Genomic DNA, 52090 nt, shown 5'->3' with positions numbered 1-52090 from the left:
ACTTGTGTTCAAGAGGCTTTTTGCTTTTAGGCCAGTCCTGCTTCAATGATTATTATACCCCCTGCTCAGAAACTAATTATAATATTCTATCATATTTGTTTTTATTCCATTTCGCCCCTGTTTTCCCTTCCAATCTTCCAAATTCATCAATAATATCCTTCGGTTATGCATAAATAACCGAATTTCTATTGAGAAATTTCACATTTTGGTAAATAAGTCCCAAATTCGATAGATGCTAATTATTTATAGCATTATCATGTGTGTCTGAAAATAATTCCCTGGCACTTAAAACCTATTTTCCAAAATGAACCTGATCCAAACAATCTTTCTTTTCCTGGGGTTGTTGAATAACAACCATCCGGGCCCGAAGCCCAATAATTGGGCTAAAGCAGCCGACAGCGCTCAACTGGCGCTCAACACGCAATTCTGGTCAGCCTCAGAACAGTACTACAAACAAAACAACGATGGCCATACCGGTTACAACTACTGGTGGAACGCCCATGCGCTCGATGTACTGGTCGATGGCTACCTCCGTACCAAAGACCCCGCTTATACAACCCGTATGAATGCCCTGTTCGACGGGATGTATAAAAAGAACGGGTATACCTGGACGAATAAATACTTCAATGACATGGAGTGGATGGCCCTGGCCTGCATCAGGGCCTATGATGCCACCCACGACGCCAAATACAAAGAGCTGGCGCAAGGCTTATGGGACCATATTAAAACCGGCTGGACGAGCCTTCACGGTGGTGGCATCATCTGGCAAACGGGAGACCCTTCAGTCAAGAATGCCTGTTCAAATGGCCCGGCCATGATCATTGCCGCCCGTATGTACAAACTCAATAAGAATGAGGATGACCTCGATTGGGCCAAACGTATTTTCGTATGGCAACAGGCCTACCTGGTCGATACCAGCCGGGGCATCGTATGGGATGGCTGGGGCAATTACAAGGAAACCGGCATCTATACCTATAACCAGGGAACCTGGGTAGGCGGCACGCTTGAATTGTATACCATTACCAGGGACGAAATGTATCTGCAAAGTGCTATCAAAACGGCCGGTTTTATTATTAACGACCGGCAGCGGTTTTCACCTGAAGGAATTTTAAAGGGAGAAGGGAACGGCGATGGTGGTTTGTACAAAGGAATATTTATCCGCTATCTGGTGCAGTTGATCCAGCAAGGCAGGCTCGACCGCGCTACAAAGACCGCCTGGCTGCAATACCTTACAACCAATGGTGAACGGCTGTTAAGCAATGCCACCTACCGGCCCGACTTTGTTTTCAACACCAACTGGAGCACGCCGCCCGAAAGCCCCAAAATGGATTGTTCCATACACCTCAGCGCAACCATGTTGCTCGAAGCCCTGGCAACGGTGAGTAAATAATAAGCGAACGGGTTATTAGGTCACAAACAGGTGTACTACGTTTTCTGGCCCTGTGGAAAGCAAACGTGGTACACCTTGTTGCTAAACAGCTACTTTTGCAGGCTATAAACTTGCAAAATATGAAAAGGCGGACCTTCTTACAACAATCAACGTTGGCCGGAGCCGGCTTGTTACTCACTAACAGCCGGGTTTTTTCAGCTAACAACTTCCCCGGTCAATACCCCGTGGTACGCACCCCCGCTGATAAAAGGAATTTTACCAGCGAAGCAGTAGAAAAAGCCATAAAAGAATTCCAGGCAAATGTTAAGCAACCCGAACTGGCCTGGCTATTTGAAAACTGTTTCCCCAATACCCTCGATACAACTGTATTTCACAGCACCCAAAACGGCCGGCCCGAGACCTACGTCATCACCGGTGACATCGATGCCATGTGGTTGCGCGACAGCAGCGCCCAGGTTTATCCTTACCTGGCCTTCATGATGCAGGATAAAAAACTGCAGCAACTGATCGCCGGCGTTATCAATAAACAAACTGCCTGTATCCTCAAAGATCCTTTTGCCAACGCATTTTATAATGATCCCACCAAGAAAAGCGAATGGGAAAAAGATCATACCGATATGAAGCCCGGTGTGCATGAGCGCAAATGGGAGATCGACTCATTATGTTATCCCATCAGGCTGGCCTACCGCTACTGGAAACTCAGCGGCGATACAGCCCCCTTCGATGCACAATGGCAACAGGCGGTTAAATCAATCTATACCACCTTCCGCGATCAGCAACGTAAGAATGGTAATGGGTCATACAAATTCCAACGCACCACGCCACATGCCACCGATACCCGGCCCATGCACGGTTACGGCTACCCGGTAAATCCGGTCGGGCTCATTTGCTCGGCTTTCCGCCCCAGCGATGACGCCACCGTATTTTCTTTCCTGATTCCCTCCAATTTCTTTGCAGTAGTGAGCCTGCGTCAGGCTGCAGAGATGTTCACCGCTATAGTAAAAGATACCGCCACCGCAGCACAGTTCAATGCACTGGCCAGTGAAGTGGAGAAAGCATTACAGCAATATGCAGTGGTTGATCATAAAAAATATGGAAAGGTATATGCGTATGAAGTGAATGGCTTTGGCAGCTTTAACTTAATGGATGATGCCAACGTGCCCAGTCTGCTCGGTATGCCCTACCTCGGTGCGGTAAAAACATCGGACCCTATATATCAAAATACCCGTAAACTGGTATTGTCGGCCGATAATCCGTTCTTCTTTAAAGGCACGGCCGGCGAAGGTATTGGCGGCCCGCACGTGGGGCAGGATATGATCTGGCCCATGGGCATCATCATGCGCGGACTCACCAGCACCAACGATGCGGAGATAAAGGAATGCATTCAAATGCTGCAAAAAACACATGCGGGTACCGGCTTTATGCATGAAAGCTTTTACAAAGACGATCCCAAAAAATTCAGCCGCAGCTGGTTCGCCTGGGCGAATACGTTGTTTGGCGAGTTTTTATGGAAAACATATAAAGAGAAGAAACAGTTGCTGGCGTGATAAGAGCTGAACGAAGTAGGAGGTATGAAGCTCGCGAATGTCTTACTTCCTACTTCTTACTTCAGCTTCAACCCTGCCTGGAATTTACCATTCTATTCCAATAGAAAACCTTATACAACGCCATGTCTTTTATCTGTCGCCCGACATACTTCCTGCTGCTATTGTCCCTTTCCATGCGCACCAACGCACAACCTGTTTGTGTGCCAACAGAACTGCGATGCGAGCACCTGGTCAATCCATTAGGCATCGATGCCCCGCAGCCACGGCTCACCTGGCAATTGCAGGATGCCCGCAAAGGCGCACGGCAAACAGCGTATCAGGTAATTGTTGGAACCGACTCCCTCGCGGTAAGCAAAGGCAATGGCAACTGCTGGCAAACAAATTCCATACAATCAGCAGGGCAACTGGTTACTTACCAGGGCAGGCCGCTGCAGCCTTTCACCCGTTATTATTATGCCCTGCAGGTATGGGATAAAGATAACCAGGCATCACCGGTATCAGCCGTCAGCAGTTTTGAAACAGGTATGATGAGCAGCGCCAGTTGGCAGGGCGCCTTTATCAGCGACAGCCGCGACATCAATACCAAGGCAGCGCCGTATTTCAGAAAAACATTTTCCACTAATAAGAAAATACGCTCCGCCCGCGCCTATATCGCCGTGGCCGGATTGTATGAACTATACATCAATGGCAACAGGATCGGTGATCACCGGCTCGACCCCATGTATACCCGGTTCGACAGGCGCACTTTATACCTCACGCACGATGTAACCGCGCAACTGCAAAACGGCAAAAACGCCATTGGCGTCTTGCTCGGTAATGGCTGGTACAACCACCAGAGCACCGCCGTATGGTATTTTCATGAAGCGCCCTGGCGCAACCGCCCCACCTTCTGTATGGACCTGCGCATTACTTATGAAGATGGAAGCGTAGAAACCATCACCACCGGGAAAGACTGGAAAACTGCCGGGAGCCCGGTCATCTTCAACAGCATTTATACCGGTGAACACTACGATGCCCGCCTCGAACAACCCGGCTGGAGCGAAGCCACCTTCGATGATTCCAAATGGAAAGAAGTGATTTACCGCGCTGCGCCATCAACGAATGTTGTTGCCCAAACAATGCAACCCATCCGCATCACAGACACTATACCCGCGCAATCAATACATGCTTTTAATGATACAACGTATGTGTTCGACCTTGGCCGGAATATCGCTGGTGTAAGCCGCATCACGGTGAATGCGCCGGCGGGTACGGTGCTGCGCCTGAAACATGGCGAACGCCTGCGGCCCGATGGGCATGTTGATCAATCGAACATCGATGTGCATTACCGGCCTGTAGGTACCGCCGATCCGTTTGGTACCGATATCTATATCACCAGCGGCAAAGGCGATGAAAGCTTTATGCCACGTTTCAACTATAAGGGATTTCAATATATTGAAGTCACCAGCAGCGCGCCTGTGAAACTGGCAAAAGAAAGTGTCACCGGTTATTTCATGCACAGTGAGGTGCCGCCGGTTGGTACGCTAACAACTTCCAACCCTACCATCAACAAAATATGGAGCGCCACCAATAATTCGTACCTGTCGAACCTGTATGGGTACCCCACCGATTGTCCGCAACGCGAAAAGAACGGCTGGACGGGCGACGCACAAATAAACATCGAGACGGGCCTGTACAATTTTGACGGCATTACCGTGTATGAAAAATGGCTGGCCGATCACCGCGATGAACAACAACCCAATGGTGTGTTGCCGGCAATTGTACCTACCAGCGGCTGGGGTTATGAATGGGCCAATGGGCCCGACTGGACGAGCACCATCGCCATCATTCCATGGAACATATATTTATTCTATGGCGACACTACCTTGTTAGCCCGTTGTTACGATAACATACAACGCTATGTCGATCATATTGATCAATTATACCCAACCGGGTTAACCATCTGGGGACTGGGCGACTGGGTGCCCGTGAAATCAAAATCACCGGTTGAGCTTACCTCATCCATCTACTATTTTACCGATGCTTCCATCCTGGCCAAAGCAGCCCACATCCTGGGTAAAACAACCGAGGGAGAGAAATATGAAGCCCTTGCCACAAAGATCAAAAACGCCATTAACGCCAAATACCTGAATACAGCCACCGGCATCTATGGCAGCGGCACCCAAACCGAATTAAGTTTTCCCCTGTGCTGGAAGGTGGTGCCCGATTCACTGATAGCAAAAGTGGCCGCCAACCTGGCCAAACGCGTAGAGGCCGACAGTACTCATCTTGATGTGGGTTTGCTGGGCACCAAATCTATTCTGAATGCATTGAGTGAAAATGGTTATGCCGACTTAGCCTATAAACTCGCCGCCAGAGAAACTTTTCCTTCCTGGGGCTGGTGGATCGTGAATGGCGCCACTACTTTATATGAGAACTGGAACATCAATTCTGCCAACGACATCTCGCTCAATCATATTATGTTTGGCGAAATAGGCGCCTGGTTCTATAAAGCATTAGGCGGTATAAAACCCGATGCCAATAACCCGGGCTTTAAAAAGATCGTGCTGCAACCATATTTTATAAAAACGTTGAACCAGGTTGAAGTAAAGCATCAGTCGCCTTATGGTACAATTGTATCATCCTGGAAAAGAGTGGGAAAGAAGATCATGTATAACGCAGTGATACCACCTAATACCACTGCCACCCTCACGTTGGGTAATAAAACACATCAGTTAGAAGCCGGTACGTATGAGTTCGAAGTAGGAGGTAAGAAGTAGGAGGTAAGAAGTTCGCTAATTTCGTATTTCCTACTTCTTACTTCGTACTGCTGATTTTTCGGTTTCCTGCAGGTCGAACTTATCCAGCATAGAATGTTACTTTTACTATTATTAAATTAATTCCTACTGCATAAACACAGCAGCTATAACCACCTGGTATATGTGAATATCTTTGGCATGAAATTTCGAATGGGTAAGTGCTTTTATATTATAATGTAGTGCATAACCTTATTACATTACAAAACACTTATTCATGAGAAAGATCTTTTCCGCATCACTGATCCTTTCCCTCGTATTTACATTGGGATGTAAAAAACAATTATCGCAATCACCAACAACCGACGATGCTTCCGAATTGCTGACCGCTCAATCACTCGCAGCAGAAGAAGCCACAGCCAAAGAGATCGTTATCTGCGATCAAAAGAATGCCCGTATTGTAATGGTCGATGTGGCCAATGGCAATAAGATAACCTGGGAATGGAAACCCATGGCGTCCTATGCCGCTATCCGCTCGGGCGCGCAGGGCTGGTTTGCTAACCTCAGCGAAGCCAAACCGGTATACAGCGGTAAATACATTCTGGCCACTGCATCGGGCGGTGGGGTTGCCATCATCAATGTATCATCTAAAAAAGCCATCTGGTACGATTATGCCGGCGGTAATACGCACTCGGCAGAATTGCTTCCCAATGGTAATGTAGTAACCGCTTCTACCACTGGCGGCTACCTGCTTATTTTCACCGTTGATTCTTATATCAACGACGACAGCAAACAGGGCGGCAAGGTTAGTTTTGAAGATGTGCACAATGTGGTGTGGGATAAAGCCAACAAGCTCTTATGGGCAGCTGGAAAGGATAAGTTGAAAGCATTCAGCTATAACAACAGTTGCGGCAGTCCGGTCCTTACCTTGAAAAAGACCTACACCATGCCCGAGGGCAATGCACATGACCTGTTCCCCGTATATGGCAGCACCACCGATCTGTGGTTAACGAACAGCGGTCACATTTATAAGTTCAATGTATCAACCGGTAAGTTTACATTGATTAAAACTATTTCTTCGGTAAAGTCGGTATGTAATGGCCCAGGCGGCTATGCCACCATTCTCGATGTTGCCAATGGCAACGGCGGGGAGAGCTGGCGCACCGATGTGATCACTGACATCAATGGTAATACGGTTTACAAAAATACCAGCTTCGGCATGTACAAGCTCCGTTGGAGATTGGTCAACTCATTCAGCTATCCGGCAGGCGATAGTTTTCACGAGTGCACCCACTAGTTACAGGTGTCTGAAAGTTAAAGGCCCGGCTTGTAAAAAGGCCGGGTTTTTCATTTATGTTTCTGCAAAGCATAATCGCTCGGCGTTACGCCAAACTGCTTATGAAAGTTACGGGCGAAATTACTTTGCGAGCTGAAGCCGGTGAGGGCGGCGATCTCATACATCCTGTAATCGCCTTCACTCAACAGTTCCGCCGCTTTCTTTAATCGTGTTACGTTGATAAGCTCGATGGGAGTGAGGTCAGAAATGGCTTTTATTTTCCGGTACAGGGTAACGCGGCTCATATTCATATACCGCGCCAGTTGCTCCACATCCAGCTCCACTTCTTCAATATGGCTTATGATGGTTTCATGCAAGGTGGCCAAAAATTGTTCATCGGCCCGGGTATGCGCCATGCTGTTGAGGTGCACCAGCGGCGAGCTGGCAAAATATTCCCGCAACGTATTGCGGTTCGCCAGCAAACTGGCGATCTGCGCCTGTAAATGTTCTTTCGAAAAAGGTTTTTCAATATAGGCATCTGCGCCCAGCTCAAGCCCCTGTACTTTCGATTGAATAGTGTTCTTGGCAGTAAGTAGAATAATGGGAATATGCGAATTCTCCACATTCGATTTTATCAACGAACACAATTCAAACCCGTCCATCCCGGGCATCATCACATCGCTCACGATCAGTTGTACGGCATTTGACCCCAGCGCCTGCAGCGCTTCGTTACCATTGGTGGTTTTCAGCACGGCATATTTAGGTTGCAGTATCCTTTCCAGGAGATCGAGTATTTCTTCTTCATCATCTACCAATAGGATGAGCGGTTGCGTGTTCATGGTGTTATTTCTTTTTTACAGGTGGTTGTAATGGTAAGCAAAGCACAAAGGTGTTCAATGTTCCGGTTGATTCTTTTACATACAACTGCCCCTGGTGCAGCTGCGTGAGCGAACGTGCCAGGGTTAACCCAATACCCGTGCCTTTTTGTTTGGTATTTTCTTTTATGCGATAAAATGCTTCAAAGATGCGCTCCCTCATTTCAACAGGAATGGGCGCCCCATCGTTCGAGATCTCAAACACAAATTGCACATCATCCTTTTGCACCGGGTGCAATTGAGCGGTCACCTGCTGGTCGGCATATTTCACGGCATTGCTGAACAGGTTCATGAGTATTTTGTTCAACGCATCTTCATCAACCAGCGCCATTACCGGTGAATCGGGTAACAGCAGCTGGTATTGCAGGCCGCGCTTTTTTGCCAGGGTTTGAAAACTGCTATACACTTCCTGCAATTGATCGGTGATGTTCACTCTGGTGAAATCGAGGCTGAATCCTTTGGCTTCCGTTTGGCGAAAGTCGAGGATCTGCGTGATCAGCGTCATGAGCCGGTTGGTATTTCTTTCCATCATGGTCACATCCTCTTTGATCTCCGGCAGCTCCTCTATTTTTTCAAGCAGGTTCTCCACCGGCCCTTTTATGAGCGTAAGCGGCGTTCGTATTTCATGTGCCACATTGGTAAAGAACTCGAACTTGGCTTCATAGATCTCTTTTTCTTTTTTCTCCTGCGAGCGCTTATGATAACTGCTGATCAACGAGTACACGATGGCGCTCACCAGTACCGTATAAATAAGCCAGGCCCACCAGGTATTCCAGAAGGGTGGGGTAATGGTGATACGCAGTTGTTTCTCCCGGCCCCAGCGGCCATTGGTGGCAGCGGTTAACCTGAACGTATATTGCCCCGGCGCCAGGTTGGTGAAATACACCTTGCGGTTGGTGGCGAGGTACGTCCAGTTTTTATCGAGTCCTTCCATCAGGTATTTGTATTCCGTGATCTCCGGGCTGGTATAGCTCAGGGCCGCAAAGTCAATGCTGAAAGATGATTCATCATAGGGCAGCGTAAGCGTGTTGGTATATAGAATAGATTGCCGCAACGGCGAATGTTCTTTTTGAATCGGCAGCTCCTTATTGTGTACCTGAAAGCCGGTTATATATACCGGTGGCACCAGGCGGTTCGAATCAAAATCCCCGGGGCGAAAGGAGATCATACCTTTGATGGAACCGAAATACAATTTGCCCGAAGCATCTTTATAACCGCTGTTGTAATTGAACTGATCGTACAAAAGTCCATTGGCCTTGGTGAAAAGGGTCATATTTTGGGTAAGGGGATCCAGCTTTACCAGTCCTTTTGAAGTAGTGATCCACAACTGCTGGTGATCATCTGCCACCACCTTGAACACAAAATTACTGGGCAGGCCGTTTTGCATCGTATACCGCGTAATGCGCTGCCGGTTGGCATCGAGCCGGCAAAGCCCGCCGCCTTCCGTAGCGATCCACAGATTATTGCGGCTGTCTTCCACGGCGGCATTAATATCGTTGATGGATAAACTATTGGTGTCGCTCGTTTTGTTCTGCAACCGGCCCCAGTGCCGCGTAAGCGGATCATAATACAACAATCCCTGCGAGTGGGTGCCGGCCCAAATAATGCCCGCGTGATCTTCGGTGAGGCAGCTGATGAATTCGCCATTGGGCGTTTCGTGCATCCATTCAAAACCGCCGGTTTCCCTGATATAATGATACAAACCGCCGCCGCTGCCAACATATATTTCGCCACGCCGGCTTTGCAGCATGGTCACCATAAAATTATTCCGGAAGGTGCGGTCATGCGCATCGCTGCCATAATGTTTTATCACTTTACCCGTATGGCGGTCCATAATATCGAGCCCATGATCGAGCATGCCGATCCAGATCGTATTACCCACTATCAACAGGCCATGAATATTATGATAGGCAATACCGGTTGGCGTGCCCGTAGGTTTGAATTGCGTGATAGCACCTGTGCGCAAATTCAGCTTATTTAATCCCGCGTCTTCGGTGCCAATCCACAAATTGCCTTCCGGGTCTTCACACATTTCGCGTATCGCATTGCCGCTGATGGTTTGCGGGGTGCGGTCGGGATAATATTTGGTGAAGGGCGTATAAGGTTTGGGATAATAATTCACCCCACCGAAATAAGTGCCGGCCCACATGCCGCCTTCCTGGTCTTTGCAAAGCGTATAAACCGCATTATCTGCCAGTGAATAAGGATCAGTCACTTGTTTTTTCAGATTGGTGAACTGGCGGGTGGCCATATTATAAATGAAGATGCCCGATTCGGTTGCGAACCAGTATTCATTGTCTGAATACTTAATAATATCCCGCACATATACAGTGGTTTTATCGGCGCTGTAGATCAACAGATCTTCATACGTATTGGTGTTAATATGGTACAGCTTGATACCCTGGCAGGTGGTGCCTACAAAGATGGCGTCATTACCCGCGGGATAGAGTTTTTTTATAAAGCAGGTAGGCATCTGCGGGGAATGTGCAAACACATCGGGCCCTTTAAAGGTTAAAGTAGTTGGGTCGAACCGGCGCAAATGCCCGTCGGTGGAACCGAACCAGAGATCGCCATTCGGGCTCATACAAAGGGCCGAGGCGTCAATGGTATTGGCTGGCGGAAATGCCGTGAGGCGGCGGGTGTTCACATTATAACGATACACCGAGCTATTGGTACGGAACCAGAGCTGGCCCTGCCTGTCCATCACCAGGTCATTCACTTCGGGCAACGTAAACAACCGCACCAGCCGTTCTTTTGCATAATCAAATTGATACAATCCGTTTTGGGTACCCACCCATAAATTGTCTTTTGCATCGGCATATACACAAAACACAAAATCCTTTTGCAGTTGGTTGTTATGCTCATCATCCGATTTGAATAATTTAAACCGGTAACCATCAAAACGGTTCAACCCTTCTTTGGTCCCAAACCAAAGAAAACCCTTGCGGTCCTGTATACTGCAATACACCGTGTTGTTCGATAAGCCATTTTCTACCTGGTAATGTTTGAAATAATAAGGCTGCGCACTGGCCGTATAGGCGGTTTGCAAAACTATTAGCAATAGCAGTCGTTGCATCGTTTGGTATAAGCTGCTCATTCCCCGTTACGCCTTTAAATAAACAATAGCACCAATTGGAGACAGTAATTTAAGCAAGATCATAATAGCAGAAAACAAAATGTAACAATTTGAATAAATTCTGAAATGCCGGGAATAAAAGGAGTGCGCAAGATGAAGTTATTTCATTGTCTGATTCAAGCCATACTTAACTAACAATTGATTGCCACATGAAGTCGTTAACCAAACTACTACTGCTATTAGTGTATTGTTTGCTGTCCATGCCCCTATGGGCGCAGCAAAAACCAGGCATCCCGGTATCGGGACTGGTAAAAGACAGCGCCGGTGTAACTGTTTCCAATGCCACCGTGCTCGAGAAAGGAACAAAGAATGCCGTCACCACCAACCTCGACGGCGCCTTTACCATTAAAGTGGCCGGCGAATCGGCCGTGCTTATCATTTCCTCTGTAGGGTATGTAAACCAGGAAATACCCGTTTACAACCAATCGTATTTTAATGTGGTGCTTAAAAGAATGCAGTCCGACCTCGGCGAAGTGGTCGTCGTGGGGTATGGTACGCAAAAGAAAGCATCGCTTATTGGCGCCATTGCCACCGTTACTGATAAAGATATCGGCATGGTGCATGGAGGCTCTACGGTGAGCACCAGTTTGGCCGGTAAACTCGCCGGTGTATCCTGGCGCATGCCCGATGGCCGGCCGGGCGCCAGCGCCAACATCCAGGTGCGCAATATGGGCGATGTGCTGTATGTGATCGACGGTATACAACAGGATGCCGGTCAGTTCAACAACCTGGCGCCGAGTGATATTGAAAGCATCACCGTGCTGAAAGATGCGTCTGCCGCTATCTATGGAGTACGAAGCGCCAATGGCGTAATTGTCGTAACCACCAAACGCGGCAAACTGGGTACGCGCAATACCATTAATGTAGATGCGTACACCGGCCAGCAAAACTGGACGCGCTTTGTGAATGTGCTCGACAACAGCTACGATTACATGCGTTACCGCGCCGAAGCAGAGATCAACCGCTATGGCAGCACCACCATTACGCAAAGCGAGCTGGATAAATACAAGGCGGGAACCGAACCCGGTTACCAGAGCTTTAACTGGAAAGATTTTATCATTCAGAAGAATGCGCCGCAGCGTTCCGTCAATGTAAACGTTTCCGGCGGTTCCGACAAGATCAATTACTATTTATCGGGCACGCACCTGTACCAGAACTCGGTGCTGGGCCGCGAATTCAAATTCAACCGCACCAATATTCAATCGAACGTCAGTGCCAAGATCGCCAACCGCCTGAAAGTGGGCGTTAACATCAATGGCCGTATTGAAACGCGCGACAACCCCGGGGTGCCGGGCTTCGATGATTACTGGCTGGCGCGCTTTGCTATTCTACGTAACACGCCACTGGAGCGGCCTTATGCCAACGACAATCCCGCCTACCTCAACGATATCAAACACAATGAAACCAACTGGGCTTACCTGAACAATAAGATCGCAGGTAAATACCACAACGACTGGCGCGTGCTGCAAACCAATTTCAATGCCGAGTACCAGGTGCCGTTTGTTGAGGGGTTAAGCATCAGTGGCGTGTACTCGTATTATCTGGCCGATTATATCCTCAACAACCACGAGTATACCTATAATACATATACATATAACCCAACTGATCAAACCTATACACCCACCGGTGGCAGCACCAATCCCTGGCGCGAACGCGAGCAACGCAAGGTCATCAATATTACCCAACAGTTAAAGCTGAACTACAGCCACACCTTTGGTTTGCATACTGTGGGGGCGTTGTTTGTGAACGAACGCATCAAAAACCAGCAACTGCGCAACTGGATCCATTCTGTGCCCAGCACCAATGTATTGACGCTTATTTATTTTAATACGGCAGATACCTATGAGGATAGCGACGACAAGGAAGCCCGTATCGGGTATATTGGCCGGCTCAACTACAGTTATGATAACAAATATTTCCTTGAAGTATCAGCGCGGCGCGACGCTTCCTATTTGTTTGCACCCAATAACCGCGTGGGGTATTTTCCCTCGGTATTTGCCGGCTGGCGCATAACGGAAGAAAACTTTATGAAGGACCTGGTGGGTGGAAAAAGCCCGCTCACCGATCTCAAGCTCCGCGCTTCCTATGGCGTATTGGGCGATGACGGAACACAGCTCAATTTGCCCGCATTTTCTTATGTGGAAGGCTATAACTACAACCAGGGTGTTGCTATTTTAAGTGGAGTGCCCGTTGTGGGCTCAAGAGACCGGGGCGTGCCCATCACCAATATTTCCTGGCTCAAAAGTAAGATCACCGATATCGGGTTCGACTTCAACCTGCTGAACGGAAAGATCAGCGGTACCTTCGATTATTTCTATCGCAAACGTACGGGCTTGCGTGGCCGCAAATCAGATGTGCTGGTACCCAACGAAATTGGCTACAGCCTGCCCGATGAAAATATCAACAGCGATGCCCAATTTGGTGAAGAAGGCTCGCTTTCCTACAGCGGTTCCTTCCGCAAATTGCGGTTTATGGTCAGCGGTAACCTGTCGTATTCCCGTTCTAAATTCATTTCATCCTATAATCCCGTGTTCTTTAATTCCTGGGACCAGTACCGTTATTCCAGCGAGCACCGCTATACAAAGATCGACTGGGGCTATGATGTAGTGGGGCAATTCACTTCGCAGGAACAGATCAACAATTATCCGGTGAACATCGACGGACAGGGCAATCGCACCCTGCTGCCCGGCGATCTTATTTATAAAGACGTGAACCAGGATGGCAAGATCGATGGGTACGACGAACGGCCCATTGGGTATGGAACCGGTACGCAACCCAATATCAACTACGGCATCAGCATTGCGCTGCAATATGAGCGCTTCGATTTTCGCGCCGATTTCTCCGGAGCAACCGGTTATACCTGGTTTCAGAATTGGGAAACGCGCTGGCCATTCCAGAACGATGGCAACCTGAACACCATCTTCCTCGATCGCTGGCATCGTGAAAACCCTTTCGATCCCAAGAGTAACTGGATCCCCGGAAAATACCCGGCCTTGCGGTTCAACCAGGGTGGACACAGCAATTACAACCACAACTCCACCTTCTGGGCGCACAACGTAAAATACCTGCGGGCACGCACACTCGAACTGGGTTATTCGCTGCCCACCAAATTGCTCAGCAAGGTGAAAATGGAAAAAGCCCGGCTCTACATAAATGCCTATAACCTGTTCACGTTCGACAATATGAAAGCATACGGTGTTGATCCCGAGATCACCGATGACAACGGGTTGCAATTCCCGCAGAACAAATTCCTGAACGTAGGCATCAATCTATCCTTTTAACCGGCCCTCAACACACAAACAATGAAAAAGACATTTTCCATCATATTCGCCGCCGCGCTCATCGTTACAGCCGGTTGCAAAAAAGACAGTGATTTTCTGAACGTACAGCCAACATCTATCCTGACCAACGAGCAGGCCTTCAGTGATCCGGCGCAGGTACTGTCGATCCTCGCCGACCTGTATAACCGCCAGCTCGACTTTTCGGGGCTCGACAATGGCTGGGCGTCATTTGCGGATTTTAGCGAAAGCTTTCCCTCCGAGAACGGCTCCGCCTATTTTGTGCAACGTAATGAGTGGGGCTTTGGCGAGTGGGGTAACTGGGACTATGGCTACATCCGCGATCTTAATTTATTCATTGAACGCGCTACCGCCGCAAAGGCTTTGTCGGAAACGGATAGAACCCGTTTCCTGGCCGAAGCCCGTTTCCTGCGCGCCAATTTTTATTTTGAACTGGTGAAACGCATGGGTGGTGTGCCGCTCATCACCCAATCGTTGTTGTACGATTTCAGCGGCGATCCCACTTACCTGCAATATCCCCGGTCAAAGGAATCGGAGCTCTATGATTTTGTGATCAGCGAAGCGGAAGCCATCAAAGGAAATTTGCCGGTAAATCCCAATGAAAAAAGCCGCGTCACCAAAGCCGCTGCACTGGCTATGGAAACAAGAGCGGCCCTCTATGCCGGCTCCATTGCCAAATACGGCGCCAGTACACCGCAGGTAAGTTTGCCGGGCGGGGAAGTAGGCATTCCGGCTTCCATGGCTACCGGTTATTATACCAAAGCATTGAATGCTGCAAAGGAACTTATCAGTGGCAGCGCCGGTACTTATGCGTTATACAATAAGAAACCCGACCTGGGCGAAAACTTTGCTTCCATCTTTCTCGATAAAAGCAATAATCCGGAAAGCATTTGGGTAGAAGATTTCAAACTCAAGAGCGGGCGCGTGCATGGCTTTACGGTGAGCACCCAACCGCGCTATGGTGCCGAAGAAGAGGAGGGTGGCCGCATTAACCCATCGCTGAACCTGGTTGAATCATTTGAAAAGCTCGACAATACCTATGCGCCCATTCCCGCAACGGATGGCAGCGGAAATCCTATATTCTATACAAACCAGAGTGACATTTTCGCCGGCCGCGATGCCCGGCTGTACGGCACAGTTATAGTGCCCGGTTCTTCCTTTAAAGGCCGGCCGGTTGATATTTGGGCCGGCTACCAGCTTGCAGATGGCAGCATTGTTACCGGTGACGACCGGGGAGCGCAAAAAACGCTGCCCGGTCAATCGGCCCCTACCCAGGTAGTGGGCTTCGATGGACCTGTGAGCTCAAAAGAGTTCACTGCACAAAGCGGTTTTTATTTACGCAAGTATGTTGACCCCACACCGGGGGCCGGTTCGCGCGGCACTAACAGCGAAGTGCCCTTCATCCGGTACCGCTATGCCGAAGTGCTGCTGAATGCAGCCGAAGCCGCCTTTGAATTGGGACAACCTGCTGTGGCGGCCGGTTATATGAACCCCGTACGCGCCCGTGCAGGGTTAACAACGCCGCTAACGGCCACGGATGTGAGCTTCGACCGTATTGTACATGAACGCCGCGTTGAGCTGGCCTTTGAAGGACATATCCTGTACGATATGAAACGCTGGCGCCTGGCGCATGTGGTGTGGGATGGCAATAAAATGACGGTGACCGATCTGCTGGGAAATATTGGTACCGCCACCAAACGCAATACACAACCTTACGGATTATGGCCTTACAAATTGTACAACCCGGCCAGCGCCAATAATGGCAAATGGGCGTATAAGATCGTGCTGCCGGCGCTGGTCACCGGCGCCAACCGGTTCCGCCTCGGTAATTATTATTCGGCGATCGATGATAATGTACGATCAAACAATCCCAAGATTGTTAAACAACCTAATCAGTAAAAAGTGTGATCTGTGAAATTAGGAATATGAAGTAAGAGGTAAGAAGTAAGAAGTAGGAAGTAAGATGCCCGCGATTTTCGGATTTTCCTACTTCTTACTTCTTATTTCCTACTTCGGGAACTTGAATAACGATAAAATACACAAATATGAAATACTGCATGTATACAGCAATCGCGTTGATCATTACCACGATTGCTTCATGTAAAAAAGATAATTATAAAGCACCCAACTCAAAACTCACCGGTCATATAACATACAAAGGCGATCCCATTGAAGTGGAATACAACCAGGTGCAATTTGAATTATACCAGTATGGGTTTGGAAAGATCGGTCCGGTAGCGGGCACTTTTCAGCAGGATGGATCGTATTCCATGCTCCTGTTCAATGGCGAATACAAATTCATCATCCCTAACGGACAGGGACCCTTTAAATGGAAACAAACGGCAGCCGGCGCCCCGGATACTACGGTAATAACATTGAATGGCAGCCAGGACCTGAATATAGAAGTAACGCCTTATTATATGGTGCGTAACCCGAAGATCACGGCGGCTGGCGGCAATATATTGGGTAACTTCAAAGTAGAGAAGATCATCACCGATGCCTCGGCAAAGGATGTTGAAAGCGTAAGCCTGTACCTCAACAAAACCCAGTTTGTATCAGGCGCCGATAATACCGCCGTGACAACCGTTGATGCCGCAGCCATCACCGATTGGAACAACGTGCAGTTGAGTGTGGCAGTACCCAGCGGACAGAGTAGTGTATATGCAAGGATTGGAGTGAAGATAGTTGGAGTAGAAGACAGATTGTTTTCGCCGGTTACAAAATTGTCATTTTGATTATATGAACAACTCGTGGCGATAGGCTTGTGAAGTAAGAAGTATGAAGTATGAAGTAGGAAGTACGAAGTTCGCGAATTTCTTACCTCGTACTTCTTACGTCTTACTTCTGAAACATAACTAAAAAACAAATGTGAAATATGAAGAGAGTGCTCGTTTTGTTTATCGCAGGAATGATAACTGCCAGCGGTCAGTCCCAATGGAAAGTCGCTGGAGATAAGATTGTGACTGAATGGGCTGCTAAAGTAGATCCGCAACAACCCCTGCCCGAATATCCGCGACCCCAACTGGTGCGCAACACCTGGCTCAACCTGAATGGAATGTGGCAGTATAGTGTGTTGCCCGCATCCACCCAAACCATTCCTACGGCCTATGCCGGAAATATACTCGTACCCTATGCCATCGAAAGCGCGCTCAGCGGTGTTGGCAAAACAGTGGGGAAGGACAGTGCTTTATGGTACCAGCGAAGTGTGGCCATGCCGCCCACTTTCAAAAACAAGCGCGTGCTGCTGCATTTTGGCGCGGTTGACTGGTTGTGCGATGTATTTGTAAATGGAAAGAAAGTAGGCACCCACCAGGGCGGTTACGATCCATTCTCAATGGATATAACAGCTGCCCTGGGTAAATCGGGTAACCAGCAGATAGCGGTGCGTGTGTGGGACCCAACCGATGACGGCCCGCAACCTCGCGGTAAACAGGTGAACAAACCCAACGGCATCTGGTATACGCCGGTGACCGGCATCTGGCAAACTGTTTGGGTGGAAGCCGTGCCGCAAACCTATATCAGCCATCTCAAACAAACGCCTGATATCGACAAAAGCGTCATACGCGTAACGGCCCGGGTAGAAAATGCACAACCGGGCGATCAGGTAACTGTCGCTGCTTTTAAAGGTGGGGAAAAGATCGCTGAACAAACCGTTGCACCCGGTACAGAAGCGGCATTGGCTATTCCCGGGGCAGCATTATGGTCGCCCAAACACCCTTTCCTGTACGACCTGAAAGTATCGCTGGTGCAAAAGAATAAAAAGACCGATGAGGTGAGCAGTTATTTTGCGATGCGTAAGATCTCGGTGGGCACCGACAACAACGGCATTCAACGCATGTTGCTGAACAACGAATTTGTATTTCAGTACGGTCCGCTCGACCAGGGCTGGTGGCCCGATGGCTTATACACCGCGCCTACCGATGAAGCGTTGAAATATGATATCGAGCAAACAAAGGCCATGGGCTTTAACATGATCCGCAAACACGTAAAGGTAGAACCGGCGCGCTGGTACAATTACTGCGACCGGTTAGGCATGCTGGTTTGGCAGGATATGCCCAGCGGCGACCTCGGTAACCATTGGGAACCGCGCCCCGGTGTATACGGACGCTCCAGTGATAAAAACCGCTCGGCTGAATCGGAAAACAGCTATCGCAATGAATGGAAGGCGATCATGGCGGCGTTGTATAATTCCCCCTGTATCGTGGTATGGGTGCCGTTCAATGAAGGGTGGGGACAATTCAAAACAAAAGACATTGTACAGGTAACGCAACAGCAGGACCCCTCGCGCCTGGTGAACAGCGCCAGTGGCGGTAACTTTGAACCGGTAGGGCATATCATCGACCTGCACAACTACCCTGAGCCACTGATGCCCGACCCCGCTTTGTTTGGATCGAAGCAGGTGCTGGTATTAGGTGAGTTCGGTGGTTTGGGTTTGCCGGTAGAAGGACATACCTGGCAGCAAAAGAACAACTGGGGGTATCAGAGTTTCAAGAATAACGACGATTTGTTGAAACACTATGAAGAGTTTGTGAACCGCATCCCCGCGTTTATCAAAAGCGGTCTCTCTGCGGCGGTATATACCCAAACGACTGATGTAGAAGTGGAAACGAATGGATTGATGACGTATGACAGGAAAGTGACCAAGATGCCGGTAGAGGCGTTGAATAAGATACATAGTAAGTTGTATGATAATACTGCTGTTGTTTTAAGAAAATAGTTACCGGTTACCAGGTTCCGGTTACCGGGCCTGGAATTCGGAGTTTTCTGCATGAAATCGGGAATCCCGAAATTAAACCCCGGCAACTGGTAACCTGCAACCGGTACCTGAACCTTGAAACGTGAAACTTGTAACCTGTAACATGAAACAGTTCACTATTATAATCTTACTGGCAGGTAGCTTCTTAAAAGTAGCCTCGCAAAATAAAATACCTGATGTTACATTCAATCAAACGAATAGTTACTACATCAGCAACAAAGCGCCGCTGAAACCATCCTCATTTATCAAACTGCCTGTGTCTGCCTTCAAACCCAAGGGCTACCTGTTGAAGTTCCTGCAACTGCAACGCGATGGGCTAACAGGCAACCTCGGAAAGATCAGCGCCTGGCTGGCGAAGACCGATAACGCCTGGTTGAGCCCCGATGGCAAAGGCAAATGGGGTTGGGAAGAAGTGCCCTATTGGTTAAAGGGCTATGCGCATATCGGGTACCTGCTGAACGACCAGGCCATGATCAATGAATCGAATTTCTGGATCAATGCCGTGCTCAACAACCAGCGGGCCGATGGCGATTTCGGTCCGGTCGTGCTGCGCAGTGGTAAACGCGACCTGTGGACCAACATGCCCATGTTATGGTGTTTGCAATCGTACTATGAATATTCGAACGATGCGCGTGTGCTTTCATTCATGACAAAGTATTTCAAATGGGAAAATGCGTTGCCCGATAGTATGTTCCTCGAAGATTACTGGGAGAACAGCCGCGGCGGCGATAATATGTACAGCGTTTACTGGTTGTACAACAGAACGGGCGAGCCCTGGTTGCTCGACTTTGCCACGAAAATTGACCGCAATACCGCCAACTGGCGACAAAAAGACAATTTACCGAACTGGCACAATGTAAATGTGGTGCAGAGTTATCGCGAGCCCGCCACCTATTACCTGCAAAGCCATGACAAGAACGACCTCGAAGCTACGTACAATGATTTCAAACTGGTACGCACGCTGTATGGGCAGGTGCCCGGCGGACTGTTCGGCTCAGATGAAAACGCCCGCAAGGGCTACGACGATCCGCGGCAGGCCGTGGAAACCTGTGGCATGGTAGAGCAAATGACCAGTGATCAACTATTGTTGTTATTTACCGGCGATGCCTTGTGGGCCGACAATTGTGAAGACGTTGCCTTTAATACCTTTCCCGCCGCGTTCATGCCCGACTATCGCAGTCTGCGTTATTTAACCGCACCCAACATGGTCGTCAGCGATAGTAAGAATCATGCACCAGGTATAGCCAATGAAGGACCTTTTTTGATGATGAACCCGTTCAGCAGCCGTTGCTGCCAGCACAATCATTCGGCCGGCTGGGCTTATTATGTGGCCAACAGCTGGATGGCCACGCCCGATAACGGACTGGCAGCGCAATTGTATACCGAGGGAGATGTTACGGCGAAAGTAGGTGATGGAACCACTGTGACCCTGCAAAGCAAAACGCATTATCCGTTTGAAGAAGGGGTGACGATCACGGTACAATCGCCCCGCGCGGTGCGTTTCCCGGTATACCTGCGGATCCCAGGCTGGTGTACAAAAGCGGCGATCAGCGTCAATGGGAAAGCAATTGCGGCAAAAACGACACCCGGCACCTATGTGTCCATCACCCGCGAATGGAAGAACGGCGATGTGATCAAGCTGCAATTGCCCATGCAACTGCAGTTACGCCAATGGACGCATAACAAAAACAGCGTAAGCATTAATTATGGACCGCTCACGTTTTCATTGCTGATCAAAGAAGCGTATAAAAAGCAGGACAGCAAGACAACCGCCATCTGGGATTCGCGCTGGCAGCAGGATGCCGATGTAAGCGCCTGGCCGTCGTATGAGATCTTTCCTGCCTCGCCCTGGAATTATGGGTTACAGTTAGATGCCAATAATCTCAGCAGATCATTTACGATAAAGAAGAAACCCTGGCCAAAAGATGACGATCCGTTCACCAATGCCACGGCACCCATTGAGCTCATCGCCACCGGCAAATTGATCCCCGGCTGGACGATCGATCCCTATGGCTTATGCGCCGTATTGCCACAGAGCCCGGTGCAGGGGAGTGGGGCGGCTCAGCAGCTTACATTGGTGCCGATGGGCGGAGCGAGGTTAAGGATCAGTGCGTTTCCGGTGGTGAAGTGATGTACGCCTATCAGGTATGCATGTGTTGATTTTATACTTAATTTAGGAGCATGCACAAGTTCCTGATAATAATTTTTCTTTTACCATATGTGGCTTTTTGTCAACCTTCCAATACAGCTACATATGGTAATTCTATTTATCCTGATAGCGTGTGGCAATTCACCAATGACGTATCCAAAGAAGGCTGGAACAAAGACAGCCTAAACAGTCTTAAACGTTTTATTATCGACAGCACCCATGCAACCGGGATGGTGGTGGTACAATCCGGAAAGATCATCTTTGATTACGGCGATCTAAAAGAGACCAGCTATCTGGCCTCCTGCAGAAAGAGTGTACTTTCCATGCTGTATGGACCATTTGTGGCCAATAAGAAAATTGATCTGTCGGCCACCATGGAACAATTGCACATTGATGATGTAGGAGGGTTGCTACCGGTAGAAAAGAAGGCTACCATTAAGGATCTGCTAACGGCCCGTTCAGGAGTTTATCATTTGGCAAGTAATGAAGGCGATGCCACTGCCATGGCGCCGAAAAGGGGTAGTATTCAGCCGGGCAGTTTTTGGTTGTACAACAATTGGGACTTCAATGTGGCCGGTTATATTCTTGAACAACAAACAGGGCGCACTATTTATCAACTCATCGATTCCATATTGGCCGGGCCATTGCAAATGCAGGATTGGGATATAAAGGAACAACGCAAAACCGGCGACACCACAAGATCGAAATACCTGGCTTATCATATGTGGTTCTCAACAAGAGATATGGCAAGAATTGGGTATTTAATGCTCAGGAACGGAAAGTGGAAGGGCCGGCAAATAATTCCCACCGATTGGGTGAAATTAACTACTACTGTTGTCTCACCTTACCAACAGGCAGTGAAAGACAAAACAGCTTATTTTCATTTTGGCTATGGTTATTTATGGTGGATCTGGGACACACCTTATAATAAAGAGCTGTATGAAGGCGCTTATACCGCATCAGGCGCCTACGGACAGTTCATAACTGTTATGCCCAAACTTGATCTGGTAGTTGCCTATAAAACAAAATATGAATACGGCCGGCAAACGCCTACTGATTTGTACTTAAGGGTGTTGGAGAAGGTGATTGGGGCGGGGAAGTAGGGGAGAATAAGGGGCAGTAGATGGAGGGGCCTGCCAAAGTCGCTATTAATAAAAAATTGATTATCTTTATTATATGAATCTGTCAACCTCAGAGAAACTAGTGCTCCAACAATATTTTGCAGGTATACCTGTAAAGCGGGCTTACCTGTTCGGGTCTATGGCACGTAATGAGGCTAAGCCAGAAAGTGACATAGATATTCTTGTCGAGCTGGATCATTCCAAACCTATAGGGATGAAATTTTTTTTATATCAATCTGATCTGGAAGAATTACTTCACAAAAAAATTGACCTTATTACAATTGAAGGATTATCCCGCCATGTAAAGCCTTTTATCGATAAGGACAAGATTCTAATTTATGAAAGGCTTGATCACTGATAAAACCAGAGTAATACATATCATTGAAGCCATCACTGAAATAGAGAAATATCTTAATGGTGTTTCGTATGATGATTTTCTTGCTAACTCTGAAAAAAGATTTGCCACCGTTAAGCAAATTGAAATTGTTGGGGAAGCTTGCAATGCACTAACGCCGGAGTTTAAAGAAAGGCATCCAGAGATTGAATGGAAGCCCATCAGGGGATTCAGAAATATATCAATTCACGAGTATTTTGCTGTTAACTTTCATATAGTTTGGGAAATTGCTCAAAACGATCTGCCTGTTTTAAAACAGCAGTTTCAGGATGCGTTATTAAAGTTTCCAGAATAAGTTCAATTAATTGCACTTTCCTTTTGTGTAATCAATAGATGTAAGGACTTCCTCTCTTTCTAAGTATTGATAATCATCAATTTATTGGCGATCGCAGAAAAACGGATATCTATGCGTACTGGCATTCAGTACCAATAGCTACCCCCAATTACTCTTTCATTATCAAAGCGTTCCCCGCCAAAAAAGCTCAATAAAAAGCCAACCCCCACTTCCAGGCATAGCGAACCAATATTATATTTGCCAAAAGTGGATCCTCATGAAAAGCTATGTACGTATTGCAACCCTCTTTTACTTACTGACCCTCTCTACAACTTATTCAGTTTCCGCCAAAACCATCGTGGTGAAATTCATTGGTGGCTTGCAAAAAGCCGTAAATGAAGCCGAGGCCGGCGACACCGTACTGGTGACGAATGGCATGTACACCACGGGCACCGATATCACCGTCAACCGCGTGGGCACGGCCGAGAAACCCATTATCATTATGGCCGAAACGAACGGCAAAGTGGAAATGACCGGACTGGGTGGTTTCAACATCATGGCGCCCGCGAAATATGTGGTGATCAGCGGTTTTCATTTCACGCATTCCGCCAGCCGCGCGCGTACCGGACCGGGCACCAGCTTTTGCCGGTTCACGCATAATATTTTCGAGAATGAAGGTGAAGGCGAAGAGCTGACCATTGCCGGCAGCGATCACCAGGTTGATTACAATACTTTCCGCAATAAAAATTCCATGGGCCGTTTCCTGGCAATCAGGGGCGAAGGCAAACAGATCGCCGAGCGCTTATGGATCCATCACAATTACTTTTATAATTTTACCAGTCAGGGTGGAAAGAACGGCGCAGAGGCATTACAGTTTGGACTGAGCGGATTCAGCATGTCGAAAAGCAACAGCATTGTTGAGTATAATCTGTTTGAGGAATGTGAAGGCGAGAACGAGCTGATCTCGGTAAAGGCGTCGGCCGTAACGCTGCGCTATAATACCATTCGCAATTGCAAGGCGCAGTTCACGCTGCGGCATGGCAATTTCAGCCAGGTGTATGGAAACTATTTCAACAACACACCGGGGCTGCGCATCTTTGGCGATGATCATCTCATTTACAGCAATTACTTTGAAGTGTGCAATGTGGGCATCAATATCGGTAATGGCGATGGCGAAGTAGCCGATGGAGCGGCATTGACCTGTCACGACCGGCCCGACCGCGTGCTGATCGCTTTCAATACCATCATCAATTGCAAGAGCCCTATTTCCATGGGCGGCCGCGATAAAGGACTGGGCGCAACAGCCATCACGCTCGCTTACAATATTGTAAAAGGTGGTGGCGCTGCAGCAACCATCAGCGGACCGTATACCAATCCGGTTTGGGAAGGCAATATCATTTTCGGCACCGAGAGCAAGGGCGATATGCCCGATGGCACGTTCACTATGGTTGATCCAAAGTTGGGCCGCGATGCCAGTCAGGCCATACATTTGTTGAAGGGCAGTCCGGCCATCGATGCCGTACCAGCGCCTAAGGGCAAGAAAGCGGTGAATCCCTATGCTGCCATCACCACTGATATGGACGGACAGCCGAGGACCGTGCCGTTTGATGCAGGAGCCGATGAAGTGAGTACGGCTGCAGCTACAGTGAGGTTGTTGAATCCGGCGGATGTAGGGGTGGAAGCGAAATAAGAATTAATGAGTAAGAAAAATATTGCTCCGGAAGTGCAGGTGCGCTTCCGGATTTTTTATGTTTATTATTTAATTGATAGCATTTAACAGCGCGTTTCTGTTTTGGCGGTTGATTTTTTTCTGAACACGATAAGCTCCGAATAAGAATAGCAGGGCTGGAATTAACAATACCTGTAATGGTAAAAGTATAATTGTGTAATTAAGATGACGATAGCTCCTTTTAAAATCATAATAAACAATACAGGTAAGAAAGATGTCAATTGTAATAATGGCTATACCCAATCCAAGGTAGATGTTTTTGCGGGTTTTCATGTGAAGGGGTTTATTAGGTAATGCTAAAATAACGTATTACAAGTTATGAGTATGGTTGTTCCTGGCATTTTTATGCGTTACCTTTTTTCTTCCAGGAACGCATTTTCCATTGCCTGTCTTTTTTTGCGTTTGATCTTCCGTTGAACACGCCAGGCGCCGAGTAAGAGGAATAGTCCGATGATGGTAAAGGCCTGGTTGCCGATCATGTAGTACACGCTGTTGATGTCATTGGTAAGCAGGAGTTCATAATCCAGGTACATGGAATAGGAGACCAGGAGGTTCAGCACAATTAAAGTAATGCCTACAATCAGGTAAATATTTCTGCGGATCTTCATTTCGGGCTGGGTTTATCAGGGGTCAATTGGGTGCAATAAACGAAAAATTGCGGGAAGTTGCTTCCCGGCTGTCCCATCGCCCAATCCATTTTGAAAGGTCGCCGGGCCAGGAATGCCAGCGTTGGGCTTGTATTTCAGCTATGAGAATGACGGAAACAGCCCCTGAAATTTTCGCAAATAGCCCCCCTGTTTGATAAGCTGATGGGCTATTTTTGAGAATAATACTATTAATCACAAAACTTATAATTTATGAATACAAAAAAGATCTGGGCCAATTTCGGTGTCGGGGATTTAAATCGGACCACCACATTCTATAAACAACTCGGTTTTAAACACAATGGAGCGTCGGACCAACTGACCAGCTTCTTCTTTGGCGGGGAAAATTTTATCATCCATTTCTTTTTGAAGGATAAACTTGAACCCGGCATGAAGGGACAAATAATTGATACAAAAGCCGGGAATGAAATAATATTTACCCTTTCCGCTGATAGCAAGGAAGATGTTGATAGTTGGGAAAAAGAGGTGCAACAAGCCGGGGGAACAATAGTTTCCAGGCCAGAAGAGTTTGGAGAGGGATATTACGGTTTTGTGTTTGCTGATCCTGATGGTCATAAGTTCAATGTATTTCATATGTAATAAGGTTGCTAATAAAAATAGAAAGGGCTGCACGAACACACCCCTTTGTTTTCGAACTTTTTTGTCGCATAAAACAATAATATAAGTAAGGAATCTGAATCATTTTATTTGTCTTGGGCGACAGGGCGCTTACGAATTTAATTGCCTTTGCAAATTTCTCACGTTGCTTTAATTGAGCAAGCGTTTCTTTTTTGCTTTTATGAACAGGCTTGCTACGTAAGCAATATTGACCTTTGTAACAATAACCAACAACATTGCCTAAAGTACCAGTAAATGCAAATAAGTTAATTTGACGTGCCATAAAATAGAATTTTAATTGTTTTGAAAATGGTTAATATAAATCACATTTAAGGTTAAATAGCTGCCTTCCACATTCTTTAAAATGCTGCCCCGGGGCCCTCGGGGCGAACATTTTATTTTTGTGTTGGGCTTTTGCCCTTCCCGGTACTCACCGGAATTTTTGCCGTAAGCATATACGGTTTGGTAGCTTACCCGAATACATCGGGGTTAATGACCGGTTATGTGATGATCACTTCTCCGGTGTAGAGACTGGTGGCAATGTCCTCGCCATCTTCGGTGATGAAGGTGACCCAGGTATGTACCAGTTTCCCGGTAAAACCAGGCATTTGCAGCGTGTCATTGGCCGTTTTGCGATTGTTTCCTGTTCTGAAAACAGTACAATTGAAATCGGGACAATAGGCTGCCATCAACACCACGTCAGTCTCGTTGGTATTAGATACCGTTGAGTTGTCTGTCCAGGTAAATTGAATGGCTTCCTTTACTGCCACGGATGCTTTTGCATCAAAGGCATTCAACAATGTTCCCTTACTAACCATCACCCTGTTATAGGCGATCTGCAGATCGGGATACGTGCCTGTTATAGCCTTTTTCAGCATGTGCGACAAGGCTTTGTTTTTCCCTGTTAAGCCAGTGGCCGTCGTTTTGAAACCGATGTCCAACAGTTCTTTCATGCCTTGCGATAAATTGTTGGCAAGCGCGAATTTTGCCTGTTGAATCAATTGACGGTCACTTTTTTTGCCGCTTTTCTTAATGTCGGGCTTGCTGCGCAGATATGATTTGCCACGCCATTTTGCGCCGACTACTGTTCCTACGGTACCACTTACATTTCCGAGGATACCTTTACTTGTTTGTGCCATAAGAATTAAAATTTAAAAGTTAATAAATGATTGTTTATGCACATAGCGCATGTTCATAACCGGTATTTGATCAATTGCCTTGTGCGATACAAATGTAATATCAAAAAATGCAGAAAAAATCAGGTAGTGCGTATGTGGGTGGTCGAAAGTAGTCTAAGTTGGCCTAGATTGTTCTTAAATGGCCTAAGTTGTGCAAAATTGGGCTAAATTGGGCTAAAGTGGGCAACAACGATGTAGCATATAGCAGGTAAAACAGCGAGAAGGTCGTATGAATGAAGTAGTTAGCTGATTGTTGACATCACGGGGCTGGAAATCTGCAGCGGCAGAGATCGTATTGGCCATTGAGTTATACTACAATTTCTTCGGGGGCTCTTCGACGCGTGTTCGACCCTCGTTCGAGACATGTTCGGGATTTGTTCGGCAATTCTTCGGAAGTTGTTCGGTTCTGTTCGGGAATTGTTCGGGTTTTCATTGGCGAGCACCGGAGAAACTCGAAGAAATGTCGAACCAGTCTGCCATCAGTCTGCCATGAGGTCCGAAGCAGGTTGGGAAAAACAGCGAAGCCGCACTTTAAGAGCGCGGCTTGTTAATTTTTGTGATGGCCAGTGCTTATCATCGTTTCAGGTAAGGGATCACTTCTTCTTCTGTAAAGGGAGTTACTGAGCAAAACTCTTTTAATGTTATGATCTCAGCTCTGGGTTTATTAAGGTCTTTACGAACTCGTGTTAAATAGCGGCTTGCCGCCCGTGGAGTCAGGTTCCGCAATCTGCAAATAACATCTACGTATATTACTGAATAGTAGTCGGGCCCGGCCTTGCACGCCATCGCTTCTCCCCATGGGCGCATTACATGATACATTCTCATGCACTTCGCATGTTCTTTTTTCCAGGCACCGCGCAGCTTCTTTCTGCCCTTTCTCCTTTCCGCCTCATCTAATTTTTTCAGGCTCACCCGTGGCACTTTACGCAAATGGAGATACCAGCCATTGGGCAGTTTGACTTTTTTCGGTTTTTTCTTTGGTGGTGCTCGTCGCTTTTCTTCCCGATGATACCGTTTCAGCTTTGTTTTTAATTTGGCTTCGGGCGAGCCGGGTTTGGGTGGCGGTGGCTTCGGGGCCGTTAGGGTGAAAGGCATGGCTACCTATTTGTCGGTTATACAATAATGGGTAATTAGTTCAGCTGTGCCCGAAGGCGTGCTAACATTCTTCGTCTAAATACTCTGTGCTTTTCCCGGTGAATAGAAACCGTACAGCCTTTGTCTTTTCGGGCAGAGCGTAGCAGCACATTTTTCTTTTTAAATCCTTTGCGCATACAAGTGAGTTGAAAGTGATAAATGAAGTTGACCGGGAAACCTGCTATGGCTGGTTGTTATTTGCTTTTTAATTTATCTGCCCTGGCGAAAAACGCCAGTGCTTCTTCGTGAAAGAAATATTCCTGAACAATTTCTTCATCGATCTTAAGATGGGTGCACAGGTCTTTTACCTTAACGACGTTGAGTGCCGGTCTTTTATATTTCATTTGTATTTCTCTCATTTTATTCAGGGCTTTATCATGGCTTTTTTCGAATAGGCTGGCCATCTCGGCTACATTGATCCAGGTGCGGGGCTGAAAGATCTCGAGATCGAAGAAGTAACTGAATGTTTGCGGAAAAAATGTTCTGTTGGGGGTGAGGTACTTTGTGGCGCTGGAGATCTTTATTATGTCAACGCGTCGTCTTGTGTACTTGAGTCGGGACATTTGATTAGGTTAATAGTTTCTTTTCAGGCGTTTACACACCTGGGAAAGATGAACAGGTTAAAAAATAATAATGAAAAAATTAACCACTAATCAAAGTCAGTAAGCGTTCGCGTTTTGTTCAATAGGGGTAGGGGTATAACGGAGAGCTATAGTTTGGCAAGCTACGATTTAGTTGGAAGGAATCGGGTTTTTTTAGTGGGTGGGGTGCAATTTGTTGATTAAAGTCATGGATTTGGGGGAACCGAGCGTTTCGTGGGTCGGGGCGAGGTGCTTAAGTGTTACCTGGGGATCCGGTTAATTATAGCAGGATTAATGATTAATTCGGCAAGGAGTTCTTAGAAATTGCAAAAGGCATCTTATTAGTATATATGATAACTCATATAATTTTACGATAATGATCTGATCGAGAAATACATGTGCAAAATCGTGGGCGTAAATTAGGTATGATTAAATCAATGCAAATAATTTAGTTTTTTTAAAGCTTCAATTGCAGAATGCTTAAATTTTTTAAAAGAGTCTAGATTTTCCAATTTTGGGATTGGAATTTTTTGTCCTATTGGTTGATATAAGTCTCCGATCTCAATTCTAAAACGTCTTCTTGGCAAATGTGCTTGTGCAATGACCAATGCATCCTCAATAGTTTTTTTGGGATCGGCAATTGATTCAGGATCCCTGTTTATTTTAAGATCAACATTTGATTTATTTGTACACATTTCTTCTTTTAATAGGTCTTTATCCGCAAGCATCCATGCTTCTGTCATATGTATTGGAATAATCGGCACAATATTTTTACAATATTTTTTTTCCTCTTTATTTAGTAAAGCAGCGTTGGCAGGAGTAAATTTAAACTTGTTAACATCTTCATCTTTTGAGTTGTCAGCGTCAACATGAATGCAAAGCACATTAATGCCAGCTGTTGATGCCTTTAAGGCAACTTCGAGTACATCATTAATAAATCCATTTTCTTTGGGAAATTCAATGAAAATGGGTTCAAATACTTCAATGTCGCCTTCACAATAAAACGCAAGTTCTTCAAATACTTTTAGTATTATCGTCTTTAAGAACCTTTGGTCAGTTGTACCTTCTGTCGTATATCCAATAGTTAAAATATTACTCACTTGTCTTCAATTTGCTGAATTTCTTGTTCAAAATCTGATGTTTGTAAATAATCAACCACAGAGGCCAATGTTAGCTTTCGTTCATTTTCTGAAAAGTCTATTGAGAGTTGGCTAGCTCCTTTTACTACTGGGAGCATTTTTGTAATTTGAATTTTTTGTTTGACATGGTTAATGGTTACAAATTGCGTTATCAATTGCGATAACCAAATTCGACAAACGTTTTGATTATTCAATTTAAACGAATCTCCAACAAGTACTGGTGAATGAGTATTTACGATCACTTGTCTTAATTCTTGATCTACATCTTCCTCAAAATGAGAAACTAAATCCATTAATAGTTTTGCGGTTAATTTCATCCGAGCTGGATGTACTCCATTTTCTGGCTCTTCAAAACATAACAGTCCTTTATGATCTTTATCAAAAAGAAATACGCATAAAGTTAAAAGTCTTAATGTTCCTTCCGACAATACTCGTGACGTAAATACTCTACCATCCTGTGTTTTTACTTGTATGACAAATTGCTTACCAACTTTATCATCAATAACATCTACAGAACTTATGCTTGGAAGTAGCGCATTCAGTCTTCGGTTTATTTGCATAAGCGAAATTGGATCTGAATTCTTTATTCGATGTAACGCTGCTGCTAAGTTTTGGCCTGTGTGTGTAATATCATCTTTCGCTAGATAAGAACTTGGTTGTCGTAAATCTTCAGGATTTAATTGTAGAAAACGCCAGTTTTTTATTTCTTCTTTCGCTCCTAAGGCATGAGGGAAGTCAACAGAATTTACTACGCTTATAATAGCCTGATTAATGTTATTGAGTGAAAACTCTTTTTTTATTCCACCTTTACCATCTTGTCGCAAATTAACTCGATCACTATCAGTATCGATATATGCCACCCCTCTTTTACCACTAATTACTTTGGGACGCCATTTTTCCAAACCTTTCTTGGGAATATAAACTTTTAGCCATTTATCCAATTCATGTCTTATTGGATTTAAAAACTCGGACACTATTACCAACTCTTGTACTCCCCGATCATTAATAATTTGTTTTATAGCTATTTCATATCTTAATCTTGTGTATTTTAATTGTGCAGTTCCTCCAAACTTGTCTTTTATATTTTTGTCTAATAAAAGTTCTATTGCAAATGAAATTTCTGTTGCAGTAGATCCATTTTCATAAAGTGTAAAAAGTTCGCTTGCACTGCCTCTTTGTTCACTAAACGCTGTTTTTAAATCGGTGTCAACAATCCTGCTTAATAGTTGCATGGCATCGAACAAGTTACTTTTCCCAGAGGCATTTGTACCCGCAATAATTGTTAATGGAGCGAACTCCATCTGAAATTTTGTAAAAGTTTTAAATCCGTTTATTTCAATCTTTGTAATCATTTAATTCAATTATTTTCATCTACACGCCTTTATAGCGAAAAAAGCAAAAAAATGGTGATAAAAACACTTTTCAAAACTATTCATTAAAGTTGGAATGTTTATTATCTGTTGTATAATTTTAAATGTCCGAGATTTAAACTACTTTAAATATAATTTTTATATTCTTTGTGAGTAGTCCTATTTTCTTACAAGCAGTTCGCAAACGTCTACCTCTAAGAGCTCCGCAATCTTAAAAAGATTTTCAACCGTTGGTTGATTATCATTTGTACACCATTTTGAAACTGCAGCTTTACTAATTTCTAGTTTTTCTGCCAACCATATATTCGTTTTCTCTTTCTCAATTAAGACAATCTTAATTCTATTTAATCGCTTTTTTTCTTTTGCCATTAGAAAGCTTTTCTATAAACAATAGTTTATTAAGGCAACTAACAGAAAAAGAATGAGGAAGTAATAAAAAGTAAAATTAGGCATAAATAAAGTAATTAAAATGATTTTAAGTTAACTTTTCGCTATCTTTACTTTAATATAAGTTTTGCGCGGCTTATATGGATACTTCATAAAGAATAGTAAGGTCTAAAACTATCGTAGTAGACGTCTATGCGGAAAAAAGCAATCTTGCGCGATAAGGAAAAAAATCTTATTCGAAATCATGTGTTACAGATGTCAACCGATGTTTCTGTATTTATTGCTTTATAGGCTTGGATAATTAACGCTATTCCTCAATCAAAAACTTTTTTATGAAAACCTGCAATAACCATCCCCAATGGTATAATGAACCACTCAGGCTAACTGAAGAGCAAACGAATGAACCGACCCTGGCCCTCGATGACTTCTTTCAATGCTACCACCTGAATGAGGTACGGCAAACGCTGTGGCAATGGGTGGTGGCGGTAATTTCCAGTGCGGGCAGTGTTTCGGACGATCATCATGAACGGAATAATCACCTGTATTTCTATGAAAAGATGGAAATGCTGGTAGAAGCCAACTGGATAATGCGCCGGGGTTGTGGCAAGAACAATACGCCGGTTAGCCGGGCGCCCGGGAAACAGGGTAGGGTACCTGCAGATGAAATTGAGGTTCCCCATACCAGGTTTTCGAAACCGGCGCGTCTTATTGAAAAGATCAGTACAGAGCCGAAGCTGGTAATTCAGGAAGTATTTTCGGAAGTAACCTGGGAGGAGCTGCATGAATATTTATTGCCCACCTGGCTGCGGGTGGCGGTCGTAAGTTCAGAAAGTCCGTATTCTGATGGCGATGGCCGCCAGGTGCTGTATGAGTTTTATGACCAGCTGATGATCTTTATAGAGGCGTTGTATATTAGCTCGGAGGCTGAACCGGAATATAGCCCTTCATTTTTGAGTGCAGAACAATCCGCCAACCCATCGCAGGTTATTACCGCCTTCTTTCAGCAATGCCCGGTGGAGTATGTTCACCGGGAGCTGTGCGACTTTTTAGATGCGGGTCTGGGTTATGATGGTGGCAGTTTTCCCAATGGATTCACGCCCTGGCAGGCATGGATGGCGTATAATCATGTACTGTGTTTGGTGGAGGCGGGGTATCAGCTATACGTAAATAAGGAGGGGATGATAGCGTTGGCTGCGTCGCAAATAAAAGGGAAAATTCTTTTTCCCAAAAAGATGGAAGAGGCAAAGAAGATACTTGAGCGTGCCCGAATTGTAAAAGAATAATGGCTTGCGGTTAAAGAAAAATTAAATTCCAGATTCCAAAAAAGGCGCTCATCCGGGCGCCTTTTTTGTTTTAAGCACCGATTGGACAATTAGTATCAACTAAGTCACATTTTGTACTACAATTCGTAGACGTGGCTAAATTTTGCATTTTACCGGCAATCAAGTAAATTGAAATTGTTTCTATTGTATTTCCTTTATCTCTGATATTCCATTAATCATCAGGTTTAGTAAAGACTCCTTCATACCGGTTATAACCGGGTATGCAGGCTGTTTATTTTATAAGAGCAATAAAACAAAGAGATCCCCGATGACGCAATTGTCAAGCGAACAGCTGATTGAATTTAGCCAGGGCAACCCTAAAGCATTCGAAGCTGTATTTAATTGTTTCAGAATGCGCATCTTTTATTTTGTGAAGAAGCTTATCGACGACAAGGAAGAGGCCGAGGAAATTACCTCTGAAACATTTGTAAAACTTTACCGCATACACGATAAATTCAACACGTTTAATAATATTCAGGCCTTTCTTTTTATTACTGCGCGTAATGCTTCCCTTAACTTTTTAAGATACCGGAAACGGCAGCAGGAAAATAAGGAAGAATTCATAAATCATGAAGAGCAGGAGATAGATGCCGCGTGGTTTGCAGAAACCGATATTAAAGTGGAGATCTTGAAACGCATATATGAGGAAGTTGAAGAATTACCTGATAAATGTAAGGAGATCTTTAAGCTTGCTTATCTCAAAGGGTATTCTATAACGCAAATAGCCGAGAAATTAAATATAAGTCGACAAACAGTAAGCAATCAAAAGACAACAGCTATTAAAAAACTGCAAATGAAATTTTTAGACAGGCCGGACCTGTTTTTGTGGATGCTGTATTTTTTGAGCGAAACGCGTCATTAATACAGGTAATATTGCTGCTGTAACGGCTACTAATATCCAGGAACTGCCTGTAAACAACCCTCTATCTGCTTTGCAGGGACGAGTTCCAGGGTTTGCAATTGTGCAAACAACAGTTTTGAAAAAGTAATTATTGGGAAAAAATTTTATGCGTGTCGTAGTAAAGCCGGTCGATTAAGTTGTTTTAATATGTGTACTATACGGCTTTGAGCAAACGCCTTCTGATCTGACAACCATACATGACCATATCGCTAAACTTATAGCAAAACAGTTGCAGCAAGAGATCACTGCTGAAGAAACGAGTGAAGGGGGGAAATGGGTAACCGAAACTGTGCAAAGTATGATATTATTTGAGCTGTTAACGAATGATGATGTCTTGCACGAAGACTTGATTGCCAACGACAAAAGCGACAGACGGATACAGGCGCTGGTATATGCGCGGTTAGGGTGGTAGATCTGAAAGCAGCTGTAGCCTGGATGAATGGATACTTTCATTTTTAAGAGGCCGAAATACAAGGAGTGATGCGACAGGCGGACGGGTGGTATTATGTAGAGGTGGAGTATGAAGGTAAGAAGCCCACCTGAACCATGGATGGTAATGCAGAACGAAACATTCCGGTATCCGAATTACTGGAATTGTTAGAAGAAATGCGAAACACACTATTAAATACAAGCGAAATAATTAATCTGCTGTTAAACCATAAATATTCTTATCTGAACAAGATATCGCTTGCCAAATCATTAACCACATCCTTCATTAGTCAAAACAATTACTGAAACCTTTTCTGATTGGCCGGATTTTCAGGATCCAAAGGTCAACAGGCATTCCTATGCCATTACGGAAGCCTGGTGTTTAAGGTTAAGAAATAAGAAGGTCAGGATAGAAATTTATTAACGTCAAACCAAAGTTATGCAAGTATTTGCTACACGCAAAGCAGCTGCATCGGGCAGTGCTGTGCGTAAACAAACAAGCCACCATGTGGTAAGGATTATGAAGGTAACGGTTCTTATACTGTTGTTCACCAGCCTCCCATTAAGGGCGGATGGGGCCAGTCAACCCATCACTTTATCGCTTAAGGATGCGCCTTTGCAACAAGTGTTTAAAGAGATCGAAAAGCAAACTGATTACACTTTTATTAGTAAGGATGATTTCATGAAGAAGGCAATTATTACTGTTATGGTAAATAATGTACCGATTGACCAGGTGCTTGATCTGTGCTTAAAGGATCAGTCTTTCAGGTATTCGATTTCAGGTAAAATAATAACTATATCGCCTAAAAAGGAATTGGGAACAGGTAATGTAAGTCCGGTTAAATGTAAAGAAATAGAAAAGCAGCCTGTTAATGATCCGTTGGCGGCATTGCAAAGTTGGGTTCCTGCCATAACCATTGAACAATGTACTGTCTTTACAGGTAGTAGGGACGAATGCGGGGAAATGTTCGGTTTCAGGGGTGCAATTGGGGCAATTTCAATAGCAAAAAAAAAAGAGAGGCTGGTCAGAGAAATTTAGTTGCAGGCAGGGAAAAGGTAACCGGAAAAGTGAAAGTGCTGAATTCGCGTCAATACTTAGAAATGAGGGAGGAACCATTAAATCTGATGCCTGGTGCCTGGTGCTTAAGTCAGTTTAATTTCTGTAAAAAATTTAAAACATAATAAATTATGCTGGTACTTAATGTCATTTTGATCGTAACCGTTTTAATCTGTTTGGCGTATATCTTACGGTTGAAGTATTTAAAGCTGTATACCAGGGAGCGGTTTGCCTGGTTCATTGTTATGGCGGCAATGACCCTGGTTTCTCCGTATTTGTTCCGTGGTGGTCTACAGGGGAAACCGCTGGAAGATAAACTGATCTCTTTCCTGTTAATAGCAATGGTAATCTGGTTTATGTATGCCCTGTTTATTAATTGGGATAGAAAGCAGCAGAAGGATGAGGATAAGTAATGAATGACCGGGGCGGGGGATTGCCTGCTCGGGGTTTGTGCGTCAAGCATGTATATAAGCTGAGGTTGATATAAATCAATAAATGGGGTTTGTTCTTTATCCATATTTAATAAGTCAAGCGCTTTCCTACATTTGTCAGATTCAACTTGCTTTGTGCGTAAGCATTGAGTATGATGGTGATTGTCTCGATATCTTTCATTTAATAAAAATGGATGGTTTGAGCTCGCTTATTCTACCTCGCTATAGTTGATTATCAGCGGTATGTTTTAATTATACGCAATTTGTTGCTAGTACATTTAGTACATTGTTTTGTATTAACATAAAAGCGCTGGGGGGATAGACAAATTTTAAAAAAGATAAAATATAAGTTATGAAGAATCTGATTTTATTAATGCTTTTAGTGCCTATAACGTCAAAGCCTCAAACAATGAAAGATTTTAGATCGACAATATCCTTCATTTATATAGAAGATAGTTTACATAATCCTATTCCAAATGGTACTTCTTTTGCTGTTGGAATTCCTTCAGACAAAATTAAAGATCGCACTTATTCCTATTTAATAACCGCAAAGCATGTTCTCCAAAAGCAAGACGGTAGAATTTATTCCTCTGTGTTAATTAGAATGAATACAAAAGATTCTTCAAGATTTACCTTTTACCCCCTCAACGTATCTGGTCCTCACAAGAATGTTTATTTTCACTCAGACCCTTCAGTTGATATTGCTGTAATATCATATGCACCTACTAGAGACGATTATTTGTTTACATATATGGGACCCGAATATATTTCGACTAAAGAAGAATTTAATAATCTTGCAATTGAAGAAGGAACTGAAGTTTTTTTTACCGGTCTTTTTGTGCCATTTACAGGGGAGCATAAGATTTATCCTATTGTCCGTTTTGGGCGGGTTTCTTTATTGCCAAACGAAAAAGTTGAATGGCTTGGATTTAAACGGGAAATGATTCTCGTTGAAACAAGCTCTTTTGGAGGGAACAGTGGAGCGCCTGTTTATTTTAAAATTAAAAATAGTAATAAAACCTATTTTACAGTTGGAGGATTATTAAATGGGACATATAGAGATGCTGCAGAAATAAGAGTGATTCAAACAAGCCCTACTCCAGTTGCAATTTATAATAATGGTATTAGTGGTATAACGCCAGTCTACAAAATTAGGGAGATTTTATTCTCTAAAGAATTAGTTCATGAAAGGGAAATTGCTGATCAAAATTAATAAGGGATTGATTTTAGTTCAAAAGGCCTAGCCCCCACTTTCCCCCCAAAACCTTTAGTCAAACCTAAGTGTTTATCTGTTTAAATAGTAGGGAATTGCTCGCATCCGTCCTAAGAGCTCTGCTATCAAGTATAGCCAACTTTTGCTTAGGTATCCGGCAAAAGACGGCTAAATTTTGCATTTTTGACCGCAATCAACTATTTTGAGTGCTGGTATGAGTAGTGTATTACTCACCCCATAGTGCTAATTGTTACCTTATCTCCTTGTCCACAATTCCCAATAGATTTAAGTTTCAATAATATTTACTCTGTATCGTACGTCTGCTTGCTGGTTATTGCCACGCATGGTGGGCGAAGTACAGGGTAAAACCCGAATAGTTAGGCTCTGAGCGTTCTGCTTAGCGGAACGCAAAAGTAAGTTGTACAACCATCGAGATTCCCGCAACAAACGCAACTTACTTATAGTGGCAACATCCCGCAACAACAGTTGGGATCGTTGACAGGGGCCGTTTTTTTATGACCCATCAAACGTCCGTAATGAAAAGTGTAAAAAATATCAACACAAACGGCGTTCCCGATGAATCAACTGTCTGATGACCTGCTTATTTTATTTAGCCAGGGCAGCCCTCAAGCATTCAAAGCTATATTCGATAGTTTCAGGATGCGTATTTTTCATTTTGTAAGAAAATTGATTGATGATCGCCTTGTCGCTGAAGAAATTACCTCCGACACGTTTGTAAAGCTTTACCGGTTACACGACAAATTCAACACGTATAATAATATACAGGCCTTCTTATTTATCACTGCACGAAATGCCTCGCTCGATTTTCTGAAATACCGCCAACGGCAGCGGGGACATCTGACTGAGCTGCTGCATCATGAAGAGCAGGAAATGGATGATCCTTTGTTTGCCGACTCCAGCATCGAGGCGGATGTATTGCAGTTTATTTATACCGAAATTGAGAAATTACCCCTCCGAAGCAGGCAGATCTTCAAGCTTTTTTATATCGAAGGGCTTAGTGTGAATGATATCGCAAATATGATGAAGATCAGTCCGCAAACGGTTTCCAATCAAAAGACAACAGCACTTAAAGTATTGCGAATGAAAGTTTTGGACAGGCCTGGCTTGTTGTTGTGTCTGCTGTTTTTTGCGGGGGAGAAGCGGTATTAGAAAAAATTATTAACCCAGTATGAAATTTTCTTTAATTCTTTAGTATAACACTTCGATCATGTCGTTTCAATATAAGTGGACCCCGATACACAAAATGCCTGCCCCGGCCACGCACTTAGCCGGAGCATCAGAATTGTCAGTGCAACAGTTCATACTAATTAACACCATTTAACCTAATGCCTCTTAACTACAATATCGCCGATCTAATAATAAAGGAGTTGAGGGAAACTCTCACTGCCGACGAAGCACAAGCCCTGCAACAATGGATTGCATCCGATGAAAAGAACCGGACATTGCACGATCAGTTTACGAGTGACGACTGGCTGCACGAGCAATTGATAGCATTTGGCGAAAGTGACCAACGGATTAAAGAGCAGGTATATGCGCAGTTGCCAGAAGTGTATGACGCTTTACATGCAAGACCTAAAAGGATTTGGATGCGATATGCATCCATAGCAGCAGCGGTGCTGGTTCTGTTAACAGCAGGCATATGGTACCTGGTGCCGAAGAAGTCAGCAACAAAAAATGTACCTGCACAACAAGTACCGGTGGCAACAGCGATACCAGCAGGCGGAAACAAAGCTACATTGACATTAGCCGATGGTACCGTGATCGACCTCGACAAGGCTGCAAACGGAACGATTGCCAAAGAGGGTAAAACAACGGTGAATAAAAAGGAAGACGGGCAGATAGAATATAAGTCGGCAACCAGCAAACGCGAATCAGAAATTACCTATAATTTATTAAGTACCCCAAGGGGCGGACAGTACCAGTTGTTGTTGCCAGATGGAAGCAAGGTCTTTTTGAATGCGGCGAGCTCGATAAGGTACCCTACAACATTTTCCGGAAACGAGCGTCGGGTTGAAATAACAGGCGAGGCCTATTTTGAAATAGCACATGATGCGGTGAAGCCATTTAAAGTGATGGTATTTCCTGGAGAAGGCGGAAGCGGCCGTGGGGGAGAAGTAGAAGTGTTAGGCACGCATTTTAATATCAATGCATACGGGGATGAACAGCCTATTGTTACCACCTTGTTGGAAGGTAAGATAAAAATTACACCAGTTGAGGTGGTTGGTAAACAGGTAGCGACAAGTCAACCTTCGACTTCGCTCAAAGCGTATAAAGTTTTGTTACCAGGAGAAGAGGCGCAAATAAGCAGCGGGGCCGATATTCTTATCAGAAAGAATGTAGATACAGAAGCGGCAGTTGCCTGGATGAAAGGATTCTTTGATTTTCACAATGCCAATATCAAAACGGTGATGAAGCAGGTGAGCCGTTGGTACAATGTAGATATTCAGTATGAGAATGCAGTGCCGGGGCAGACATTTGAAGGCTCATTAGATCGTAACATTCCGCTGAATGAGTTGCTGGATCTGATGCAAAAGATGGGGACCACGAAGTTCCAGATCGAAGGAAGGACCATCAAAGTGAATTAACTATGAATTACTATAGAAATCTTATCTATAAGCTCCCGGACGGGAAACGATATTGCTTGCTGCACTAATCAAACCATTTAACATTAAACACCACTTATTCGAAAGATAAACCTGATTCCAGGTTAACCCTTTTCGACATCCATATGCTATAACACAACCGGTGTTATACGGATGAAAGTTGGTATATGGTCAGAAATAAAAATCGGAAGTGTACCACCACTTCCGATTGTAAGAGGTTAACAAATTTCGCGCAAACTCCATTCATTAACCCCCGCCCCGAAAGGATCGGGACGGAAACAAACTGCACCAAAGGTATGAAATTAACTGCTAATCCAGCTTCAGAGTCTTTGCCCGTACAACAGCGGCGCCGATGCTTTGGGGCCCAACTCCTGCGCATTATGAGGTTGACCACTATCATAATTTTAGCTGCCTGTTTGCAGAGTGCGGCAAACGGCGTAGCCCAGAACACGGTAACCATATCCGGGAAGGAAGTCAGCCTGGAATATGTGTTCAATGCCATTAAAAAGCAAACAACTTACCGGTTCTTCTTCAATACCGACATGCTGCAGCATACGTCGAAAGTGAGTATAGAAGTAAAGAACGCTCCCATAGATCAGGTGATGCACCTGGCGCTGAAAGATCAGCCGCTGACGTTTGCGATCAAAGGGCGGACGATTTTTATAATGAAGAAGGAGGAGGAGAAAAGCAGTGGTCAGCAGTTGCCGCCGAGTGGTGATCCGATTACGGTGAGTGGAAGAGTGACGGATGAGCAAGGAGAACCTTTGGTTGGGGCCAATGTAAATATAAAGGGAACTAATACAGGTGTCACTACAGATAATCAGGGACGTTTTACTTTAAATAGTGTTGACCCCAATGCAATGTTGGAGATATCGTTCGTTGGGCATGAAACCCAACTTCTTTCCGTGAAAGGAAAATCTGTTTTTATAGTGGCATTGGGACAGAAGATTGGGACATTGGATGAGACGGTTGTTATTGCCTATGGTACCACAACTAAGCGTTTTAGTACCGGAAATGTTTCTAGTGTAAAAGCTGCTGATATTGAGAAACAACCTGTATTAAATCCTTTACTTGCCTTACAGGGGCGCGTGCCTGGTTTATTTATTACTCAAGCTAACGGATTGCCTGGGGGGGCAATAACAGTGCGTATACAAGGACAAAATAGTATTAGAAGTGGTAATACGCCATTCTATGTAATTGATGGTGTTCCGTATACTTCCCAACTTTTGACTACTACAGGTACTGGATTTAGTCCTTTAGGCCGCGAGTCTTTCGGACCTGGAAATGGCAGTGGAAATCCACTTAGTTATATTAATCCTTCGGATATTGAAAGCATTGATGTTTTAAAGGATGCGGATGCTACGGCTATTTATGGCTCCCGTGCAGCAAATGGGGCAATATTAATTACAACAAAAAAAGGGAAAGCAGGACAAACGAAGGTAAATGTCGATATGCAGAATGGTTGGGGAAAAGTAACACGGAAACTTGAATTGCTTAATTCTCGGCAGTACTTAGATATGCGATATGAGGCATATAAAAATGACGGGATCGCTCTATCGTCGCTAACTCCTAATAATTCTAATTATGATTTAACGTTATGGGACACCACTAGATACACAGACTGGCAAGAAACATTGATCGGAGGTACTGCTAAATTTGCGACTATTAATGCCAGTGTTTCGGGAGGGAATGCCAATACTCAGTATTTAATAGGAGGAGCCTATCAACGTCAAACCTCAGTATTTCCTGGAAGTTTTTCTGATCAGAAAGGAAGTGTACATATTAATTTTAATAGCGCTTCTTCGAATCAAAAGTTTCGATTGAGATTTTCTGGTAATTATTTAGTGGATAAAAACCAATTGCCACTTACTGATTTAACAGAACGTGCAATAAAATTGGCACCTGTTGCTCCACCTGTATATAAGGAAGATGGCACTTTAAATTGGATGCCTAATAGTAATGGTGCATCTTCTTGGGCAAATCCGCTTTCATTCTTATACAATATTTATGAAAATAAGACCAATAATTTGGTTTCTAACGCGACTTTAAGTTACATGATTTTGAACGGATTGGAAATTTTGACCAGTTTAGGGTATACTAATTTACAAATAAATGAATTTAATCCGTCTACTTTAATCGCTATGGCTCCAGAAAACCGGCCAAATGGAACAAGATCGGCAATATATGCAAATAGTAATATTAATTCTTGGATAGTGGAACCACAAGCAAATTATAAGAGAACTATAGGAAAAGGAAAACTGGAAGCTTTAGGGGGAATGACATTTCAACAAAATACCAGTAATGGTCAACAATTACTGGGAATTACTTATAATAGTGATGATGTTTTGAGAGATATTAAATCTGCTGCCACTATACGTGTAAATTCCACAACTAGTTCTGTTTATAAATATAATGCAATATTTGGCCGTATAAACTTTAACTGGCAGGAAAAATACATTCTTAATCTTAATGCTCGCCGAGATGGCAGTAGCCGTTTTGGTTACCAGAATAAATTTCATGATTTCGGTTCAATTGGTGCTGCTTGGATATTTACGCAAGAGAATTTATTCATGAAATATCCAATGGGCATTAGTTTTGGTAAACTAAGGGCTAGTTACGGTACAACCGGGAATGACCAAATTGGCGATTATCAGTTTATGAATTTGTATAGTCCTATCAGTGTTGGTGTTCCTTATCAAAATTCAAATGCTTTAGGTGTAAATGGCCTCACAAACCCCTATTATGCTTGGGAGGAAACCAAGAAATTACAATTTGGTTTGGATTTAGGTTTTTTGCGAGACAGAATTCTATTAAGCACGAATTATTCTCGTAACCGTTCTTCGAACCAGTTATTATTTTATGCGTTACCAAATATTACTGGATTTGGCGGGATTTTTGAAAATTTCCCAGCAACCGTTCAAAATACAAGCTTAGAATTTTCTTTTAATAGCACAAATGTACAAGGCCGGACCTTTACTTGGAATACTAGTATTAATATTACAGTTCCTCGGAATAAATTGATAGCGTTTAATAATATTGAAAGTTCTACTTATGCATCTGGCCTTAGTGGAGTAATTATTGGACAACCATTGGGCGTACTTAAAAAGTATCAATCTTTGGGAGTCGATCCTGCAACAGGGACTTATCAATTTGGAGATGGTAAGGGAGGAGCTACATTCAGGCCTGATACCTCTGCAACGATTTCTCAATCAGTTCTCATCAATACTTTGCCGAAGTTCTATGGCGGTATTCAGAACACTGTTAGTTATAAAGGGTTTCAGTTGGATTTCTTATTTCAATTTGTAAAACAAATAGGAGCTAATTATTTGTTCAATGACATACCTGGAAGATTCAGTCCAAGCCTTGGAAATCAGCCCGCTTCAGTGTTAAATCGATGGCAAAAACCAGGAGATATAAATACCTACCAGCGGTTCAATCAGAATAGTAATTTAGGTAGTAGTGCATCGAATGCCAAGGATGGCAGTGATATGGTTTATAAAGATGCCTCTTATATCCGTTTAAAGAATATATCATTATCATGGCGTGTTCCGGAAAAATGGCAGCAAAAAGTACATCTAAAAAATTGTAGGATTTATACACAAGGGCAGAATTTATTGACTATTACAAAGTATAAGGGCCTCGATCCAGAAACCCAAGGAGTCAGTTCCTTACCTCCACTACGAGTCCTGACAGTAGGAATACAACTTAGCTGGCAGTAGTAAACACTTATGGATATGAAATTTTTGAAAAGAGTAAATTGAAAATCATGAATTCAAAATCTAAATATATTCGAATAAGCCAATCTTTAAAAATAAAAAATTGGTTAATAAAACAATTAATAGTTGCTGTTATTGTAATGTCTTCTTTGATTCTTCCTTCAAGTTGTAAAAAATTCGTAGAAATTGAGCCGCCAGTCACATCGATATCTGGTGCTGGAGTATATAATCTTGACGCTACCGCGATTGCAGTATTGACGGGGATCTATGCTAATTTGAGCTCAAGAAGTAATTATGGTATTGGCATTGGGGATTTGGCGACCCTTTCACTATCGGCAGGCTTGTCTGCAGATGAATTCACTCTATACAGCGGGGTTTCTAATACGAAATATATTGCTTATTATAGAAATAACCTAACTAGTGCCAAGGATGGGTTTGAATTTTGGAATAGCATTTACTCTTATATTTTTACCTGCAATAGTGCCATTGAGGGGCTTAATAATTCTAGTAGTTTAACTCCTTCTGTAAAACAGCAACTTTTGGGTGAAGCGAAATTCATGCGTGCTTTTTTTTACTTCTATTTGGCTAATCTGTATGGAGATGTGCCTCTCATTCTAAATACGGACTATAAAGTAAATGCAGCTTTAGCACGTTCACCCAAAGCACAGGTTTATCTGCAGATTATTGCTGATTTAAAAGACGCTCAAGATTTGCTAACTGCTTTTTATGTTAATGGCGTTATTAATAATACAGCAGAAAGGGTACGTCCGAATAAATGGGCCGCAACTGCTTTATTAGCAAGAGCATATTTATATACAAATGACTGGGCAAATGCAGAAGCTCAGGCAACTGCTATAATCAGCAATACAAATTTGTACAGTTTGACTACTTTAAATAGTACGTTTTTAAAAAACAGTAGTGAATCCATCTGGCAATTGCAGCCGGTGAATTCTGGATGGAATACAGAAGATGCCAAAGTATTTAATCTTTTTTCAACTCCAGTAGGATTAAGTAATACTAAGCCCGCATATCTTAGCTCAACTCTACTTAATAGTTTTGAAGTTAATGATAAACGGTTAATAAACTGGGTTGGTAAATATACCGACACTACTCCAAATCCAGATGTGGATTATTATTTTCCATATAAATATAAAAGTGCAACAAATGGCTTAATTGTATCAGAATATTTGATGGTGTTTCGGTTGGCGGAACAGTACTTAATAAGGTCAGAAGCCAGAGCACAGCAGGGAAATATTTCAGATGCTACATCTGATTTAAATGCAATTCGTTTTCGAGCTGGTCTTCCTAATACTGCAGCAACAACACAATCAAGCTTATTGACTGCTATACAACATGAAAGGCAAATAGAGTTGTTCAGTGAGTGGGGGCATCGTTGGCTTGATTTAAAAAGGTTGAATTCTATAGATTCAGTTATGAATGTTGTATGTACTCAGAAGGGTGGCACGTGGGACAAAAAATGGCAATTGTATCCTATTTATATTGGAGATATTCAAAAAGATAATAATTTAACTCAGAACCCTGGCTATTGAGTGTGCTGATTAAATTGAAAAGTTCTTTGACTTTAAAAATTTTGCTGAGTCAAAGATGATAGTCCCCCCATCGTAATCTGCCAATTGGTGATGGTAATAAACTGCCTTTATGCTACTGCGGTTAAATGCTGTGGTAGTGAGCAATAAAGGAAATGGCACTTTAAAGATGTCAGGAGAGTATTAAGATGGTGAATCATCACGTTACGCTTCGAAAAGGTTAGACGATGTCAAAACAAGGTATAGTAGCGCCTTTGGAATAAGCAAGAAGGATACCTGTTTACTATTGTTGCGACATCCGAAGTATAGATGGCATGAGCTTAATACAGGCTTTTACTCGGATCAGGAGTAACTGACGTAAGGATGCAAAGAGAATATATCAAGTTGTTCAGGACAGCAAGATAGAAAGTATCGATGACTTGCAATTAGTGATGAATCTTCTAATGGAATTGGGGCGAAGGGGATGTATTATTTGGTATATGAATTCAGCGAGAAACTACTTTTTGTAGGAGGTGTCAAGAATGTTAAGCAAAACACTTAAGTCTAGGAAAGACTTAAGCTGTATTTAATAATAGGAGCCGTATGATGCGAGAGTTTCACGTACGGTTCTATAAGAGACCTGGGTGAAATTCCCAGGTCTACTCGACAATTCTCATCCTTAATTAATTATTAAAATAAGTATTAACAGCCAGCCAGAAATAGTTCAATATGACTAAATCAATGTGCTATTATCACTGAGCTAGTTACAGCTATCCTATGTGCCAACAAGATAGTGTTAACGGCAAATATAAGTTTGACTCTGCATTTGAGTTAGTATTTAAAGATTCAATAAGTTGGTATGTGTTGTTTTTAAAAGGAAATATTATTAATCGAGGCGGCAATTATTATACTCGTTTAGACTTGCTCAAGAAGCGATATCATCAATAAAAATTATTAAAAACTGAACTTTAATTCCTATTGTGGTATCTGTAGTTGACCGAGTTATTACTTATAAATAAAGTGAAAAATGAAAAAAATTTTGAGTTTAATTCTATTGCTACCATTCGTAATCAATGCACAGGAAAAAGGTATTCATTTTGAGCAGGGCTTAACTTGGGACCAGGTATTAGCAAAAGCAAAGGCCGAGAACAAGTACATTTTTGTAGATTGTTATGCCACTTGGTGCAATCCATGTAAATACATGGACCAGAATGTTTATACGCTTGAAAGTATTGGTAATTATATGAATGACAAATTCGTTTCATTGAAAGTACAGATGGACACCTCTGCCCATGATAAGGATGAAATTAAAAAATGGTTTGCTGTTGCAAATGCTATTAAAAATAAATATGAAGTGACGGCTTTTCCAAGTTATCTTTTTCTATCGTCGGAGGGAAAAATTTTGCACAAAGGTACAGGAGCTAAAAATGCGACTAGTTTTTTAGACCTATTATATAAAGCATCTAGCCCAAATACTCAATATTACACCTTACTGGAAAAATATAAACAAGGTACTAGAAGTTATACTGAGATGGCCTACTTGGCGAAAACCTCTCAAATTTTAAAAGACAAGGAATTGGCCTTCACAATCGCACAAGATTATATGCAGAACTATTTATATAAGTTGGAGGACCATGAACTTTACACAAAAGAAAATATTGAGTTCATCGGCTCATTTCTTTTAAGTTCAAAAGAAAAGGGTTTTGATATGTTTTATAATCATGCAAATAAGGTTGATGAAGTAATGGGAAGAAGCTCATTTGCAAAGACTGTTGTAAACCATATTATAACAAAAGAAGAAATAGATCCAATAGTATGGTCTAAAAGCAAAGCCATTGGAAAGAGCCCTAACTGGAGTAAAATGGAGAGTGCGATCACAAAAAAATACAACCACATTTGTGCTGAATATGCAATATTGAATGCTCAACTAAAATGGTACGGTTATAAAAAGGATTGGTCAAATCTGGCCAAATATAATCTTAAAAAAATTGATATATACGGCTTAGATACTGCAGGATTGGGGAAATTGTTTTTAAACAACATGATATTCGAAGTTGTATTTATGCATAATAATGATGCAAAAATTCTAAAAAGAAGTATTGAACTTATAGACGTGCTTTTAAAAACAGATTCTATTAATTCCGCTTGGCTAGATACTAAGGCAAATCTATTATATAAATTGGGTAAGAAAGAGGACGCCGTTGTTATAGAAGAGAGGGCTGCTGCCTTGGACCCGAAAGCTATGGATATTCAACAATCACTAGAAAAAATGAAAAGAGGCGAACCTACCTGGCCTATGAATAACTGAGCAAATCGAAATAAAGTTCGGCAGTTGACATATCTAGTAGTGCGAAATGTGATTCGAGGTAGAAGCATCACGGTTGAAAAGTATATAACAGTTAGAGATTACAATCTTGCTAACTGTAAATGCATTAAAAGATAATGAATATGTGTAAATATGCATGATGGTCTAATTGGTCCAAACTATTCCACAAAACTTTGAGTGAAATGTGTCCGAGTTGTAGCTTCATATATTCGTGCCAATCTTTGACTGGAAGATGGAAATTAATAATAATCGGGTGTTTTTTATAGTGGTGTCGATAAAGATGCGTTCACTCTGAAATAGCAGTTACTCTTTTTGGGGGCTTTATAACTTGTAATGGTAACATAACTGGCAATACCCAAGTAAAAAGTGATTCTTCTGATTGATGTGGTTAGCGGCCCTCCGCCTCGTCCCTCATTGCAAAAGGATATAGGTGCGGGATCTTTCGTGTGAGTTGGGCTAGCTAGTTGTGATTCATAAACAAGAGGCCAAGTTATATTATTTCTACAAAGGATATGCTGTGTAGTGACACATTTGCTAAGAATTTAAGGATACGAATTCAGACATATCTGCCTGCCATAAACGATACCGCCATTTGGTAAGACATATTTGAATATTTCGATTGATTAGCCAAAACAGCGTTTCAGCATGAGGCCACTAGTGTGGTTTAAGATTGGCTAAAATATGCATTTAGATTATTTGCCATGTGTTGAAAGGCGACGTTTTTATAATTACAAAGCATTCTCCCTAATATTTAGACAATAGTTATTTTCTATCGGTAATATATGAATTAGCTGGGTGTACGATATTTCTTAATCAGAATATTTCGGAGGAATGAGCCGAAATATGAAAATAAAGCTGTTCGGTTATATAAACCGATAAAATATTTTAAACAAAAAGATTAACAATACTTGCGATGGCAATGGATAAACAATATGTACTTTATTGATTTGTGGAATTAGTCAACACTTATTTTTAAATTAATTCGTAACTTAAATAGGGATTATTACGCAATTCCAATTAAGAAATTAGAAGTTGCATTTCTAAAAAAAAATTAAAAACATTGCACTTGATTATGAAACGGTTTTTACTATTGTTTGTATTAATGTCTTATAAATTACCTGGATTTGCTCAAAAAATGCCTATCGATTCTAGCATTATCGCAAAATGGCCAACTTTGGGAACTCCAATGATTAGCAATGATGGAAACTATGCTTTATACACCGTCAATAATCTGCCAATAGGATATAACACCTTGGTTATTAAATCCACATATAGTAATTGGGAAAAAGAGATAGTGGGAGCCGAACCGCTTTTTTTCACGAATGACAACAAGCAGGTTATTTATAAAGCGAGTGACACACTATTTTTTTTAGATATTGGAACGGGAAAACTATCATTTATATCTAACATTAGTTCATTCAGGTTTCCAACACAATCTGGCAAAGGGGAATGGCTTGCCTTACAATCTAAAAATAATGGGGAAGATCTAATTTTGCTTAACTTAATTTCTGGTAACAAACAGCATTTTGATTCAGTTAAAGATTATTCTTTTGATAATAATGGAAAAGCACTTTTATTGAAAACATTATTTAAGCATGATACCATATCTACAAGTTCATTAAAGTGGGTTAGCTTGCCTGAATTCAAAGTAACTACTATTTGGTCTGATAAATCTCAATTTCAGGCAACTGAAACAATTGGAAATTTTACTTTTGATACTGCCGGTACTCAATTAGCTTTTATAGTAAATAGTACAAATGGGCATGGATTTGATAATACCATTTGGTATTATAGAATCGGGATGGATAAGGCAGTGCTTCGGGTTAATAACCAGTCTGCTGGAATAAAGTCGCAATTGACGATAACTAATACGGGTCTCCGGTTCAGCAAAAATGGAAACTGGATTTATTTTCAATTAGAACCTCCAATAGATAACCGAAAGCCTGATTTAAATGCTGTTAAAGTCAATATCTGGAGTTACAAAGATAAAGTGTTGCAATCTAATCAGTTAAATCCTTTTTCTCCTAAAAAATCAGGGTTCCTTCCCATGGCAGTAATTAATGCAGACGGGGGACATGTAATTCAAATAACTGAGGGCGATGAAGTGATAGTCTATAATTGTGAAGGTGATAATTTTACAGTGATTACGGATAACAAACTTGTGACCGGCTATTGGTGGGATAATGCTTTTAATTCTTATTATTTGGTCTCTTTAAAGGACGGTTCGAGAAAATTTATTACAAAGGAAAATGGATACACCATCTTTTCAGTTTCACCACAGAGTAAGTATATCGTATATTATAACAAAAAGCAAAAGAAGTATTTTAGTTATGATGTAGGTTCGGATAAAACCCATAATATTTCGCAAGGCATTTCTGTCCCTCTTGACGATGAATATGCTAGGAGAAGCAAAGGAGAGTCGAATCCAATTGGTATAGCTGGCTGGTTCAACCAAGATGTTTCTTTACTTTTATATGACAATTATGATATATGGGAGGTCGATCTCAAAGCCCAAAAGCTACCAATAAATATTACTAATGGATATGGAAGGATACATAATATTAAATTTAGGCTGGTAGATGAATCAATAAGAGAGAGTAAAGCCCTACAAAGAACAGAGCCATTGCTTTTGACGGCGTTCAACACTAAAAATAAGAACAACGGCTTTTACCAAAAATCCCTTGAAAAAAGGGGAGATCCGGAACTATTAACGATGGGTCCTTTTCTTTTATACCAAGTAAATTCCCAAATACCAAATTCAATTTATGGAGTCGAGAGTATGAAGCCATTGAAGGCATTGAATACTAATTGTTGGATTGTGAAACGCATGACTTCTATTCAAGCTCCCAATTATTTCCTTACAAATGACTTTAAAACTTACACATCGCTAACTGATTTGCAGCCTCAAAAAAATTGTAATTGGTTAACGACCGAACTTGTCAACTGGGAACAATTAGATGGCTCTATTTGTCAGGGTATATTGTATAAACCGGAGAACTTTGATCCAAATAAAAAATACCCAATTATATTTGAATATTATGAGCAATTATCCTCTAATCTGAATGCTTTTCTTAAACCTGAATTTACAAGTGCGTACATAAACATTCCCTGGTTTGTTAGTCGTGGTTATTTGGTTTTTACGCCGGATATTCATCTTTCATTGGCGGCTAAAACGAATAAGACAAATGGCGAAAATGCTTATAATTCAATAGTATCCGCTGCAAAATATCTATCTAAAAAACCTTGGGTCAATAGTACCAAGATGGGTATCAACGGACATAGCTTTGGTGGAGGATTAACCAATTACTTGGTAACACATACACGTATCTTTTCAGCTGCAGCAGAAGCTGCGGGTGGAAGCGATCTGGTTAGTTCATACTTAGATGTTTTAGACAGACAATCTGGAGCCGAAAATGGTCAAGGTCGGATGGGGGCAACTCTTTGGCAGCGTCCAGACCTCTATCTTAGAGGGTCTGCAGTTCTAAGCGCAGATAAGGTAACGACACCATTACTCATCATGCACAATAAAGCAGATATAGCTGTGCCGTGGAGTCAGGGTGTTGCATTATATATGGCACTGCGGCGATTAGGCAAGAAAGTTTGGATGCTGCAATATGACGATGAAGGTCATGTATTAAATAGAAAAGCGGCGGAAGACTATACTATTCGGCTAACACAGTTTTTTGATCACTATTTAAAAGATTTCCCGGTAGCGAAGTGGATGTCTGAAGGAGTTCCTGCCAAACTGAAAGGTATTGAGAGCGGATATGATTTGGATTATAGCGGCAGGATGCCGTAATAAATTGTGAATCTTTACTAAATTCTCATTTAATAGAGAACACTGTTGAAGTTTAGTTTGCCTGTGAATAAAATAATACCAATTAGTGGGCTTATTAACGAAAGAGGGTGTTTTCTAAATGATAAGTGCCCCGGGATAATTCTGTTGTAAATGTTTGATTAGTTGATTTACATCAGGCTCTTGGCTGAACGTTTTTAATTCAAACTTATCACTATAAATGCCTATTGCCCGACTCTTATGGTGGGGAACTACAACTATATACAAATTTTGAACTGCAAAATATATAACTTGGGTTACTTTTGAATTCATGACTTTGAGTTTTGTAATTTCAAGTTACATTTTACCGAAGTCATGTTTTTTATTCAAACATAGGGACTCAAAAATATGATACGCCCATTCGAAACCTGATTCAGAATTATAGTCGTTTAGCTGATCACATATTTTGATTTATTTATGACAATAGTCATTATTGCAGCCTTTAATTTACTTCATCGGTGGTTAGTTTGAAATCACGAACACTACAACCTCCGGGAGTTGTTGTGTATGGAATATTTAATCCATTAAAATTTTAAGTAGAAGTGTGTATACATTAGTGGAAACACAACCACTGCGTGCTACCAGTAGTGGTATAAGTAATTTGGAAGCTGAACTTCTTTGCTTTAAAAGCTAAAGAACTACTAATTGCAGCAAATACGGTGTTAGCAATCACCATAAATTTTACTCTTTTCATAAAATAGTAGCTTTTGGGAATTCAAAAAGCTAAACTTTTATTTAAAAAAAATATGCCTACTCTGTTCTAATGGTTTTCGACTAAACTGAAGACTGTCACAAATATTTAGGTGGGCGGAGGAGTCCTTAACAGAAGGGCTACTCTTTTGAGCAGCCCTTCAAATTGGTTGTACTGAAGTGTTAAACTAATCACAAGTAAGTGATAGTTGATCACATCTTGCGATTTGTTTGATAACTACCAATAACTTAAAACCTTTAATTTACTTCAGAAGTGGTTAATTTGAA

38 protein-coding genes are annotated in these 52090 nt (G+C 43.0%); 26 read left to right on the top strand and 12 right to left on the bottom strand.

Annotated elements, in window-relative coordinates; all coding sequences use genetic code 11:
- Positions 1–304: 304 nt before the first annotated feature.
- From A3860_RS33260 to A3860_RS33245, 4 genes are all read left to right on the top strand, one after another.
- Positions 305–1390 (top strand): glycoside hydrolase family 76 protein, encoded by a 1086-nt coding sequence (locus tag A3860_RS33260; RefSeq protein ID WP_081154843.1) that lies wholly within the window; start codon positions 305–307, stop codon positions 1388–1390.
- Between the two features lie 119 nt (positions 1391–1509).
- Positions 1510–2937, top strand: coding sequence for a glycoside hydrolase family 125 protein (locus tag A3860_RS33255; RefSeq protein WP_081154842.1), 1428 nt, complete (start codon positions 1510–1512; stop codon positions 2935–2937).
- Positions 2938–3059: 122 nt separating this feature from the next.
- Positions 3060–5696 (top strand): alpha-L-rhamnosidase, encoded by a 2637-nt coding sequence (locus A3860_RS33250; RefSeq protein WP_081154841.1) that lies wholly within the window; start codon positions 3060–3062, stop codon positions 5694–5696.
- Between the two features lie 253 nt (positions 5697–5949).
- A complete protein-coding gene (locus A3860_RS33245; protein ID WP_081154840.1) occupies positions 5950–6969 on the top strand; it encodes a DUF6528 family protein in 1020 nt (339 codons plus the stop codon).
- A 50-nt stretch (positions 6970–7019) separates the two neighbouring features.
- On the opposite strand, the gene A3860_RS33240 is transcribed toward A3860_RS33245, so the two are convergent.
- The gene (locus tag A3860_RS33240) at positions 7020–7787 is read right to left on the bottom strand and encodes a response regulator transcription factor (protein WP_081154839.1); all 768 of its coding nucleotides are present in this window, start codon (positions 7785–7787) and stop codon (positions 7020–7022) included.
- 4 nt (positions 7788–7791) lie between these two features.
- Complete coding sequence (locus A3860_RS33235) at positions 7792–10920, bottom strand: ligand-binding sensor domain-containing protein (RefSeq protein WP_081154838.1); 3129 nt, start codon at positions 10918–10920, stop codon at positions 7792–7794.
- 188 nt (positions 10921–11108) lie between these two features.
- Here A3860_RS33235 and A3860_RS33230 point away from each other — a divergent pair, with 188 nt between their 5' ends.
- The 9 genes from A3860_RS33230 to A3860_RS33190 all read left to right on the top strand — a co-directional run bounded on the left by A3860_RS33230 (position 11109) and on the right by A3860_RS33190 (position 24642).
- On the top strand, positions 11109–14240 hold the full coding sequence (locus tag A3860_RS33230) for a SusC/RagA family TonB-linked outer membrane protein (RefSeq protein ID WP_081154837.1): 3132 nt from the start codon (positions 11109–11111) through the stop codon (positions 14238–14240).
- Between the two features lie 21 nt (positions 14241–14261).
- Positions 14262–16157: a RagB/SusD family nutrient uptake outer membrane protein gene (locus A3860_RS33225; protein ID WP_081154836.1), complete on the top strand. Its 1896-nt coding sequence runs from the start codon at positions 14262–14264 to the stop codon at positions 16155–16157.
- 146 nt (positions 16158–16303) lie between these two features.
- Positions 16304–16993 (top strand): DUF3823 domain-containing protein, encoded by a 690-nt coding sequence (locus tag A3860_RS33220; protein WP_081154835.1) that lies wholly within the window; start codon positions 16304–16306, stop codon positions 16991–16993.
- Between the two features lie 140 nt (positions 16994–17133).
- Positions 17134–18975, top strand: coding sequence for a glycoside hydrolase family 2 protein (locus tag A3860_RS33215; RefSeq protein WP_081154834.1), 1842 nt, complete (start codon positions 17134–17136; stop codon positions 18973–18975).
- 142 nt (positions 18976–19117) lie between these two features.
- A complete protein-coding gene (locus A3860_RS33210) occupies positions 19118–21145 on the top strand; it encodes a beta-L-arabinofuranosidase domain-containing protein (RefSeq protein WP_081154833.1) in 2028 nt (675 codons plus the stop codon).
- A 50-nt stretch (positions 21146–21195) separates the two neighbouring features.
- Positions 21196–22266 carry a serine hydrolase domain-containing protein gene (locus A3860_RS33205; RefSeq protein WP_081154832.1) on the top strand — a complete coding sequence of 357 codons (1071 nt, stop codon included), beginning with the start codon at positions 21196–21198 and terminating at the stop codon, positions 22264–22266.
- A 73-nt stretch (positions 22267–22339) separates the two neighbouring features.
- A complete protein-coding gene (locus tag A3860_RS33200) occupies positions 22340–22642 on the top strand; it encodes a nucleotidyltransferase family protein (RefSeq protein ID WP_081154831.1) in 303 nt (100 codons plus the stop codon).
- Positions 22623–22973, top strand: a complete 351-nt coding sequence (locus tag A3860_RS33195) for a HepT-like ribonuclease domain-containing protein (protein WP_081154830.1) — start codon at positions 22623–22625, stop codon at positions 22971–22973. Before A3860_RS33200 ends, A3860_RS33195 begins: the two co-directional genes overlap by 20 nt.
- 256 nt (positions 22974–23229) lie before the next feature.
- Positions 23230–24642, top strand: a complete 1413-nt coding sequence (locus tag A3860_RS33190) for a polysaccharide lyase 6 family protein (RefSeq protein WP_081154829.1) — start codon at positions 23230–23232, stop codon at positions 24640–24642.
- A 69-nt stretch (positions 24643–24711) separates the two neighbouring features.
- Here A3860_RS33190 and A3860_RS33185 read toward each other — a convergent pair whose 3' ends face one another.
- Entirely contained in the window at positions 24712–24954 is a 243-nt protein-coding gene (locus A3860_RS33185; protein ID WP_081154828.1) for a hypothetical protein, read from the bottom strand.
- Positions 24955–25031: 77 nt separating this feature from the next.
- Positions 25032–25289, bottom strand: coding sequence for a hypothetical protein (locus A3860_RS33180; protein ID WP_081154827.1), 258 nt, complete (start codon positions 25287–25289; stop codon positions 25032–25034).
- Between the two features lie 249 nt (positions 25290–25538).
- On the opposite strand from A3860_RS33180, the gene A3860_RS33175 reads away from it, so the two are divergent.
- A complete protein-coding gene (locus A3860_RS33175) occupies positions 25539–25925 on the top strand; it encodes a VOC family protein (protein ID WP_081154826.1) in 387 nt (128 codons plus the stop codon).
- On the opposite strand, the gene A3860_RS33170 is transcribed toward A3860_RS33175, so the two are convergent.
- The 7 genes from A3860_RS33170 to A3860_RS33140 all read right to left on the bottom strand — a co-directional run bounded on the left by A3860_RS33170 (position 25906) and on the right by A3860_RS33140 (position 31714).
- Entirely contained in the window at positions 25906–26226 is a 321-nt protein-coding gene (locus tag A3860_RS33170; RefSeq protein WP_081154825.1) for a DUF6266 family protein, read from the bottom strand. The two genes, A3860_RS33175 and A3860_RS33170, sit on opposite strands and share 20 nt — an antisense overlap.
- A gap of 217 nt (positions 26227–26443) precedes the next feature.
- Positions 26444–27082: a DUF6266 family protein gene (locus A3860_RS33165; protein ID WP_081154824.1), complete on the bottom strand. Its 639-nt coding sequence runs from the start codon at positions 27080–27082 to the stop codon at positions 26444–26446.
- 612 nt (positions 27083–27694) lie between these two features.
- Positions 27695–28216, bottom strand: coding sequence for a hypothetical protein (locus A3860_RS33160; protein WP_081154823.1), 522 nt, complete (start codon positions 28214–28216; stop codon positions 27695–27697).
- 233 nt (positions 28217–28449) lie between these two features.
- Positions 28450–28818 carry a hypothetical protein gene (locus A3860_RS33155; RefSeq protein ID WP_081154822.1) on the bottom strand — a complete coding sequence of 123 codons (369 nt, stop codon included), beginning with the start codon at positions 28816–28818 and terminating at the stop codon, positions 28450–28452.
- A 452-nt stretch (positions 28819–29270) separates the two neighbouring features.
- Positions 29271–29936 (bottom strand): DUF4276 family protein, encoded by a 666-nt coding sequence (locus A3860_RS33150; protein ID WP_081154821.1) that lies wholly within the window; start codon positions 29934–29936, stop codon positions 29271–29273.
- Positions 29933–31327 carry an AAA family ATPase gene (locus A3860_RS33145; RefSeq protein ID WP_081154820.1) on the bottom strand — a complete coding sequence of 465 codons (1395 nt, stop codon included), beginning with the start codon at positions 31325–31327 and terminating at the stop codon, positions 29933–29935. Before A3860_RS33145 ends, A3860_RS33150 begins: the two co-directional genes overlap by 4 nt.
- 177 nt (positions 31328–31504) lie before the next feature.
- A complete protein-coding gene (locus A3860_RS33140; protein ID WP_081154819.1) occupies positions 31505–31714 on the bottom strand; it encodes a helix-turn-helix transcriptional regulator in 210 nt (69 codons plus the stop codon).
- A gap of 350 nt (positions 31715–32064) precedes the next feature.
- Here A3860_RS33140 and A3860_RS41770 point away from each other — a divergent pair, with 350 nt between their 5' ends.
- The 12 genes from A3860_RS41770 (at position 32065) to A3860_RS33075 (ending at position 51076) form a co-directional block, all read left to right on the top strand.
- A complete protein-coding gene (locus A3860_RS41770; RefSeq protein ID WP_216823566.1) occupies positions 32065–33015 on the top strand; it encodes a hypothetical protein in 951 nt (316 codons plus the stop codon).
- A 307-nt stretch (positions 33016–33322) separates the two neighbouring features.
- Positions 33323–33916 carry an RNA polymerase sigma factor gene (locus tag A3860_RS33130; RefSeq protein ID WP_081154818.1) on the top strand — a complete coding sequence of 198 codons (594 nt, stop codon included), beginning with the start codon at positions 33323–33325 and terminating at the stop codon, positions 33914–33916.
- Between the two features lie 268 nt (positions 33917–34184).
- A complete protein-coding gene (locus tag A3860_RS33125) occupies positions 34185–34367 on the top strand; it encodes a hypothetical protein (protein ID WP_081154817.1) in 183 nt (60 codons plus the stop codon).
- 456 nt (positions 34368–34823) lie between these two features.
- Positions 34824–35423 (top strand): STN domain-containing protein, encoded by a 600-nt coding sequence (locus A3860_RS33115; protein ID WP_081154815.1) that lies wholly within the window; start codon positions 34824–34826, stop codon positions 35421–35423.
- Positions 35424–35572: 149 nt separating this feature from the next.
- Entirely contained in the window at positions 35573–35854 is a 282-nt protein-coding gene (locus tag A3860_RS33110; protein WP_081154814.1) for a hypothetical protein, read from the top strand.
- A gap of 370 nt (positions 35855–36224) precedes the next feature.
- Entirely contained in the window at positions 36225–37085 is an 861-nt protein-coding gene (locus tag A3860_RS33105; protein ID WP_081154813.1) for a serine protease family protein, read from the top strand.
- A gap of 576 nt (positions 37086–37661) precedes the next feature.
- The gene (locus A3860_RS33100) at positions 37662–38255 is read left to right on the top strand and encodes an RNA polymerase sigma factor (RefSeq protein ID WP_081154812.1); all 594 of its coding nucleotides are present in this window, start codon (positions 37662–37664) and stop codon (positions 38253–38255) included.
- Positions 38256–38431: 176 nt separating this feature from the next.
- A complete protein-coding gene (locus A3860_RS33095) occupies positions 38432–39691 on the top strand; it encodes a FecR family protein (protein WP_081154811.1) in 1260 nt (419 codons plus the stop codon).
- Between the two features lie 314 nt (positions 39692–40005).
- Positions 40006–43428 carry a SusC/RagA family TonB-linked outer membrane protein gene (locus tag A3860_RS33090; protein WP_158085440.1) on the top strand — a complete coding sequence of 1141 codons (3423 nt, stop codon included), beginning with the start codon at positions 40006–40008 and terminating at the stop codon, positions 43426–43428.
- 47 nt (positions 43429–43475) lie between these two features.
- A complete protein-coding gene (locus A3860_RS33085; RefSeq protein ID WP_081154809.1) occupies positions 43476–44975 on the top strand; it encodes a RagB/SusD family nutrient uptake outer membrane protein in 1500 nt (499 codons plus the stop codon).
- 1003 nt (positions 44976–45978) lie between these two features.
- Positions 45979–47259: a thioredoxin family protein gene (locus A3860_RS33080; protein WP_081154808.1), complete on the top strand. Its 1281-nt coding sequence runs from the start codon at positions 45979–45981 to the stop codon at positions 47257–47259.
- 1090 nt (positions 47260–48349) lie between these two features.
- Positions 48350–51076 (top strand): alpha/beta hydrolase family protein, encoded by a 2727-nt coding sequence (locus tag A3860_RS33075; RefSeq protein ID WP_081154807.1) that lies wholly within the window; start codon positions 48350–48352, stop codon positions 51074–51076.
- A gap of 114 nt (positions 51077–51190) precedes the next feature.
- Here the strand turns inward: A3860_RS33075 and A3860_RS33070 are convergent, their stop codons facing one another.
- A complete protein-coding gene (locus A3860_RS33070) occupies positions 51191–51385 on the bottom strand; it encodes a hypothetical protein (protein WP_081154806.1) in 195 nt (64 codons plus the stop codon).
- Positions 51386–52090: the final 705 nt, after the last annotated feature.

It is taken from the genome of Niastella vici (assembly GCF_002077945.1).
GTDB classification, from domain to species: Bacteria; Bacteroidota; Bacteroidia; order Chitinophagales; family Chitinophagaceae; genus Niastella; species Niastella vici.
This window is presented reverse-complemented; position numbering and strand designations above follow the sequence as displayed.

Coding starts and splice junctions, on each gene's coding strand:
- A3860_RS33260 (WP_081154843.1), top strand. CDS start 305: ATGAACCTGATCCAAACAATCTTTCTTTTCCTGGGGTTGTTGAATAAC.
- A3860_RS33255 (WP_081154842.1), top strand. CDS start 1,510: ATGAAAAGGCGGACCTTCTTACAACAATCAACGTTGGCCGGAGCCGGC.
- A3860_RS33250 (WP_081154841.1), top strand. CDS start 3,060: ATGTCTTTTATCTGTCGCCCGACATACTTCCTGCTGCTATTGTCCCTT.
- A3860_RS33245 (WP_081154840.1), top strand. CDS start 5,950: ATGAGAAAGATCTTTTCCGCATCACTGATCCTTTCCCTCGTATTTACA.
- A3860_RS33240 (WP_081154839.1), bottom strand. CDS start 7,787: ATGAACACGCAACCGCTCATCCTATTGGTAGATGATGAAGAAGAAATA.
- A3860_RS33235 (WP_081154838.1), bottom strand. CDS start 10,920: ATGAGCAGCTTATACCAAACGATGCAACGACTGCTATTGCTAATAGTT.
- A3860_RS33230 (WP_081154837.1), top strand. CDS start 11,109: ATGAAGTCGTTAACCAAACTACTACTGCTATTAGTGTATTGTTTGCTG.
- A3860_RS33225 (WP_081154836.1), top strand. CDS start 14,262: ATGAAAAAGACATTTTCCATCATATTCGCCGCCGCGCTCATCGTTACA.
- A3860_RS33220 (WP_081154835.1), top strand. CDS start 16,304: ATGAAATACTGCATGTATACAGCAATCGCGTTGATCATTACCACGATT.
- A3860_RS33215 (WP_081154834.1), top strand. CDS start 17,134: ATGAAGAGAGTGCTCGTTTTGTTTATCGCAGGAATGATAACTGCCAGC.
- A3860_RS33210 (WP_081154833.1), top strand. CDS start 19,118: ATGAAACAGTTCACTATTATAATCTTACTGGCAGGTAGCTTCTTAAAA.
- A3860_RS33205 (WP_081154832.1), top strand. CDS start 21,196: ATGCACAAGTTCCTGATAATAATTTTTCTTTTACCATATGTGGCTTTT.
- A3860_RS33200 (WP_081154831.1), top strand. CDS start 22,340: ATGAATCTGTCAACCTCAGAGAAACTAGTGCTCCAACAATATTTTGCA.
- A3860_RS33195 (WP_081154830.1), top strand. CDS start 22,623: ATGAAAGGCTTGATCACTGATAAAACCAGAGTAATACATATCATTGAA.
- A3860_RS33190 (WP_081154829.1), top strand. CDS start 23,230: ATGAAAAGCTATGTACGTATTGCAACCCTCTTTTACTTACTGACCCTC.
- A3860_RS33185 (WP_081154828.1), bottom strand. CDS start 24,954: ATGAAAACCCGCAAAAACATCTACCTTGGATTGGGTATAGCCATTATT.
- A3860_RS33180 (WP_081154827.1), bottom strand. CDS start 25,289: ATGAAGATCCGCAGAAATATTTACCTGATTGTAGGCATTACTTTAATT.
- A3860_RS33175 (WP_081154826.1), top strand. CDS start 25,539: ATGAATACAAAAAAGATCTGGGCCAATTTCGGTGTCGGGGATTTAAAT.
- A3860_RS33170 (WP_081154825.1), bottom strand. CDS start 26,226: ATGGCACGTCAAATTAACTTATTTGCATTTACTGGTACTTTAGGCAAT.
- A3860_RS33165 (WP_081154824.1), bottom strand. CDS start 27,082: ATGGCACAAACAAGTAAAGGTATCCTCGGAAATGTAAGTGGTACCGTA.
- A3860_RS33160 (WP_081154823.1), bottom strand. CDS start 28,216: ATGCCTTTCACCCTAACGGCCCCGAAGCCACCGCCACCCAAACCCGGC.
- A3860_RS33155 (WP_081154822.1), bottom strand. CDS start 28,818: ATGTCCCGACTCAAGTACACAAGACGACGCGTTGACATAATAAAGATC.
- A3860_RS33145 (WP_081154820.1), bottom strand. CDS start 31,327: ATGATTACAAAGATTGAAATAAACGGATTTAAAACTTTTACAAAATTT.
- A3860_RS33140 (WP_081154819.1), bottom strand. CDS start 31,714: ATGGCAAAAGAAAAAAAGCGATTAAATAGAATTAAGATTGTCTTAATT.
- A3860_RS41770 (WP_216823566.1), top strand. CDS start 32,065: ATGAAAACCTGCAATAACCATCCCCAATGGTATAATGAACCACTCAGG.
- A3860_RS33130 (WP_081154818.1), top strand. CDS start 33,323: ATGACGCAATTGTCAAGCGAACAGCTGATTGAATTTAGCCAGGGCAAC.
- A3860_RS33115 (WP_081154815.1), top strand. CDS start 34,824: ATGCAAGTATTTGCTACACGCAAAGCAGCTGCATCGGGCAGTGCTGTG.
- A3860_RS33110 (WP_081154814.1), top strand. CDS start 35,573: ATGCTGGTACTTAATGTCATTTTGATCGTAACCGTTTTAATCTGTTTG.
- A3860_RS33105 (WP_081154813.1), top strand. CDS start 36,225: ATGAAGAATCTGATTTTATTAATGCTTTTAGTGCCTATAACGTCAAAG.
- A3860_RS33100 (WP_081154812.1), top strand. CDS start 37,662: ATGAATCAACTGTCTGATGACCTGCTTATTTTATTTAGCCAGGGCAGC.
- A3860_RS33095 (WP_081154811.1), top strand. CDS start 38,432: ATGCCTCTTAACTACAATATCGCCGATCTAATAATAAAGGAGTTGAGG.
- A3860_RS33090 (WP_158085440.1), top strand. CDS start 40,006: ATGAAATTAACTGCTAATCCAGCTTCAGAGTCTTTGCCCGTACAACAG.
- A3860_RS33085 (WP_081154809.1), top strand. CDS start 43,476: ATGAATTCAAAATCTAAATATATTCGAATAAGCCAATCTTTAAAAATA.
- A3860_RS33080 (WP_081154808.1), top strand. CDS start 45,979: ATGAAAAAAATTTTGAGTTTAATTCTATTGCTACCATTCGTAATCAAT.
- A3860_RS33075 (WP_081154807.1), top strand. CDS start 48,350: ATGAAACGGTTTTTACTATTGTTTGTATTAATGTCTTATAAATTACCT.
- A3860_RS33070 (WP_081154806.1), bottom strand. CDS start 51,385: ATGAATTCAAAAGTAACCCAAGTTATATATTTTGCAGTTCAAAATTTG.